The organism is Streptomyces sp. NPDC002446 (assembly GCF_053595675.1).
The window spans coordinates 1-57,671 of the sequence record NZ_JBSFYC010000004.1 but is presented as its reverse complement, the minus strand read 5'-3'; the positions used below and the strand labels follow the sequence as shown (position 1 = coordinate 57,671).

Genomic DNA, 57,671 nt, shown 5'->3' with positions numbered 1-57,671 from the left:
GCCACTCCGCCTCCGGGCCGTCGGGCCACCAGAAGGAGCCCGACTGGGCGAGTACGTTCCCGAAGCGGTGCGGGGCCGAGAACGCCGCGTAGGCCGCGGTCAGTCCGCCGAGGCTCTGCCCCGCGACCACCGTGCGCGCCGGGTCCCCGGTGACCGGCAGCCGCTTTGCCACCCAGGGCAGCAACTCCTCGCCGAGGAAGGCGACGAACTCCGGGCGGCAGGTCATCTCCGCCCATCGCCTGCCGGCGTCCACGGACTCCGGCAGCACGGCGGCGAGCGGGGGGATCCGGCCGTCGGCGATGAGGTTGTCCAGCAGATGCGCGACGCCGAGCCGCGGCTGCCAGTGCTCACCGTCGAGCAGCACGAGGACGGGCAGGTCCGCCGCCTGCCCCCGCACCGCGCCGGCCGGTTCGTACAGCCACACGCGGCGCCGCCCGCCAAGGTGCCGGCTCGCCACGTCGCACTCCCGCACCGTGCCGCGCTCGACGCCCGTTCGCGGCTCCCAGCCCACCGCGTCCGGCGCACCCGGAAGTTCGGCGTACGGGACCGGCTCGCCGCCCCAGCGGCGCGGCAGCGTACGGGAGTTGTACGGATCGGCACGACGCTGGGTGCGCAGCCACCCCCAGTACCCGGCATCACCCGGGCCGGGGCCGCCGCCCTCGTCCACGTAGAGGTCGTATGTGCCCCGCCAGTCGCGGCGCAGACGGACGGTCCAGTGCCAGACATCGGTCCCGGGGACGCGCTCCATGAGATTGCCCTCGGGGTCACGCGGGTCGCCCAGCTTGTTCGGCACCACCTGCACCCCACGGGTCCCGGGAGCGCCGCGCCACAGATACGTCACGGCCGCGTGATCGGGACAGCCCTCGGGGTCGGGCGTGACGAGCGGCGTGCCACGACGCCGGACATCGGCCCAGAACTCCTCGACGCCGTCCGGCGCGGGCAGTACACCGCCCGGTGCCGTGAGCCGCGGCAGCGCGTGGGGGCGGGCCAGCCGGGGCGGATGACATGGGGTGCCCTCAGGCGGCACGACTGCTGACATACGGACGGACTCCGGGGATCGAGCGATCGACTTAGGGTCACCTTACCTCGGGCCCGGACCCTATTACCGGTCAGTTAGCCGCACTGTCAGTGCCCTTGGCTACGGTGCGCCCATGACCGACCGCAGAGACGACACCCCGGACCCCCGGCATCACCCCGAGCTGCTGGCGTGGCTGGCCGAGCGATCCGCCGGCTTCGAGCAGTGGGCCCGGTCCACCGGATGCCCCGAACGCTGGGACTTCGGCCCCGCCTCCCTGGACGCGCTCGAAGAGCTGCTGCGGCGGACCTTCCGCAGCGACCAGGACATCGAAGAGCGGCGGCGCGGAGCTCTCCTCCAGGGCGCCGTCTGGTATCTCGGGGAAGTGGCCTGCCGGTCCACCGGCGTGGTGTGGACGTACGAACCGCTCGCCTGCGCCGACGAACCCCTTCCGCCCCTGTTCGGCGAAGTGCACGCACCGGGAACCGTCGACACCCCCTGCGTGCGCCCGACCGGCGACCGCACGGACGACCGGCTGTATGTGATGGCGCCGATATTCAGGCTGTTCATGGCGCACGACGAGGTCGGCAACCCGATCGACGAGCGGCTGCGCGGCGTGGTGTACGACTGCGGCAGGTTCCAGCGGCTCGCGGAGTGGCTCCAGGCGCGGGCGACGGGCTTCGAGGAGTGGGCGCGCGCGACCGGTCAGGCGGAGAGCTGGGACTTCGGCCCCGCGTCCCTGGACGCGCTCGAAGAGCTGGTACGCGGCCGGTACAGCGGTGAAGAGGAGCTCCAGGAGGAGCGGGACGGCCTGTTCGTGCAGGGAGCCGTCTGGTACGTCGGGGAAGTGATCCGCCGCTCGACACCGGAGACGTCCTGGGGGTACGACCCCTTCGCCATGGACGCGGGCGACACCTCAGGCCGCATGTTCACCCCGGGAGCGGACGACGAGCTCGACACCCCGTACCTGACCCAACCGCACTTCCAGGAAGAGGACTTCGTGTATCCGCTGAGCCACCTGCTCCTTCTCTTCTGGAAGGGCAGCGCGCGGTACCGCCGTGAGGAGGCGCATCTGCGCGATCTGCTCGACGAATTCGAGTGACGCAGGCAGGCGGCGGGGAGGGCGCACAAGCCTCCCCGCCGCCTGATCTACGTCAGTACCTGCTACCGGCCCTGGACGCCCGCCACGGCGCTGTCCGTGAGGCTTTGCGGCATGGTGGCCCCCCACACCCGCCCCAGGGTGTGGAAAGCGGAGTCGGCGAAGCTGCCGCCGCCCTCCGATGCTTGGGCCGGAGTGGCGAGGACCCCCAGGAGCGCGGCGGTCCCAAGGACGACGGCGGCGATGCGGCGCATGAACTACCCCTTTGCATAAGGCGTTTGGCGTTGCAGGCGATGACTTTCCCGGCCTCTGTACCGATACGCCCGAGGTCCACCTTGTGGGTGGCGATAAATCGACTGGTCGCGTCCGCGATTGACACCGGGCGCGGTGGCCGGAAGGGCACCGCCCGCAGCGGGCCGCGCTCGTCGGCCTCGTCGGCCTCGCCGGAGCGGGGGCGCATGCGGAGGCACAAGGCCGCTCACGGCGCGGGCCGGTGTACCCGATGCGGACGCCCCGTGCGCCCGCGCGCCCGTTCGAGCGCCCTTGGATTCGGCGATCGGCGGCTCTGCAATGGGCGGCGACGGGACCACGAGAGGAGCAGAGAAGTGATCAACACGTCCGAGACCCTGGCCGTGCAGACGATCGAGAACTTCCTCACCCCCGACGAGACCGCTCAGGTCACCAAGCTCGTCGACGACCACCTGGCCACCACCGGCTGGGTCCCCGCCCGCCCCAGCGAGGGACTCACCCCGCCCGATGCCGCACAGGAGATCCTGGCAGCCGCGATCGACCGGGCAATGCCCGTCATCCGCCGGGTGTTTCCGTCCGCCGACTCCATCGCCCCGTGGCTGTACCACGACCTCAAGCCGGGGGACACGATCGGTTCGCACGTACACGGCATCGATCCGGACGAGCGTCCCGTCCGCCTGGCCCGTGTGGTGTTCAACCTTCAGGACGCGGAGTGCGGCGGGGAGTTCTACCTCGACACCAGCGCTTGCGACGAGCTGTGGTTCGACCGGGCGGCCGGCGCCGACGGCGTCTTCGAGCCCGGTACCCGGTTCGCCCACGAGATCACCGCCCGGTCCGGCCCGGTCGCCCTCGACGCCATCGCCGCCACCCGCTGGGTCTGCCACCCGCCGGCCGGAACCACCCTGGTGTACGGGGCGCAGCTGATCCACGGCGTGACCCCGGTGACCGCGGGCCGGGCCCGCAAACTCATCACCGATCTGTGCGCCGGGCCGGGTCCCCGGCCCGACGCGGCGCGCCCGCACTCACGTCCGCGGCGTACTCCGCACTGAGCGCCGCCAGGCCGTGCCGGAGCCGGGCGACGGCGGAGCCGACGGGCGCCGGCCGGCCGTACGGCACGGCTTCCGCGCGGCCCGGTGCGGATCGCGGGCGCTACCGGGCCCGGCGTCCAGAGACCCTCCCACGGCGGGCGCGCCCTCCCCCGACAGGAGCACCGAGGTGACCGGAACCCCGCCCGACGAGCTCAAGACCGTCCCCATGACCCGCGAGGTGTACGACTACCTGCTGAGCCACGCCGAACCGCCGACGCCGGTCCAGCAGCGGCTGGCGGCCCGGACCCGCGCCCTGGGGCCGCTGACCGTCATGCGCGTACCGCACGAACAGGCCACCCTGCTGACGCTGCTGGCACGGCTCGTGGGCGCAGTACGCATCGTCGAGGTGGGTACCTTCACCGGCTACTCCACCCTCGCGCTGGCGACCGGGCTGGCCCCGGGTGGCACCGTCCTCACCTGCGACACCTCTGAGGAATGGACCTCCATCGCCCGGGCCGCCTGGCGGGAGGCGGGAGTGGCGGACCGCATCGACCTCCGGCTGGGCCCCGCGCTGGAGACCATCGCCGCCCTGCCCCTGCGGAGCGACATCGATCTGGTCTTCCTCGACGCCGACAAGCCCCACTACCGCCAGTACTGGGACCTCCTCGTGCCCCGGCTCCGCCCCGGCGGACTGCTGATCGCCGACAACGTGCTCCAGCAGGGCCGGGTCCGCCTCCCGTACGCCATCGGCAACGCCCGCGCCGTACGCGAGTTCAACGCCCACGTACGCGCCGACCCGCGCGTCGAGTCCGTCATGCTGCCGGTGGCCGACGGGCTGACCCTCGCCCGCAAACGGTCCGAAGACACCTGACGCGACGGAGCACCCGCCGGGGCTGCCCCCATGACCTGGTACGACACGGGCCATGAGGCCAACCCCGGCCCCGCCTGGGCCCGATTCGGGCGATCCCCCGCGTCGCCCGAATCAGGCAGCTTGACCGGATCCCGACCGGGGACGGACATCCGGAGTTGCGCTGAGTATATTGGCTCTCAGCCAGTCAACGCAGGAGTCAAGCATGTCCCCCCGCAGCGCATCGGTCAATGAAGAATTGCGGCGGCGCTCCCGCGAGCGGCTGCTGCAGGCCACGGTCGAACTGGTGGGGGAACGCGGGTACGAGGCGACCACGCTCGGGGACATCGCGGAGCGGGCCGGGGCGGCGAGGGGGCTGGTCTCGTACTACTTCCCCGGCAAGCGCCAGCTGCTGCAGTCCGCGGTGCACCGGCTGATGCATCTGACGCTGCAGGCCGCGCTGGAGCGCGAGCCGCGGCCGACCGGGCCGGACGCCGGACGGGAGCTGCTGGCACGGGCCATCGACGCGATCCTGGGGCTCGCCCATGATCACCCGCTGCTGATGCGCACCCACATGGCGGGGATCCTGACGGCCGAGGGGTTCATCCAGTGCCCCGAACAGCAGCGGCTGGCCCAGTTGCTGCGCGAGACGGTCGTGGCGTACGGATCGGCGGATCCCGATGCCGACTATCCGCTGCTGCGGGCGCTGCTGATGGGTTCGGTGGTGCCGATGCTGCTTCCGGGGGCGCAGATGCCGCGGGTCCGGCTGCGCGCCGAACTCTTCCAACGGTACGGACTGGACTGGGAGTCGGGGGTCCCGCCGGACGAGTGAGCCGCCCGGCGGGACATGGGCGCGGGGCCCGGGTGTGTCAGCGGTAGTCGGGCTGGGTCTGGACGTTGAGCTCCCTCATCCGTACCGGCTCGGCGCTGTCCGTGCGACGGTCGTCGATCTTCAGGACGTCGAAGCCCTTGGCCATGTCGTTGGAGTAGATGTGGCCGTTGTAGTAGTACGCGGACCAGGATCCGCCGCCGACCAGTTGGTCGGTGGAGATCGGTCCGCGCTCGAAGTAGCCGATCTCCTTCGGGTGCGCGGAGTCGGTGAAGTCCCAGATGGAGACGCCGCCCTGGTACCACGCCTGGACCATGATGTCGCGGTTCCTGGCGGGGATCAGCGAGCCGTTGTGGGCGACGCAGTTCTCGGTGTCGGCCTGATGGCGCGGGATCTTGTAGTAGCTCTTGAAGACGAGCTTGCGGTCCGTGCCCTTGCCGACGATGTCGTAGATGCCGTCGGCGCCGCGGTTCGGCCCGACCTTCTCGTTGCAGGTGGCCGCTCCGCCGCCGCCCAGCTCGTCGGTGAACACCACCTTGTTGCCACGCTCGTTGAAGGTGGCCGAGTGCCAGAAGGCGAAGTTGACGTTGTCCTGGACGCGGTCGATGACCTTGGGCGCCGCCGGGTCCGCGATGTCGAGGAGTACGCCGTCGCCCATGCAGGCGCCCGCGGCCAGCTTCAGCTTCGGGAAGGCGGTGATGTCATGGCAGCCGGTGGTCTGCGAGACCCCCGGGTTGGCGGGTCCGCCGGGGTTGCCGCCGTCCGGGAAGAGGACGGGGAAGTCGACGACGGCGGCCTTCTGAGGTGCGGCGCGCGGCACCTTGATGACGGAGATGCCGTCGTGCGGCGGCTGGCAGTCGGGGAAGGTCGCGTTGGGCGAGTACGACGAGACGTAGACATAGACGTCGCGGCGCTCGGGGACCAGCGTGTGGGTGTGTGAACCGCAGGCCGTTTCGACGGCGGCGACGTACTCGGGGTGCGCCTTGTCGCTGATGTCGAAGATCTTCACGCCCTCCCAGGAGGACTTCTCCGTCGCGGGCTGCGGTGTGCTGCTGCAGGAGTTGTCGTTGCGCGAGGAGTCCGTGGACAGGAAGAGCAGGTTTCCGGAGACCGAGACGTCGTTCTGCGATCCGGGGCAGAGCACCTGGCTCACGGTCCTGGGCGCCTTCGGCCGGGAGATGTCGTAGATGACGAAGCCGTCGTAGTTGCCGGCGAAGGCGTACTTCCCCTGGAACGCGAGGTCGGAGTTGGTGCCCTGGAGCGCCTGCTTGGGGATGTTGGCCAGATGACGGACGTTCTCGCTGTGGACGATCTCGTCCTTGCCGGGTATCTCGCCGTTCTTGATCGCGGCACGGGTGTCCGCTTGCTGATCGCGGCTCACTTCCTGGGCCGCGGAGGGGTGGTCCCCCGGATCGGGGGTGGCGGCCGCGGGTTGGGCCATGAAGAGGGCGGCCGCGAGCCCTAGAGCCGCGGCCGCCGCGCCGAGGGATCTGCGCCGCACTCGGGGTCTGTGCAACGACGTCACAAGGTCCTCCCTTGGAGTCCGTTCCGCTGTGAACGGTTCTTGGCCCCGGTAGTATCGCGCCGCTCATGTACATATCAATAGAAGGCAACGAAGACGTAACGCCCCAGCAGGTCTGGTAAGGCCCGGCACGCAGCGGCCCGAGGCCCTCGGATGGCCCGGCGGACAGGAGTGTGTGCGTTGACGCGTCCCAGAAGACAGCACCCCAGGCGGGCCGCCGGCCTCGCCACGGCCGGCCCGGTGCTGGCCATCTTCCTTGCGCTGAGCGGTTGTTCGTCCGGCGGCGAGACCGCGGCGGGCAGGACCGGGGGCGCCGCGGTGGTCGCGCCGGGCAGACCCGGGGAGCCGGCGAAGACCCTCACCGCCGAGGAGGCCAGGAAGGCGCGCGGCGACGACGCCCCCAACGCCGCCGACTTCGGCTACGTCCGGATGATGGTCCCGCACCATCAGCAGGCGCTGGTGATGACGGACCTGGCCGAGCGGTACGCCGCCGATGCCCGGGTCGGGCGGCTGGCGGAGCGGATCGCCGCTGCCCAGGGGCCCGAAATCGACGCGATGAAAGGCTGGCTGAGCGGCCATGGCGGAGCGCGCGCACAGGACGGCCACCAGCATCACGCGGAGCACGGGATGCCCGGTATGGCCGGCGCGGCCGATCTCGCACGGCTGCGGGCGGCGCGCGGCGGGAAGTTCGACGCGCTCTTCCTGAAGTTGATGATCGCCCACCACCGGGGCGCGGTCTCGATGGCGACCGAGGTGCTCTCCGGGGGCCGCAACACGCTCGTGGAGGAGATGGCGAACGACGTCATCGCGCAGCAGACCGCCGAGATCGGGCGGATGGAGCGGATGCGGGCGGCGTTGCGGTAGGACGGCAGCGGCGGCGGGGAGGACCGGTTGGCGGCGGGGACGGCCGGTTGGCGGCGGGCGTGCGGCAGGTGCCGGGCCGGGGGCGGGCAGCACAAGGTGCGACGCGGTGTCGGTACAGGCGGGGAGCGGGATCAGCGCTTGTTGTGACGGGGCGTCAGCAGACCCTCGTCGCGGGCACCGGCGATAAGCCGCAGCGATCTTCGGCGGTTGCGGCCGGTGGCGAGCATGACGGCCAGCACCGGATCGCGCCCTTCGCGCTGCGCCTGACGGTAGGCGTCCGCGGCGAGCTTGCGGCGCTCGGCGGCCCGCGACCGGGCGAGCAGGGCGGAGCGGGCGCGCTCCTCCGCCGCCTCCCCCGGCTCCGGCGTCCCGGCCGCCGGCTGCGCCGCGCCCTCTCCCGCCCCGGCCTCGGGCGCCGCCTGCGCACCGTGCCCCGCCGTCCCGGGGGAAGGTTCATGCGCAGGCTCCCCCGCCGGCTGCGGTTCCGGCGCCGCCCCGTTCGGCGCCTCCGGTGCCGGGGCGGTCACCTGAGCGTGTGCGGCGCCGGCCGCCGTGGCGGGGGCCGGCCCGGGCGTCGGCTCACACGTCGGCCCGGCCATCGGCCCACCCGCCCGCTCCGGCGACTCGGCCGCCGGACCGGGCTGCCGCTGGGCGGGCCGGGTCTTGCGCGGCTGTCCGGTGGCCGTACGGAAGGCGTCGTCCAGGGGCCCCTCGATCCAGCGGGCCAGGTCGGCGAGGCCGTCCGGGGTCAGCGGCGGGTCGGCCCGTACGTCCTCGACGGTGATGTGGTCGTCGGAGACCGTCACGAGGACATCGATCCGCGCGCCGTCGGCGAAGGTCAGCCGGGCGCTGCACCAGGGGCCCAGCGGATCGACCCGGGACGGCGGACACCCGCCGCCGTCGGTTCCGGTCGCCGCGTCCGGGGCGGCGGGACCGGGGACGGGCGCGGCCGAGCCATGCCCCCGAAGCTCCCACGTGGGCCACTCCTGTGGCGCGCCCTGGGCTTCATATCGGTGATTAACGGTATAAAAGTCACTTTCCGACACATTTGAAAACCTAGCCTCCAGCCCACCCGGCCCAGTGGCGCGGCACGCTCATCCCACGGGGAGCAACCCCGATAGCGCATCTCCCGTCGCGCGCCCGCCGGTGCGATCCTGGGGGTATCCCGCGGAAGGGGCCACTCGTGCTTCGTGTCGCAGTGATCGGTTCCGGGCCCAGCGGCGTCTACACCGCCCAGTCCCTGATCGAGCAGCAGACCGTACCGGACATCGAGGTGTACGTCCTGGACCGGCTGCCCTGCCCGTACGGTCTGGTGCGCTACGGCGTCGCGCCGGACCACGAGAAGATCAAGTCGCTGCAGAACAATCTGCGTACGGTGCTGGAGCACCCCCGGGTGCGCTTCCTCGGAAACGTCGAGGTGGGGGCGCCGGGGCTGGGCGTCCAGGAGCTGCGGAAGATCTTCGACGCGGTGGTGTTCTGCGTGGGCGCCGCCACCGACCGGCATCTGGGCATCCCCGGCGAGGAGCTGCCCGGCAGCCATCCGGCCACCGAGTTCGTCGCCTGGTACAGCGCGCATCCGGACGCGGCCACGACCCGTTTCGCCCTCGCGGCGCGGTCCGCGGTCGTGATCGGCGTGGGGAACGTGGCGGTGGACGTGGCCCGGATGCTCTCGCGCCGTGCCGCCGAGCTCGCGGCCACCGACATGCCGCAGGGGCCGCTCGGCGTGCTCGCGGACAGCTGCGTCGAGGACGTCTGGATGGTCGGCAGACGGGGGCCCTCGCAGGCCAAGTTCACCACCAAGGAGCTGCGGGAGCTGGGCTCGCTGCCGGGCACGGAGGTGCTCGTACGGCCCGACGAGCTGGCGCTGGATCCGGCGTACCGGGATCCGGGTGAGCTGCCGGCGGTGGGGCGGCGCAATGTCGAGGTGCTGCGCGGCTGGGCGGAGCGCCCGTCGGACGCGAGCACCCCGCTGGAGCGGGCCCGCCGGATTCATCTGCGGTTCTTCCTGCGCCCCGTAGAGGTGCTCGGGGACGCCACCGGAGTACGCGCGGTGCGGTTCGAGCGGACCGCGCCCGACGGGCGGGGCGGCGTCACCGGCACCGGCGAATTCGAGGAGATCGAGAGCCAGTTGGTGCTGCGCTCGGTCGGCTACCGGGGGACGCCGCAGCCGGGGCTGCCGTTCGACGAGGCGACCGGGACGGTGCCGCACCAGGCGGGGCGGGTGCTGCGCGACGGGGCGCCGCTGCCCGGGGTGTATGTGGCGGGCTGGATCAAGCGGGGCCCCACGGGGGTGATCGGCACCAACCGGCCGTGCGCGAAGGAGACCGCGCAGTCGCTGCTGGCGGACGCGGCGACGCTGACGGAGCGGACGGCGGCCGAGGATCCGGTGGCCGCGCTGACCCGGGCGGGACAGCGGCCGGTCGCCTGGCCGGGCTGGCTGGCCATCGAGGCCGCCGAGGCGGAGTGGGGGCGGGGACTGGGGCGCGGCACGGTCAAACTCCCCGACTGGGAGCGCCTGTTGGAGGCGGCGCGCTCGGCGGGCGTGACCTGCTGACCGGGCCGGCCCGCGCCGCCGGACGGGCCGGCTACTTCTCGCCGAGGCGGCGGGCCTGGAGGTCCGCCGCCCGCAGCACACCGTCGATCAGGCCGGGGAAGAGCGCTTCCAGGTCGGTCTCGCGCAGCCGGTTCATCTTGGCGGTGCCGCGGTAGAGCTGCTGGATGACACCGTTCTCGCGCAGCACCCGGTAGTGGTGGGTGCAGGTCGACTTGCTCACCGGGAGCTCGATGTCCGCGCAGTTCAGCTCGTCCTCGGCGGCGGCGAGGGTGCAGACGATGCGCAGCCGCATCGGGTCGGCGAGGGCGTGCAGGACGTCGGTCAGCCGGATGTCCTCGCGGGCCGGGTGCTCCAGCGACCGGGAGCCCGGCGTGGCGCCCGTTGACGTCGTATCGGTCGGCATGACGGCTCCTGAGTGGCTCTGCGGGACTCGGCAGGGCGCGTGGCACCCGGTCGGCGCGCCCATGGTCCGCGCGCTCCCTCCGCCCGGCCATTGTACGAGAAGCATCGTAGTTTGACATCCACCGTAGTACGACGCTTATCGTATGAGTGCGGGGCCAACCGGGACCCGTCCCCTCTCCACGCACAGGAGCCTGCCGTGAGCGCACTGTTCGAGCCCCTCACCCTTCGCTCGCTGACCGTCCCGAACCGCCTCTGGATGGCGCCCATGTGCCAGTACTCCGCGGATCCCGAGGGCCCGGCCCAGGGCGTGCCCGGCGACTGGCACTTCCAGCACCTGGCCGCGCGGGCGGCGGGCGGAACGGGCCTGATCCTCACGGAGGCGACCGCGGTGAGCCCCGAGGGACGGATCAGCCCCTACGACCTCGGGCTCTGGAACGACGCGCAGACCGAGGGCTTCCGGCGCATCACCGCCTTCCTCAAGGAGCAGGGGACCGTCGCGGGCATCCAGATCGCGCACGCCGGCCGCAAGGCCTCCACCGAGCGTTCGTGGGTGAACCGCGGCGGCCCGATCCTCCCCGGTCAGCGACACGGCTGGGAGCCGGTCGGCCCGAGCCCGCTGCCGTTCGACGAGGACTTCGCGACCCCCGCCGAGCTGTCCGTGGCGCAGATCCGCGAACTCGTCGCGCAGTTCGGCGCGACGGCCCGGCGGGCGCTGGACGCCGGCTTCGAGGTGGCCGAGATCCACGGCGCCCACGGCTACCTGATCAACCAGTTCCTCTCGCCGTTCAGCAACCGGCGCACCGACGAGTACGGCGGCTCCTACGAGAACCGGACGCGCTTCGCGCTGGAGGTCGTGGACGCCGTACGCGAGGTCTGGCCCGACGAGCTGCCGGTCTTCTTCCGGATCTCGGCGACCGACTGGCTGACCGAGGACGACAGCGACGACCGCGAGGGCTGGACCGCCGACGACACCGTGCGCTTCGCCCGCGACCTCAAGCAGCACGGCATCGACCTGCTGGACACCTCCACGGGCGGCAACACCCCGGACGCGAAGATCACCACGGGGCCGGGCTACCAGGTGCCGTTCGCCGAGCGGGTCAGGAAGGAGACCGGTCTCGCGGTGGGCGCCGTGGGCCTGATCACCGAGGCCCGGCAGGCCGAGAAGATCATCGCGGACGGTCAGGCCGACGCCGTGCTGCTGGGCCGCGAGCTGCTGCGCTCCCCCAGCTTCGCGCAGCACGCCGCGCGCGAGCTGGGCGCCTCGATCCGGGTGCCGCAGCCGTACCACCGCGCCATCTGACCTGCGCGGATATCCGCCGGGACGCCGTTGTCAGTGGTCGGGTGCAGACTGGCCACTGTCTGAGACAACGGCGTCCCGGAGGTGCTGTGGCAATGACTGACGTACTGCTCGCGGTGGGCACGCGCAAAGGACTCTTCATCGGCCGCCGGCGGCACGGCGACTGGGAAGTGAGCGGCCCCCATTTCCCCGCACAGGCGGTGTACTCCCTCGGTATCGACACCCGCCGGAGCACACCCCGGCTGCTGGCCGGGGCCGACAGCGCCCATTGGGGCCCGTCGGTGTTCCACTCCGACGACCTGGGCGAGACCTGGCAGGAGCCCGCCCGCCCCGCGGTCAAGTACCCGAATCACACCGGGACTTCACTGGAGCGGGTGTGGCAGCTGCACCCCGCGGGCCCGGCCGCCCCGGACGTGGTGTACGCGGGCACCGAGCCCGGCGGTCTGTTCCGCTCCGAGGACCGGGGCGAGACCTTCGAGCTCGTACGGGCGCTGTGGGACCACCCCAGCCGTGAGAAATGGGTGCCCGGCGGCGGTGGACTCGCGGTCCATACGGTGATCACCGACCCGAGGGACGCCGCTGCCGTCACCGTCGCGGTCTCCGCGGCCGGCGTCTTCCGCACCCTGGACGGCGGCGCCAGCTGGGCACCGTCGAACAAGGGCGTCAAGGCGGTCTTCCTGCCCGACCAGCACCCGGAGTTCGGCCAGTGCGTCCACAAGATCGCGCAGGACCCGGTGGACCGCGACCGCCTGTATCTGCAGAACCACTGGGGCGTCTACCGCAGCGACGACGCCGGCGCGCAGTGGACGGACATCGGCGACGACCTGCCCTCGGACTTCGGCTTCGCGGTGGCCGCGCATCCGCACCGGGGCGATGTCGCCTACCTCTTCCCCATCACCGCGGACATCGACCGGGTGCCCGCCGAGCACCGCTGCCGGGTCTACCGCACGGCCGACGCCGGCGGCAGCTGGGAGCCGCTGAGCGAGGGACTGCCGCCGGAGGACCACTACGGCACGGTGCTCAGGGACGCGCTGTCCGTCGACGACAACGACCCCGCGGGGGTGTACTTCGGCAATCGCAACGGCGAGCTCTACGCCAGCGCGGACGACGGCGACAGCTGGCAGCAGCTCGCCGCCCATCTGCCGGACGTGCTGTGCGTACGGGCGGCGGCCGTGGCGTGATACGGACAACACGGCCGGGCGGCCGGCGAGTTCCCCCGCTCGGGGCGCGGGCCCAGGCCATCGATTGAAGGGGAGCGGCCCTCGGCCAGTAGGGTGATCCCGTGGCTGCACGACCTCTCCAAGACATCGTCGAACCAGGCTGGGCCAAGGCACTTGAGCCCGTAGCCGACCGGATCGCCGCGATGGGCGACTTCCTGCGGGCGGAGATCGCCGCGGGACGGACCTATCTGCCGGCCGGCAACAACGTGCTACGCGCCTTCCAACAGCCCTTCGACGAGGTCCGGGTGCTCATCGTCGGACAGGACCCCTACCCCACACCGGGGCATGCGGTCGGGCTCAGCTTCTCGGTGGCGCCGGACGTCCGCCCGCTGCCCGGGAGCCTGGAGAACATCTTCCGCGAACTGCACTCCGACCTCGGCCTGCCCAGGCCCTCGAACGGCGATCTGACCCCGTGGACGCGCCAGGGCGTGCTGCTGCTGAACAGAGCGCTGACGACCGCGCCCCGCAAGCCCGCCGCGCACCGCGGCAAGGGCTGGGAGGAGGTCACCGAGCAGGCCATCCGGGCGCTGGTGGCGCGCGGCCGCCCGCTGGTGGCGGTGCTGTGGGGCCGCGATGCGCGCAACCTCCGGCCGCTGCTGGGCGAGCTGCCCGCCGTCGAGTCCGCGCACCCCTCCCCCATGTCCGCCGACCGGGGCTTCTTCGGCTCGCGGCCCTTCAGCCGGGTGAACGACCTGCTGGTCCGGCAGGGCGCACAGCCCGTCGACTGGAAGCTGCCCTGACCCCGGGCGATAGTGTGCCTGGCATGACGAATGCGAACATCCCTGCGGGTTGGTACGCCGACCCGCAGGGCACCCCCCACCAGTTGCGCTGGTGGGACGGGTCCCAGTGGACGGAGCACACCCACCCGGGGCAGCAGGCGGCGGCCGGTACCGCGCCGGCCTCCGCTCCCGGCAGCTCCACGGCCCCGGCCCAGCCCGCCGCCCAGCAGGGCGGGCAGTCGATACCTCAGCAGTTCGCGCCGCAGCAGCAGGCCGCCGGTCACGCACCGGCTTCGGCCCCCGGCCACTCCGCGCCGGGCCATGCCCCGTATGCGGGCCAGCAGCAGGGCGGCGCACCGTACGGCCAGCAGGGCCCCGGCTTCCCCCAGCAGGCTCCGGGCCAGCAGGCGCCCGGCCAGCCGGTGCAGCAGCCCTACGGCCAGCAGCCGATGCCGGGGCAGCCGGGCGCGAACGCCGGCGCCGTGCAGCAGCAGGTGCAGCAGCAGGCCGGCGTGGCACCCGCCGGGCCCGGCGGCGGCACGCTGTTCACCGAGCCGGTGCTGGTGGTCAACCAGAAGGCCAAGCTCATCGAGGTCACCAACGAGTACAGCGTCTTCGACCAGCACGGCAACACCATCGGCACGGTCGTCCAGGTCGGCCAGAGCACGGCCAAGAAGGTGCTGCGGGTCGTCTCCAGCCTCGATCAGTACATGACCCACAAGCTGGAGATCCGGGATGCGTACGGCCAGCCGCAGCTGGTGCTGACCCGGCCCGCGAAGATCATCAAGTCCAAGGTGATCGTGCAGCGCCCGGACGGTTCGCCGGTCGGCGAGATCGTGCAGCAGAACGCCATCGGGAAGATCAACTTCGCGATGATGGTCAACGGCCAGCAGATCGGCGCCATCAAGGCCGAGAACTGGCGCGCCTGGAACTTCGCGATCGTGGACCACGCCGACACCGAGATCGCCCGGATCACCAAGACCTGGGAAGGCCTCGCCAAGACGATGTTCACGACCGCGGACAACTACGTCCTGCAGATCCACCACCAGCTGCCCGACCCGCTGCTGAGCCTGGTCGTCGCCACGGCCCTGACCGTCGACACCGCCCTCAAGCAGGACGCCCGCGGCTTTGGCTGAGCCCGCCGGCCACGGCCCGGCCGCGACCGGGGCCGGCCGGGTCCATGTCCTCGGGGTCGACTCGGGCGGCTCGGGGCTGCGGATCGCCGTGGCCCGCGCCGGCGACGCAAAGGCGCGGCCGTCGGCCACGTACACCTCGAAGGAGCCGGTGCGCACCGGTCCCGCCGGTATCGACGCGGCGCATCTGCTGTCCCAACTGGTGCCCGCCGCACAGGAGTTGGCGCGTCGGACCGGTGCGGACGGGTTCGCGGCGGCGTGCGTGGGCGCGGCCGGTATGGCGTCGCTGGGCGACGAGCTGCGCGCCCGGCTGCCCGCCGCGCTCGCCACCGCGTTCGGGGTGCGGCGTCTCGCGCTCGCGGCGGACGCGGTGACCGCGTACGCGGGGGCGCTGGGGCAGCGGCCCGGTGCCGTGGTCGCCGCGGGCACCGGCGTGATCGCCCTGGGCACCGACCTGACCCCGGAGGGCGGTTGGCGGCGGGCGGACGGCTGGGGCCATCTGCTGGGCGACTGCGGCAGCGGCGCCTGGATCGGCCGCGCCGGGCTGGAGGCCGCGCTGCGCGCCCACGACGGACGGCCCGGCGGCTCGGCCGCCCTGCTGGCGCGCGCCGAAGCGGTGTTCGGGCCGGTGACCGGGCTGCCCGCCGCGCTCTACCCGCGCCCCGACCGGCCGGCCGTACTGGCCTCGTTCGCCCCCGACGTCGCCGGCTGCGCCGTGGAGCGCGACGCGGTGGCGCTCGGCATCCTGCGCACCGCCGCGGGCCATCTCGCCGACGCCGCGGCCGCGGTCTGCCCGCCGGGCGCCGGACGCGCGCTGGCCTGCACCGGCGGGCTGTTCGCCATCGGTGAGCCACTGCTGGCCCCGCTGCGTTCGGCGCTCGCCGAACGGCTGCCTGACGCGTGCCTCGCGGACGCTGCGGGCAGCCCGCTCGACGGGGCGCTGACGATCGCCGCCGCACTGGCCGACGATCACCTGCTGCTGCCCCCGGATGTGAAGTTGTTGCAGATCACACGGCCTGCGCCGGGGTAGCACCACCATGACGCGCGGGATAAAACGGGACGGATACCTCGGCACCGAACCCTCCCTCCGCGCGGGAGTGGTCCAAGGCGTTAGCATGCGGCGCCATGAGTTCCCCCACTGGGCCCGCACCTGGCTCGCACGATTTTGACGCCGCACCCCCGAGCCCGGGAGCCGCACCCGGCCTGCCTGTACGAATGCCGCGCGCGCGGCAGTCCGGCCGCCACCGCAAGCCGGAGCCGCTCGCCGCACCCGAGGGCGCACCCGCCCTGGTGCTGGCCGTGCCCGGCACCCCGAACTCCGCCGCGCGCAGCCTGGCGGAGGAGGTCTCCAGCATCGCCCGTTCCGAACTCCCCGGCCTCGACGCCCGGATCGGCTACGTGGACGGCGGCGACGACGAGTTCCCGTCGCTGGAGGCCGTACTGGCGCACGCCGCCGCCGAGCAGAAGGCCCGCGCCGACGCCGAGGGCCGTCCCGACCCCGGTCCCGCCGCGGTGGTCGTTCCGCTGCTGGCCGGGCCGGACAGCGCCCTGCTGCGCCGGATACGCCAGGCCATGATGAACAGCGGGTCGGGCGCCGAGCTGACCGACGTCCTGGGCCCGCACCCGCTGCTCGCCGAGGCGCTGCACGTGCGGCTCTCCGAGGCCGGTCTGGCACGCGCCGACCGCGCGCGGCTGTTCACGGTCGCCACGGCCGCGGACGGCATCATCCTCGCCACCGTCGGCGGTGAGGAGGCCGTGCAGGCCGCCGGGATCACCGGCATGCTGCTCTCGGCCCGGCTCGCGGTACCGGTGCTGGCCGCCGCGCTGGACCAGGAGGGCGCCATCTCCCGTACGGCCGAGCAGCTGCGCGAGTCCGGTTCGCAGCAGCTGGCGCTGGCTCCGTACCTGATCGGCCCGGAGATCGCCGACGGCCTGGTGGGGGCGGCCGCGGCGGAGGCGGGCTGCGCGTCGGCCGAGGCGCTGGGCGCGTACGGCGCGGTGGGCCGGCTGGTGCTCTCGAACTACGCGGCGGCGGTGGGCATCACCCTGCCGACGCAGGCACCGGGGGCTCCGGTCCGCTAGGGCAGGCATCGCCAGCGGCAGCAGTCACCAACGGAGGGCCGCCTTCGCGCAGTGCGCGGGGCGGCCCTTCGCGTTGCCCGGACGGTGCTGCCCGGTGGTCGGCGGGTGGACTGGGTGGACAGCGGTGGGTGGACTGGGTGGACGGCGGTGGGTGGACTGGGTGGACGGCGGTGGGTGGACGGCCGCGTGCGGAAGGCGTCGGGCGGCCCGTTCGCGTCCGAGCGGCGCAGATGCGCGTCAGACGGCCCGGGAGCACAGCGGCCGCGCTCCTCGCAGGCGGGCGGCCGTACGCCCGCGAGAGAGGCCCACAGGGCCTCTGCGTGGGCGTTGGCGGCCGCTCGGGACGTCTGCCTCAGTCAGCGGCACGCCAACGCTCCCGGGCCGGACCGGTCAGACGAAGACGACGCAGGAGGCGGCCGGTGCCTCGATCGCGCCGCCGCGGGCCGGGATGCCCGTCTCCGGGTCGAGGGAGAACCAGGTGACGTCACCGGAGCGCTCGTTGGCGGCGTAGAGGTGCCGGCCGTCGGGGGCGAGCGCCAGATCGCGCGGCCAGTCGCCGCCGCAGTCGACGGTGGTGACGAGGGTCGCGGTGTCGCCGGAGGCGTCCAGGGAGAGGACGGAGAGGCTGTTGTGGCCCCGGTTGGCGGCCCAGGCGAACCGGCCGTCACGGGAGAGCACGAGCGCGGAAGGGAAGGTGCCGTCGGTCGCGACCGTGTCCGGGAGCAGGCGGGTCTCCCCCAGGGGCGTCAGGGTGCCTCCGGCGGCGTCCCATCGGCAGACCGTCACCGTCGGATCGAGTTCGTTGATGACATAGGCGTGGTCACCACGCGGGTGGAAGGCGAGGTGGCGCGGGCCGCTCCCGGGCCTCAGCCGTACCTCCTCGCGTACGGTCAGCGCCCCGTCGGCGCCGAGCGCGCAGACCCGGACCGAGTCGGTGCCCAGGTCGACGCTGAGCAGCCGGCGCCCGCCGGGAGCCGGCAGGACGGCGTGCGCATGCGGGCCCTCCTGGCGGTCGGCGCGCGGGCCGCTGCCCCGGTGGGCGAGCACCGTGGCCGGGCCGCCGAGCGAGCCGTCGGCCCGTACGGGGAGCGTACTGACGCTGCCGGAGCTGTAGTTGGCGGCGACGAGATGGCCGCCGGCCAGGGAGAGATGGGTCGGGTCGGCGCCGTCCACCGGGACGGCGGGCGCGAGCAGGCGGGGCCCCTCGGGTGTGAGGGCGAAGGCGGCCGCGGCGCCGTCGGGGGTCTCGCTGACCGCGTAGAGGTGCCGGCCGTCGGGGCTCGGGGCCAGGTAGGAGGGGTTGGCGACGGCGTCGGTGGAGTGCAGCGGGGTGAGTGCGCCGCTTGCCGGGTCGACGGTCGCGGTGGTGATGCCGCGGCCGCCGGCAGCCGTGAAGGACCCTATGTACGCGCGTCGGCCACGATCGCTCTTCCCCACTGGTCCGCCCTTCGTCCGCCTGCCCGTTGAGGTGCTCCGGCGACGCTAACAGGCACGGCCGGGGCACAAGGGGCGAAGGCGGGGATCGGGGGGTGGGCTTAGGGGCCTTGGGGGCGTTAGGGGCCTTCGGGGCCTTAGGGGGCGGGCGAACACATCCCGTAGGGGATACGAGCGCCCCCTGCGGGGCCACAACGTGGGGGTGGGGGGAGGTTATTCCGGTGCGGCACGGCGGGATCGGCGGGATGCTGCCCAGCGGCCCGGGCGCATCCTGAGGCCGCCCGGACGGCCCGAACAGCACGGACGGGACGGACGGCGCGGACGGCCCGGATGGTCCGGACGGCCCGGATGGTCCGGACGGCCGGGACGGCCCGGACGGCCCGGATGGCCCGAACAGCCCGAACGCCCCGGACGGACAGGACGGCCCGAACGACCCGAACAGCCCGAACAGCCCGGACGCCCCGGCCCCAGGACGCGGCGTACAGCCCGGCCTCACGATGCCGCGAACAGCCCGGCCTCAGGACGCGGCAAACAGCCCGGCCTCAGGACGCCGCGAACGGCGCCCGAGGTGAGCTGCGTACCGGGTGGGCGAGGGCGGTGAGGGCGGACTCCAGGCTGTGCAGGTGGGCCAGGGCGCGTTCGGCGCCGGGGTGGTGAGGCGGGGCGGTGGTGGGGGTCTCGGACGTGGCGGCGGGCTCGGCGCCGGGTGCGAAGAGGGTGCCGACCACGGCCTCGACGCGCTGGCAGGCGGCGGTCAGCCGGGCGTCGTGCGAGGCAGCCGGGTCGGCGGCCACCTCGGCCAGACCCCGGACCTGCGCGGCGCAGTCGTCCAGATGGGTCATGACCTGGCGGGCACGGGCCTTGCGGTGCCGCAGCGGGCTCAGCGGATGCAGCAGCGGGGCGAGCGAGAGCCGGACCCGGCCCAGCAGCAGTTCGAGCTCGGCGACGTGCGGGGACGGGTCGGCGTGCAGGTCGCCGGCGAGCCGCCGGGCGGAGGCAGCGGTGCAGTCGCGTACGCAGTGCACGGCGCGCTGGATCCAGGCATCGGTGGCGGCGTGCGTGGTGACCGGCAGGACGAGCGCGACGGCCAGCGCCGCACCCAGCGCGCCCACGGCGGTCTGCCCGAAGCGCAGCGCGAGGAGTCCGGGGTGCAGCACGCCCAGCAGGCCGTAGAGCAGCCCGGCCATGACGGTGACGAAGAACATCATCCAGCTGTACGAGGGGCCCGCCGTGTAGAAGATGCCGAAGACGCAGACGGCCACCAGGGCGACGGAGGGGGCGGGGGCGCCGTGCAGCGGGACGGCGACGAGCAGGCCGGCCGCGATGCCGACGACGGTGCCCACCACCCGGCGGAAGCCGCGGACCAGCGTCTCGCCCCGGGAGGAGGTGTTGACGAAGATCCACCAGGCGGTGCCCACGGCCCAGTACCAGCGGTCGCTGGAGAGTGCCTGGCCGACCGCGAGGGCGAGCGCGCAGGCGACGGTGTTCTGGACGGCGAGGCGGGTGGTGGGGCGGGCGAGGCCGCGGCGGGCGAGCGGCGCGGGGGCGGCCGGCGGCGGGGTGCGCCGCTCCAGGCACCAGACGCCGAAGCGGACCGTACTGCTCGCGGCGAGCGCCAGCGCCACCGCCGTGGCCAGCTGCGGAAGCTGGGCCGGGACGGCGTGCAGAAACTGCGTCGCGAACATCATCATGAACGCGAAGATCCCCAGCGCCTGGCCGCGCGGCCCCCAGCGGCGGGCGTAGACCCCGCAGAAGACGACGAGGAGGAAGACCGCGTCGCGGGCGACCGGCAGCCCGTGCAGGGTGGTGGCGAGGGCGAGGACGGGCAGGCCGACGACGGGCAGCAGGGCGGTGGTGCCGGCCTGGCCGCGGACGGTCGGGTCACCGACGGTGAAGAGGGCGAGCAGCGCCGCGAGGCCGCCGAGGATCGAGGCCGGCAGCGGGAGCCCGGCCAGTTCGGCGGCGGTGACGGCGAGCGCGACCCCCAGGACGGCCCGCAGCGACGTGCGCAGGCGCAGCCGGCCCGGGTCCGGTGCCACAAAGATCCTCTTCACGTGCGGAGACCGCCCCCTTCTGATCCGGCAGGCAAGACAAAGGCGCTGCGGGGGTCCGGACCGGCTCCCTTGCCGGTCGGGCGCAGCCCTGCAACGCCATCAGTTGAAGAGATAAGCATCGGGAGGGCAGCTGGCTCAACCGACGCCGTGATCACTGGGCCATTGGTACAGTCGCAACAAGACTTCGCCGACCGTGAGGGGGCCGTTGGACCATGCCCGTGGACGCCCTGGACGCCAGGATCCTCCGGCTGCTGCTGGAGCAGCCGCGCACCAGCGTGCGGGAGTACGCGCGGTTGCTCGGAATCGCCCGGGGCACCGTCCAGGCGCGGCTGGACCGGCTCGAACGGGACGGTGTGATCACCGCGTACGGCCCCCGGCTCTCCCCCGCCGCGCTGGGCCACCCCCTGCTCGCCTTCATCCACATCGAGGTCACCCAGGGGCACCTGGAGGAGGTCGCCGCCGCGCTGGCGGACGTGCCGCAGATCATCGAGGCGTTCTCGACGACCGGCGGCGGGGATCTGCTGGCCCGGGTCGTGGCACGGGACGCGGCGCATCTGGAGGACGTCATCCAGCGGCTGATCAGCCTGCCGGGCGTGGTCCGTACCCGTACGGAGATGGCGCTGCGCGAGCGGGTGCCGCACCGGATGCTGCCGCTGGTCGAAGCGGTGGGCGGGACCGCGAAGCAGCAGCGCTGAGCCGGGGATGCCGGGGCGCCGCGCCCAGGGCGCCGGCGCGGCTTGGCATGCTGGGGGCCATGAGCGCCTCCCCCACCTCCCAGGTCACGCCCGCCACACCCGTCCCGCGCACTCCGGTGATCTTCGATCTCGACGGCACGCTGGTGGACAGCGAGCCGAACTACTACGAGGCGGGACGCCGGCTGCTGGCCGGCTACGGCGTGGCCGACTTCCGCTGGGAGCACCACGCGCGTTTCATCGGCATCGGCACCCGCGAGACCCTGGAGATCCTCAGCCGGGAGTTCGGGATCGACGCGCCGGTCGAGGAGCTGCTGGCCGGGAAGAACCGCGCCTATCTGGAGCTGGCGCGGGCGCACACCGAGGTCTTCCCCGAGATGCGCGCGTTCGTGGAGCGACTCTCGGCGGACGGGCATCCGATGGCGGTGGCGTCCGGTTCGTCGCGGGCCGCGATCGAGGCGGTGCTGGCCGGCACCGGCCTGGATGCGCTGCTGACCACGCTGGTGTCGGCCGAGGAGGTGGCGCACGGCAAGCCCGCGCCGGATGTGTTCCTGGAGGCCGCGCGCCGGCTCGGTGTCGATCCGGCGGACTGTGTGGTGCTGGAGGACGCGGCGCCCGGTGCGCTCGCGGCGCACCGGGCGGGGATGCGGTGCATCGCCGTCCCTTATGTCGCCGCCACCGCCGACGACCCGGCCTTCGCGCGCGCCGGGCTGCTGTTCAAGGGCGGTCAGTCGGAGTTCACCGCACGGGCGGCATACGACTGGCTCGGGCAGCCGGTCCGGGCTGTGTGAGCCGGCGCGCGAGGGGACGGGCGGCCGGACTGCGGACGGCCGGACAGTGGGCGGCCGGACAGCGGACGACCGGACAGCGGACGGCCGCCTCCGCTCTTGTGCGCGGAGGCGGCCGTCTCGCGGGTGTCTAGCCGAGGACCGGCCGAGGCACGGTCACTCCAGGCCCAGCGACTTGCAGGCGTCGGCGAGGTCGGTGCAGAGCAGGTCGGTCCGGACGACGCCGTCGCGGACGACGGTGTCCTTCACATTCTTCTTGGTGACGATCTTCGCCTTGAACAGCCGGGCGGGGATGCCGGACTTGCTCTTGTTACCGGCGGTCGTGGTCGTCAACGACTGGATGCTCTTCCCGCGCAGCAGACGGAAGGCGATTTCGGCGGCGGTTTCGGCCTCCGGCCGGACTTCCTTGTAAATGGTGAAGGACTGGGTTCCGGCGATCAGCCGCTGGAGCGCGGGGAGTTCGGCGTCCTGGCCGCCGAGCGGCATGCCCTTGATGCCGGCCGACTTGAGTGCCGTGGCGATACCGCCCGCCATACCGTCATTGGCCGAGTAGACGGCATCGAATCCCTGCGCGCCATGGGCGCTGATGACATCGGTCATCTTCTCCTTGGCCGTCACGGCGGACCATTCGGGGATGTCCTTCTCGTAGACGACCTTGTTGACCTTGCCGTCGAGGACGGCGTGGGCGCCCTTCTTGTAGGACGGCGCGTTCGGGTCGGTGGGCGAGCCGTTCATCATGACGATGTCGGCGGAGGACGCCCGGGAGCCGAGGGCGGCGAGCAGCGCCTGGCCCTGGAGCTGGCCGATCTTCTCGTTGTCGTAGGACACGTAGGCCGCGACGTCGCCCTCGGCGAGCCGGTCGTACGCGACGACCTGGACGCCCTTCTTGGCCGCCGAGTTCACCCAGCTCTTGGCCGCCTGGGAGTCGACCGGGTCCAGAATGATGACCTTGACGCCCTTCTTCACCAGGGCCTCGAACTGCCTCTGCTGGGTGTTGACGTCCTGCTCGGCATTGCCGTATTCGACCTTGCATTCAAGGCAGAGCGAGGCTACCCGGGACGTAATGATGCGGCGGTCGAACTTCTCGTATCGGGACGCTGTGTTCTCCGGGAGGAGCAGGCCTATCGCGTCCTTGCCCGCACCGGCCTCCTGCTGTTCCTTCCCACAGGCCGCCAACGGTGCTGCCAGCGAAATCGCTATTGCGCCGGTGAGGGCGCGCCGCATTATTGCATTCATTTTTTCGGTACCTCCCATGGGGCCGCCTGACCCGGCCCAAGAACGGCTGAAGTGAACGTCACCCTCCGCCCCACCGTCAAGAATCGAAGCCCTAACGATATGAAAGTGAGGCATTGGCCGGGTCTCTGAACGCCGTTCACCCACGGAGCTTTCCGGTACGCTCCCCTTTCCCGCCGTATTGCCCGTTCTCGCCGCTTCGCTCGCTCTGGCCGCGGATGCACCTTTCCACCGCTCGTGGGAAACTTGGTCGGACAGGGAATGTCACAGCCATGAGCACTGCGCGGAATCACACCCCCATCTCCGCCGACGGCCGGCTGGGCGGACCGGCCCAGCACCCCGGCCGCAGCGACCCGGCCTATCTGCGGCGGCGCGCCGCGCTGGCCGCCCCGGCCGAAGGACACCCCGTCGGCGCGCCGTACGCGCCCGTGGCCTACACCGAGGCGGAGCACCGCACCTGGCGCGTGGTGCACGAGGCACTCGGCCCGGCGCACCGCGCCCATGCGTGCCGCACGGTGCTCGACGCCGGTGAGGACGCCGCCATCCCCGCCGAGCGGATCCCGCAGCACGCGGAGGTCAGCGCCTGCCTCACACCCCGCACGGGGTTCGCCTTCACCCTGGCCGGCGGGGTGGTGCCCAACGAGCGGTTCCTGGGGGCGATGGAGCACGGCTACTTCCACGCCGTGCAGTTCGTCCGGCACCCCGCGGTCCCGCTCTACACCCCCGAACCCGATGTGCTGCACGATGTGTTCGGACACGGCATCCATCTGTCGGACCCCCGCGTCGCCCGCCTCTACCGGCTCATCGGGCAGGCCGCCAACCGGGTCCGTGACGAGGAGGCCCTCGACGTCCTCAGCCGGGTGTACTGGTTCACCCTGGAGTACGGGCTGATCACCGAGTCCGGCACCCCCAAGGCCTTCGGCGCGGCCCTGCTGTCGTCCTTCGGCGAGATCGGCGCCCATGACCGCCGCGAGGTCCGTGAGCTGACCGTCCGCGCCGCGGCCGCCACCCCGTACCGCATCTCCGGCTACCAGCCCGTCCTGTACGCCGCCCGCTCCATGGAGCACCTCGAAGACGTCCTCGGTGCCTTCTGCGCGGACTTCGACGACGACATCGCACAGCGGATGCACCTTCCGGCGCTCTCCCGCGACCGCGCGTAGGGCCGTCCGTGCGTAGGGCCGGCCGCGCGCCCGGCTGCGAAGGCCGTCCGAGGGTCCGCCTGTTGGCGTCCCTGCCGGGTCTTGTATGCCGAATGCCGGGTCTTGTGTGCCGGATGTGCCGCACGGTGGACGAACGGGGTCACGGTCGCCAGGATCTCGGTGGAGCACGCGGTCTCAGCGACGAGAGGCGGGACGTACGGATGGCGAAGCACTGGGCGGACTTCCAGTACGAGATCTATCTCGACGGCATGACGGGCACCGTGCCACGGCTGCCCACCGATCTGACCCGGCTGGAGGAGCTCACCGAGCAGCGGCTGGGCCCCGGTCCGGTCGGCTATGTGGCGGGCAGTGCGGGCACCGGCAGCACCGCCGACGCCAACCGGGCCGCGCTGGCCCGCCGGCGGATCGTCCCGCGGATGCTCCGCGATGTGCACCAACGCGACCTGTCCGTCGAGGTGTTGGGGCGGCCGCTGCCCGCGCCGCTCGCGCTGGCACCGGTCGGCGTCCTGTCGATCATGCATCCGGACGCCGAGCGCGCCGCCGCGCGGGCCGCCGCGGCGCAGGGTGTTCCCTACATCCTGTCCTCCGCGTCCAGCACGCCCATGGAGCAGGTCGCCGAGGCGATGGGGGACGGTGAACGGTGGTTCCAGCTGTACTGGGCGAAGGACCGCGAGGTCACCAGGAGCTTTCTGACCAGGGCCGGGGCGGCCGGCTACCGCGTGCTGTTCGTCACCCTCGACACTCCGCTGCTCGCCTGGCGCCCGCGCGATCTCGACCAGGCCTATCTGCCGTTCCTGCACGGCGTGGGCACCGCCAACTACTTCAGCGACCCCGCGTTCCGGGCGGGGCTGGCCAAGCCGGTGCACGAGGACCCGAACGCGGCCGTGAAGCACTTCGTGGGGATGTTCGCCGACCCCGCCAAGACCTGGCCCGACCTGGCGTTCCTGCGCGAGAACTGGGACGGCCCGATCGTGCTGAAGGGCATCCTGCACCCGGACGACGCGCTGCGTGCCGCCGAGGCCGGCGTGGACGGGGTGGTCGTCTCCAACCACGGCGGGCGCCAGGTGGCGGGCTCCGTCGCCGCCGCGGACGCGCTGCCCCGGGTCGCCGCGGCGGCCGGCGACCGGCTCACCGTGCTCTTCGACAGCGGTATCCGCACCGGCGACGACATCTTCAAGGCCCTCGCGCTGGGCGCGCGATCGGTGCTGGTGGGACGCCCCTACGCCTATGGGCTCGGGCTGGACGGCCAGGCGGGCGTCGAGCACGTCATCCGCTGTCTGCTCGCCGAGTTCGACCTCACCCTGGCCCTGTCCGGCCACTCCCGCCCCACCACACCGACCGCCGACGACCTCATCGAGGAAGCCCGATGACCGCCAAAGCCACCGCCCCGGCCACGAAGAACGTCCTTGCCGTCGTCTCGCCGCACGTGGGCGGACGCGCCGCCGGCACCGCCCTCGCCGCGGTCTTCCCCGGACAGGCCCGCGTCACCGTCGTCGAGACGGCCGACGAGGACCCCGAAGCGCTGCGCGGGGCCCACGTCATCGTCACCGGCCTGGGCCCGGTCACCGCCGAACACCTCGCCGCCGCACCGGACCTGGAGCTCGTCCAGTGCGCCAGCCACGGCTTCGACTACGTCGACCTGGCCGCCGCCCGCGACCGGGGCGTCACGGTCTGCACCATCGGCTCCAGCGGCGCGGAGCGGCAGAACGTCGCCGAGCAGACCTTCGCCCTGATGCTCGCCCTCGCCAAGCAACTCGTCCCGGCCCACACCGCGCTGACCGAGGCCGACTGGGCGCTGCCGCGCCTACGGCAGTCCCTCACCGAACTGTCCGGCAAGGTCCTCGGCATCATCGGCCTGGGCCGGATCGGCCGGGAAGTGGCGCGCCGCGCCGTCGCGTTCGACATGACCGTCGTCTACACCGGCCGGAAGCCGGTCGACCCGGAGACCGAGGCCCGGCTCGGCGGCGCCCGCCATCTGGGCCTGGACGAACTGCTGCGCACGTCCGACTACGTCACCCTGCACGCGCCGCTCACCGACGAGACCCGCCACCTGCTGGACGCCGCGCGCCTCGCGCTGCTCAAGCCCACCGCGTTCGTCATCAACACCGCGCGCGGCGCCCTCATCGACCAGGACGCCCTGGCGGACGCCCTCGCCTCCGGTGCCCTGGCCGGCGCCGGCATCGACGTCTTCGACCCCGAACCGCCCACGGCGGCGCTGCGTCTGCTCAAGGCCCCGAACGTCGTCCTCTCCCCGCATGTCGCGGGCGTCACCCGCGAAACGCTGGTCCGCATCGCCCTGGCCGCCGTGCAGAACGTCGCGGACCACCTGGCCGGCAAGCCGCCACGGGACGTCGTCGCGTAACGGCCTCACCACGTGACCGGCCGCCCGCCCGCGTACGGGGAGGGCCGGTCCCGGGTGCGGAGGCGTCAGGGGCGGCCGAGGAGCAGGCCGTCGCGGGTGAGGGAGGTGAGGTAGCGGTCCAGCAGCGCGTCGTCCACCGGCGGGCAGGAGGCGCGCCACGCGGGCCACACCTCGTCCGTGCGGGTGCGCCGCACCTCGGGGAAGACGGTGTCGAAGTACATCTCCTTGACGCTGAAGCCGGCCTGCTTGGCCTGGGTGAGGAAGAGCGGGGTGAACGGCGCTATGGGCGCGGTGGGGTGGGCCCGGACGTGCTCGGCGAGGGCGTCGGTCCACTCCTTGTAGCCGACCTCGTCGATGCGGTGCCCGGCGGAGCGCATCCGGTCGACCATGTCGCCGAGGTTCCCCGGCCGGGGGTTGGTCAGATGGACCACGCCGCCGAGGTGCGGGAGCCGGGTGGCGATGCCGACGATGGCGTCGGTGACGGCGTCCACGGGGACGAGATCCAGCGGGAGCGGCACCGCGGGCGCCAGTCCCATCCGCACGATGGCGTCGAAGACGGCGCAGATGGCGCTGGTGGTGTTCCAGGCGCCGGTACGGCTGTGACCGGTGATCTCGTAGGGGCGGTGGATGGTGACCGGCAGCCCGGCGCCGGCGGCGTGGCCGAGCATCCGCTCGGCCACCCACTTGGTCTCGGGGTAGCCCATGCTGAGCAGCTCGGGGTGGCTGAGCGGGCTGCTCTCGTCGACGTGCCGTACGCCGCCGACACCGCATCCGGCGAACACGGCCGTGGTGGAGACGTAGTGGAAGGGGATGCGTCGCGGGGCCGCCAGCTGGACGAGGGTGCGGACCGCCGCCACGTTCGAGGCCCGCAACTGGCGGTAGGGGTAGAGGAAGTTGACGTGTGCCGCGTTGTGCACGATCAGGTCGACGGTGTCCGCGAGCCGGTCGAAGGTGGCGGCGGGCATGTCCAGTGCGGGACGGCCCAGGTCGGCCGGTATGGCACGGACCCGGCCGGGGGCGGTGAGCCGGAGGCCGTAGCGGGCCATCGCCTCGTGTATCCGGCGCATCGCCCGCGTCTGGTCCCTCTCGCGCACGGGGCAGTGGACGGTGGCGTCGGTGTCCCTCAGCAGCCGTTCGAGCAGGAAGGTGCCGACGAAGCCGGTGGCGCCGGTGAGCAGGATGTGGCGGGCCCGGGTCGGCCGGGGTGACGGGGCCGCGGCGACGGGCGGCAGCGGCTCCAGGCGGGCTTCGGCCTCGTAGTCCGGCTCCGTGCGGTCGTCCTGGGCGGCGGACGAGCAGCGGGCCGCCGAGCGGAACGCGGCGAGGGTGGGGGTGGCGAGCAGGCGCTGGAGCAGTGGCGCGAAGCCGCTCGCCGGGAGGCCGAGGGCGGCGAGGGTGCGGGTGACCGTGTGGGCCGCCAGCAGCGAGTTGCCGCCCGCGGCGAAGAAGTCGGTGGCGTCGGACACCGGTGCGCCGAGCACCTCGGCCCAGATCTCCGCGACGGCGTCGCCACCGTGGGCGGCGGCCTCGGTACCGGCTGCGCGCGGGAGGGTGCCGGCCGGCGCGGGGGCGCCCAGCGCCCCGTAATCGATCTTCCCGTTGGCCGTGAGGGGCAGCTGCTGCCGGGGGGTGATGGGGGCGGGCAGCGCATGCGGGGGCAGGTGGTCCGACAGGTAGGTGCGCAGTGCCGCCGGGTCCGGGACGGCGTCGGGGTGCGCCGGGGTGACGAAGGCGGTGAGCCCCTTGCCTATGCCGTCGTGGTCGCTGACCAGCACCGCGGCCTCGGCGACGTCGGGGTGCCGGCGCAACAGGGCCTCCACCGCCTCCAGTTCGACCCGGAAGCCGCGGATCTTGACCTGCCGGTCGGCCCGGCCCAGGAATTCGAGCGTGCCGTCGGGGCGCCGGCGCCCCAGATCGCCGCTGCGGTAGAGGCGGACGGTCTCGCCCGAGGGGGTGTGCCGGGTGACGAAGGCGCGGGCGGTTTCGGCGGGCCGGTCGAGGTACTCCAGGGCCAGGCCCTCCCCGCCGATGTAGATCTCCGCTTCCTCGTCGAAGCCGGCCGGACTGCCGTCGGCGCGCAGCAGGGTGCAGCTGCTGTTGGCCACCGGCCGCCCGATCGGGATGGCGGAAGCGCCGGGCGCCACGTGGTCGACGTCGTGGGCCGTGACCATGATGCCGCCCTCGGTCGGGCCGTAGCCGTTGATGAGGTGGCGGGGGCGCCCGGCCGCGCACACCGCCGCCGTCAGACCGGGGTTCATGGCTTCGCCGCCGATCAGCACCATGTCCAGGGAGCCGAAGATCGCGGGGCGGGTGCGTACCGCGTGGTGGAACAGACTGGTGGTCAGAAAGGCGTGGGTGATGCCCTCCCTGCGGATCAGCGACTGCAGCCGGTCGGTGTCCAGCAGTACGTCCCTCTCGGCCACGACGAGGCAGCCGCCGTTGATCAGGGTGGCCCAGGTCTCGAAGAGGGCGCCGTCGAAGGAGAGGCCGAAGGTCTGCAGTACGCGCTTGCCCGGTCCCGCGCACCAGGGGTTCGCCCCGGCGGCGAGCCGGGCCACGGCGCGGTGCGGGAACACCACGGGCTTGGGGCGGCCGGTCGTCCCGGAGGTGAACAGGATGTAGGCGCTGTCCTCGGGACCGCGCTCCACGGCGGTCGGGCTGTCCCCCAAGGGGCCGGGGCGGGTCTGCATCAGGGTGTCGAAGTCGACCCACTCGGCCGGTCCGCCGTCCGCGGGCACCGCGGAGTCGTGCCCGGGGAGGACGACGGCCAGCCGTGCGTGGGCGTCGGCGAGCATCTGGGCCGACCGGGCCGAGGGGTGGTGGGCGTCCACGGGGACGCAGACCGCGCCCGCCTTCAGGATGCCGGCCATGGTGGCCGTCGCTTCCCAGGACCGTGCGCCCAGGACGGCGACGGCCTCGCCTCTGCGTATGCCCCGGTCGTGCAGCGCCCTGGAAACGGACTGCGACCACTGGTCCAGATCCCAGTAGGAGTAGGTCCGTTCGCCGTCCCGTACGGCGGGGCTCCTGGGGGTGAGCGCCGTCCGGCGGGCGAGGAGGGCCGGCAGGGAGGCGCCCTGCGGGGTGGGGGCGGAGGTGCCGTGCCAGGTGGCGGCGACGGGCATGCTGGTGTTCATCAAAGCTCCACACGGGGGGAATGGGCTCATGCGGGGGGGGCAGCGGAGCGCCGGGGACGTGGCGTCCGGTGCGCCGGAGCGATGCGGGGGCAGACGGGTTCCGAGCGGCCGTGGGGCGGTGTCCGCCGGGGCCCGGGGGCGTGGACCGGGTGCTTCCGGGCCACGGGCGGGGTCAGTTCGAGCCCGCGCGACACCCTTGGGGCCGGCGTACGGGGCCGTCGGTGCGCGGCGCCGCATCCGCCGCGCATAACTCGTCGGATGAGCTCGGGGGCAACGCCGGGGGAGGTCCGCAGACCTGGATCAGGTGCGCTATGTGCGGCCAGGGCACGTGATGCCTTCCTTTACGGGAGCCTCGGCGAGCCGTCTTGCTCATATGCCCCATCTGTGCTCTGCGGCATCACTGCCCACTATGACATCGCTTCAAGACAAGTTTGGCGTCAAACCATGGCGTAATTATGGTCACCATCGACCACGGCTCTTCCCTCCACACATGCCAAATGCCCCATGAGCGGGGTTCGTCGGGCACCCGGGCGGGGGTGTCCGACGAGGCGCCCGCTCACGGGGCATCGCGGAAGGTAGGCGCGCGGCTATCGGCGGTCCGGCGTGAACTGCACCGGCAGCGCAGTGAGGTGGCGGTACATCAGCGAGGAGGACCACTCCAGTTCGTGTGCGGGCACGGCCAGTTGGAGGTCCGGCAGCCGGGTGAGCAGCGTGTCGATCGCCGTGTCGGCGATCGCCCTTCCCATGTGCTGACCCGGGCACTCGTGCGGACCACCGCTGAAGGCCAGGTGGGAGCGGTTGCCGTGGACGGGTGCCGACAGATCGGGGCGGATCGCGGGGTCCGCGTTCGCCGCCCGCAGGCCGAGCAGCAGCATGTCCCCCGCCCTGATGGCCTGTTCGCCCAGCTGTGTGTCACTGGTCGCCCAGCGCCCCAGCAGCGTCATCATCGGCGGCTCGTCCCACATGACCTGCTCCAGCGCGTCCGGCAGAGTCATATGCCCGCCGGTGAGGTGGGCACGGAAGCGGGGGTCGGTGAGCACCATGCGCAGCGCGTTGGCGATCAGATTGACGGTGGTCTCGTTCGCCGCGGTGAGGATGAGCCGCAGGTGTTCGCGGACCTCGTCGTCGCTGAGGCCCGCGGGGTGCTCGATCAGCTTGGACGGGAAGTCGTGGCCGGGGTGCGCACGCTTGCGCTCGACCAGCTGCTGGAGGGTCCGGGTGATGAAGTCGTTGCTGGCCACGGCGGTCTGCGTACCGTTGAGCACGTCCTGGACGGCGGACACCAGGCTCGGTCCGTGCTCCTCCGGCATGCCGAACAGCTGCGTCATGACGAGCAGCGGGAGCTCGGCGGCGAACTGGCCCACCAGATCGGCCCGTCCGGTGGCGGCGAACCCGTCGACCAGCTGATGGGTGAAGCGGGTGACATGGCGCCGGATGCCGCGCGACTCGAAGCTCCCCAGGCTGTCGGTGACCGCGCCGCGCAGCCGCTTGTGCTCCTCGCCGTCGACGAAGACGCACAGCGGCTGCCAGAACGTGATCGGCGCCAGCGGGTGATCGGCGGGCACCCTCCCCTCGGCCATGGCCCGCCAGTGACGGGAGTCGCGGGAGTAGACGCTCGGGGTGCGCAGGATCTCCAGGTTCTCGCGGTGCCCGAGGACCAGCCAGGCCGGGAGGTCGCCGTGTACCAGTACCGGTGCCACCGGGCCGTACTGGGCGCGCAGGTTCTCGTGCGCACCGGCGAGGTCGGCCTGGACATCGGCGTCGTGCAGCCGGAGCAGTGCCTCGGGGGCACGGCCGTGCGCCGGGCATCCCGGTGGCGGGGCGAGGTGAGCGGTGGTGCCGTGCTCGGTGTGGTTGGCGGTCACTGGGGCTCCGAAGTGTGGACGAAGGAGCGCAGGTAGCGCATCAGTGTGATCAGGACGTCCCGGCTCGACGACCGCTGGCGGGCGTCGCACACCACGATCGGCACCTGCTCCGGCAGGTCCAGCGCACCGCGCAGCTCCTCGACGGGGTACGAACTCGCGTCGGGGAAGGCGTTGACGGCGACCACGAAGGGCACCTCGGCCTCCTCCAGGCGGCCGATCACATCGAAGCTGACTTCGAGGCGCCGGGTGTCGACCAGGACGACGGCACCGAGCGCTCCTTCGAACAGGCCGTTCCACAGGAACCAGAACCGCTGCTGGCCGGGTGTGCCGAAGAGGTAGAGGACCAGCTCCTCGTTGAGGCTGATCCGGCCGAAGTCCATGGCCACGGTGGTCGCGGTCTTGCGCTCCACCCCCGAGACGTCGTCGACGCCGGTGCTCGCCTCCGTCATCGTCTCTTCGGTCGTCAGCGGTCTGATCTCGCTCACCGAACGGACGAGAGTGGTCTTGCCGACGCCGAACCCGCCCACGATCACGATCTTGACCGCCGAGGAGGCCGAGGACGGCAGCTGGTCCTCGTGCCGAGGCTCCGTGACGGTGTCAGAGCTTCTGGAGACCATCGATAACCGCCTCAATCAGTGCTATGTCGGGGAGTTTCGCGGCCGGCGCACGGGCCTCTACCCGCCCTTCGGCCAGGAGGTCGGTGAGGAGCACGCCGATGACACTGGCGGGCAGCCCCAGGTGCGCGGAGATCTCGGCCACGGACAGCGGCGACCGGCAGACCCGGAGGATGGCGGCGTGCTCCGGCTGCATACCGGGCTGCGACTCCTCCAGGGAGACGATCAGCGTGACGAGGTCGAGCCGGACCTGCTCCTCGTCGCCGGCCCGGCCGCCGGTGATCACGTACAACCGCTCAGGAGCGCCCTCGTCCCAGTCCTGATCGGATTCGCTCACGCCATCTGTCCGTCGGTGCGCGGCGGGCTGGTGAGATGGGCGCCTATCCGTGCCACCAGGTCGCGCATGCACTGTCCGACGAGCCCCGCGTCGACGCCCTCGTCGGCCAGCACCGCCAGGTGTGCCCCGGCGCCGGCGGCCATCAGGTACATGAAACCGCCGCTGACCTCGATGACGACCATCCTCATCCGGCCGTCGCTGTGCGGGAATTCGGAGGCCACCGCCACGGACAGGCTCTGCAGCCCCGAACCGATGGCGGCGAGGCGGTCGGCGGTGTCGGGGGACGTGTCGTAGCGGGCCATGCACAGGCCGTCCGACGACAGCACCACGATATGGCGGGTCTGGGGGACGCTCTCCGCGAGGTCCTTGAGCATCCAGTCCATGTCCGCGCGCTGATACATCGGTTACTCACCCTTGTCTGACGTGTCGTTGCTGGTCCGGGCGGGTGCCGATGTCGGCCTTTCGCCGGAGAGACCACTGCGCAGCTCGGCCATCCAGACGCCGGGCGCCGGTTCCTCGTGCGCCGTCGCCGCCGGGCCCGGCCGGGCGGGGGCCGTCTTGCGGGCCGGGTTCGGGGCCCGCCGGCGCCGCTGGGGCAGGCCGCTGGCCGTCACCTCGGTCACGGTGGGCCGCTCGTCGTCGCGGTCCTGGCCGGCCGCGCCGAGTGCGTCGGCGGTGTCCGTGGCGGTCCGCGGCGCGGGAAGTGCGTTCGGTGCGCCGGCCGCGGCCACCGGGGTCTGCGGGGCCTGCGCGGCGGGGCTGCGGGGCGCCAGGCGCGGGCCGGAGGAGGCGCCGATGCCGTGCGCCCTGCCCGGTGCGGGCGCCGTGGTGATCGACGCCTTCGGGACGGTCAGTACGGCGCGCACGCCGCCGTAGGCCGAGGGCGGCAGCGACACCTGGAAGTCGTAGGCCCGCGCCAGGCGGCCGACCACCGCGAGGCCGAGCCGCGGCGACTCGCCGAGGTCCTTAAGGTCGATGCCGGCCCGTGCCTCGGTCAGCATCCGCTCGGCCCGTGTGCGGGCCTCCTCGCTGAGGCCGATGCCGCCGTCCTCGATCTCGATGGCGATGCCCATGTGCACCTCCACCGCCGTGAGATGGACGCGGGTCTTGGGCGGCGAGTACCGCGTGGCGTTGTCCAGCAGCTCGGCCAGGGCGTGGATGAGCGGCTCGACGGCCGGGCCGACGACGGCGACTTCGGCGACGGAGTGCAGCTCCACGCGCTGGTAGTCGAGGATCCGGGACATCGCACCGCGCAGCACGCTGTAGAGCGGTACCGGCTTGCTCCACTGGCGTCCGGGCCGGGCGCCGCTGAGGACGGCGATGCTGTCCGCCAACCGGCCGATCAGGGCCGTGCCGTGGTCGAGCCGGAGCAGGTCGGCGAAGAACGCCGGCTCCTGGCCGTGCCGGTCCTCCATCACGCGCAGGTCCGTCGCCTGCTGGTGCACGATGGCCTGGACGCGGCGGGCCACGTTCACCACACCGCGCTGCGCGGAGTCGCGCATGGTCTCCTCGGCCTGCACCGCCTCGACCACGGAGCGCAGCAGCGCCTCGTGCGCCGCCCGGAACTGCGGGCTGAGTTCGTGCTCCGCGACGGCGAGGGACTGCAGTACGTCCTCGGCGAACTCGCCTTCCTGGAGCCGGCTGACGGCCACCGGCAGCTGCTGTTCGGCCAGGCGGATCGTCGCTGCTTCCTGCTGCCGCAGGTGCTCGGTGAGGAGGGCCTCCCGCTCGGCGGCCGCGGCACGCAGCTCGGTCAGGGCCCGGCTGCGCCGTGCTGCCGCGGCCGACACGACGGCGAGGATGCCCGTGGCGACCACACCGCACCAGATCACCGCCCCGGTGGCCGCACCCGGCACCAGCGCCCCGGCGACCGCCGTCGCCACGGCCGTCACGGCGGGGGGTGCCGACCACGCCGCAACGGAGCCGGAATATGAGCCTCCGGGTGACGACGCAGTACGAACCATCAGCATCCTCAATCGTGGGGGACTACAAGGCGCGTGGGATGCGGCGCCGGCGGATTCGCCACCGTGTCGGGCTTACCTCACCCACTCAAGGCCGTGATAGAGCCATGAGTTGAGCATGAGCGGAACACCTTTCTCCCGCGCACTCAACTGATAACAGTGTAACCGGAATTGATCACAAGTCATCGTCGCACGGATACGCCTGGTATGGGCTGAGACGGTTGTCACACGCCCTGTGCCCGGACGGTGGCTCTCCGGAGGTGCCGCCCGCCCCCGGCTCCCGGGCTACCTCTTGCGGCGGGCGGCGGGCAGACGGCGCAGGCCGTATGCGGCCGCGCCGACGGCGAGCACCGCCGCCCCGCAGACCACCGAGGACAACGGCAGGGCGAGGGCCAGCACCAGACAGCCCGTCAGCCCGAGCACCGGCACCGGGCGCGGCGGAGCGCCCTCGCCCGGCGCGAGGGTCCGGGCGGCGGCGTTGGCGATGGCGTAGTAGACCAGCACGCCGAAGGAGGAGAACCCGATCGCGCCGCGCAGATCCGTCGTCGCCGCCAGCACCGCCACCACCGCGCCGACGGCCAGTTCGGCGCGGTACGGCACCTTGAACCGCGGGTGGACGGCGGCCAGGGCGTGCGGAAGGTGGTGGTCCCTGGCCATCGCCAGTGTGGTGCGCGAGACGCCCAGGATCAGCGCCAGCAGCGAGCCGAGGGCGGCGAGGGCGGCGCCGGTGCGGACCACCGGCGCCAGACCGGGCAGACCCGCGGCGCGGACCGTGTCGGCGAGCGGGGCGGTGGCCTGCGCCAGCCCCGTGCTGCCCAGCACGCACAGCGCCGCCGTCGCGACCGCGGCGTAGACGGCCAGCGTGATGCCGAGGGCAAGCGGAACGGCGCGGGGGATCGTGCGGGCCGGGTCGCGGACCTCCTCGCCGAGGGTGGCGATCCGCGCGTAGCCGGCGAAGGCGAAGAACAGCAGACCCGCCGCCTGCAGCACACCGCGGGCCGTGGCGTCGTCACCGATGTCCAGCCGGGCCGCGTCCGCCGCACCGGAGGTGAGCGCGGCACAGACCACCGCGGCGAGGACGGCCAGCACGACGGCGACGATCGCGCGGGTGAGCCGGGCGGACTTCTGCACCCCCGCGTAGTCGACGGCGGTCAGCGCGACCACGGCGGCCACCGCGACCGGGTGCGCCTGGGCCGGCCACACGTAGGAGCCGACGGTCAGGGCCATCGCCGCGCAGGAGGCGGTCTTGCCGACCACGAACGCCCAGCCGGCCAGGTACCCCCAGAACGCGCCGAGCCGTTCGCGTCCGTAGACGTAGGTGCCGCCGGACGCCGGGTACCGCGCGGCCAGCCGCGCCGAGGAGGTGGCGTTGCAGTACGCGACCACCGCCGCCAGGGCGAGCGCGAGCAGCACCCCTGACCCGGCCGCGTGCGCCGCCGGGGCGAGGGCGGCGAAGATCCCGGCGCCGATCATCGATCCCAGACCGATCACCACCGCGTCGAAGAGCCCCAGCCGCCGCTGCAGGGCGTCCGGGCGGCCGGAGGCGGTCGATGGCCGGTTCATGGCGCACTCCTTGGGTCCGGGGCGGGCGCCCGGCGTGAACGGAAGCCGGTGTCAGTGACGATATGTGCCGGGGTGAGGCGCCATGCTGCAGATATGGACACCAATCTGCGTTCGTGGACCACGGGCCGGCCGGTTACCTCGCGGTTCGCACACCCCAGGGGCGTCCTCGGGCATCTCGCCGGGCGGTTCATGCGGTGGACCAACCCGCAGGACGAGGTGCTCGACGCCCTGGACGTCCGCCCGGCGGACCGGGTGCTGGAGGTGGGCTACGGGCCCGGCGGGCTGGTGCGGCTGCTGGTCGCCCGGACCGGTGCCGCCGCCATCCGGGGCGTGGACCCCTCGCCGGAGATGCGGCGGGCCGCCGTCCGGGCCAACCGCCGTGCGGTCCGCGCCGGCCGGGTCGTGCTGGACCTCGGCACGGCGGACCGCACCGGACTCGCCGATCAGAGCGTGGACCGGGTCGTCTCGGTCAACAACGTCGCCCTGTGGCCCGACCTGGAGGCCGGGCTGCGGGAGCTGCACCGTGTGGTGCGGCCCGGCGGAGTCGTGGTGATCGCCTGGCACGGCGGGGTGGCCCCCGGACACATCGCGCGGCGGCTGCGGCTGTCCGACGACCGTCTGCGGCGCATCGAGAGCGCCCTGCGGCAGGTCTTCGCCGGGGTGGCCCGCAGCGAGACGCGGACCCTGGTCGTGTTCAGGGCCGTGCGGTGACCGCGGGCACGGCGGCGGCACCGCCCGGACGCGGGCCGGGCGGTGCCGTTCTCCGGTGTGGTCCGGTCGGCTACGCCGTGGTGGCGGCCCCGGGACGGACGCCGGGGAAGGTCAGTGACTCCTCGTTGCGCAGGGCGAGTTCCGCTCGCGGCGTCAGCCGGAAGTAGTCGTCACGGACCTGCCGCTCGGCGGGGGTCACCGCCTGTTCGAGGTCGCTCAGCGAACGGGACGCGGCGACCATCGCCCGGGTGCGGTCGCGCCGCCGGTCCTCGTACCTGCGCAGGGCGCCCGGCAGGTCCGCGGTGGCGCCGGGCTCGGCGAGGGTGTGCGCCAGGACGACGGCGTCCTCGATGGCCATGCCCGATCCCTGGCCGAGCGAGGTCAGCATGGGGTGGGCCGCATCGCCGAGCAGGGTGACCGGGCCCTCGCCCCACCGTTCCAGGAAGGCGCGGTCGCGGGAGGGCACGGCGAGGATGTCCCCGGGCGCGGTGGCCTCGATCACCGCCCGGACCTCGTCGGCCCAGTCCGCGTAGGCCAGGGCGATGTCGTCCTTGGTGCCGTGCCAGTCGTGGGACTCGGAGGCGGGCATGTTCTTCGTGCCCCACCAGTAGTAGCGGCCGTGGCCGATGTCGATGAGACCGAAGCGCTGTCCGCTGCCCCAGTAGTGGCGCACATGGCCCGGGGCGAGGGACGGGTGCCGGAAGGGGGCGAGGCCCAGCCAGCAGACGTAGCCGCTGTCCTGGGATTCCTCGTCCGGTCCTACGAGGTGCCGGCGGACGGCCGAGTGGAAGCCGTCGGCGCCGATGAGGAGGTCGCCGCGCACCGCACGCCCGTCCTCCAGGCGGACGGTGACGCCCGTGTCGTCGGTCTCGAAGCCGGTGACGGTGGCGCCGAGGTGCACCGGGGTGTCCCCCACCTGGCCGAGCAGGGCTGCTTGCAGGTCCGGGCGGCTCAGACAGACGCTGGGCGCGCCCACCTTGTCGCAGACCTCCTTGAACGGCAGATCCCGGATGAGCTCCCCGCGGTGGTCGAGGATGGTGAACGACTCGGCGATCCGCCCGCGCTGGGCCAGGCCGAGATCGATGTCGAGGGTGGCGAGCGCGGTGAGGGCGTTGCTCATCACCGACAGTCCGGATCCGGCGGCCCGCAGCTCACCGGCCCGCTCGTACACCGCGACGTCGAGGCCGGCCCGCCGCAGTGCGACGGCGCAGGTGAGGCCGCCTATACCGGCTCCGACGACGAGGGCTTTCACACGACGTGGGGACATCTGGTCAGCTCTCCTTGCGGGGTGCGGTCGGGTGGGCGCCGATCAGGTCGGCGACGGTCTTCGCCACGTGTTCCACGTACGGTTCCTCCATGATCGTCAAGTGGTCGCCGGGCACGCTGACGACCTGGATCCGGCCGTCGGTCATGGTGCTCCAGCCGTTGCGGGCGTCCTGGTGGCGGGTCCGGGCGGCGCCGTGCATCTCGGCGAGCACCTGCGGCAGCGGCTCCATGGCGCGGACCAGCACGGGTTCCAGGTCCTCACCCTGGGGCCGGTAGTCCAGGGCCGCCTGCCAGTTCGCCTGGTAGACGTGGAAGAGGCGGCGGATGACGGCCCCTGAGCTGCCGGCCGGCAGCACCCCCGCCTCGGCGGCGAGGCGGGCGATGAAGTCGAACTTCTCCTCGACGGTGGACAGTTCCGCCGGGATGGCCTCCATGGGGGACGTGCCGCCGCGCTCCAGCCACAGCAGTTCCCAGAAGAACCAGCCCAGCAGGGCGTCGTCGTCGTGCCGGGTGCGGGGCCCCGGGCTGAGGGCGGTGGTGTCCAGGAGGACCAGTCGGTTGATCTCCTCCCCCGCGGCGCGCAGCTGGCGGGCGATCTCGAAGGCGACGAAGCCGCCGAAGGACCAGCCGCCGATGGAGTACGGGCCGTGCGGCTGCACCGTGCGCAGTGCGGTCACATAACTGGCGGCGATCTCCTCGACGGTGCGCAGGGGCGTGGTGCCCGGGTCCGCTCCCGCCGCCTGGAGCGCGTAGAGCGGCTGGCCGTCCGGGAGGTGGCGGGCGAAGCGGACGTAGCACAGTACGTTGCCGCCCATGGGGTGGACCATGAACAGCGGCGGGCGGCTGCCGTCGGGGCGGATCGGTACCAGGGGGTCGAAGGCGGCGACCGCGCCGCCGCTGCGGAGCCGGGCCGCGAGTCCGGCCACGGTCGGCGCCGCGATGAACTCGGACAGGGCGATGGTCACGCCGTAGCGCTGCTCGATCTGGACCACCAGTCGCATCGCGGTCAGGGACGTCCCGCCCAGGTCGAAGAGGCCGGCGTGGATGCCGACCGACGGGAGGTGCAGCAGGTCCGCCATCATCGCGGCGAGCGCGCGTTCGTAGGCGTCGCGGGGCTCGGTGCCGCCGGGTGCCGCGCCGGCGGTGAGCGGGACCTTGCGCAGTGCGGCGTCGTCCCGTTTGCCGCTGGGCGTCAGCGGGAGCCGCGGGGTCCACTGCAGGTGGGAGGGCACCATGTGGTCGGGCAGCGCGGACCTGAGGCGTTCGCGGATGCCGGGCAGGTCCTCCTGTGCGCCGTCGCCGACGAGGAACGCCGCGAGGAAGGTGTCGCCGTCCTCGCGCCGCCGTGCCACGACCGCGGCGTCCCGCAGCCGCGGGTACCGGTCGGCGAGGCCGGTGAGGGCCAGTTCGACCTCGGCGGGCTCGACGCGGAAGCCGCGGACCTTGACCTGTGCGTCGGCGCGTCCGGCGTAGACGACGGCGCCGTCGGGCAGCGGCATTCCGAGGTCGCCGGTGTGGTAGAGGAACTGCCCCTCGCCGGCGAACGGGTGCGGGACGAAGCGCTCCTTGGTGAGGTCGGGGCGGCCTTCGTAGCCATGGGCCAGGCAGGCGCCGCCGAGGTAGATCTCGCCCCGGGCGCCGGCCGGGACCGGGCGCAGCCGCTCGTCCAGGACGTGTACTTCGGCGCCGTCCACGGCGTGTCCGACCGGCGGCAGCGCGGGGAACGCGGCGGGGTCCCCGGTCATGGTGAAGGCGGTGGCGACATGAGTCTCGGTCGGCCCGTACTGGTTCTCCAGCACGGCTCCGGGGAGTGCGGCGCACAGCCGGCGGATCTCCGCGGTCACCCGCAGCTGCTCGCCGGACGAGATCAGCACCCGCAGGGCGCGCGGGGTGATGCCCAGTGCGTCCGCGGTCTCGGCGAGCTGCTGGAGCGCCACGTAGGGCAGGAAGACCCGCTCGATGCGCTCGCGGTCGATCCGGCGCAGCAGTACGGGCATATCGCGCCGTTCGCCGTCGCTCACCAGGTGCAGTGCTCCGCCGGCGCACAGGGTGGAGAAGATCTCCTGGAAGGAGACGTCGAAGCTCAGCGGGGCGTACTGGAGCGTCGCTCCGCCGGGAGCTCCGCTGGGCGCCCGTGTCTGCCAGTCCACCAGTGCGGCCAGCGAGCGGTGCGGCATCGCGACGCCCTTGGGCCGGCCGGTGGAGCCGGAGGTGAAGAGCACGTAGGCGGTGGAGTCCGGTGTGATGTCCGGGTGCGGGGCCAGGTGCGCGGGCCCGTCCTGGGGTGCCGCGGACGGCTCGGTCAGCGATTCGGCGGGCAGCACCAGCGCGGGGTCGCCCGCGAGGTGGGTGTAGGGGGCGTGCGCGATGACGCGGAACGGCCCGGCCTGTTCCAGCATCGCGGCCAGCCGCGGCGCGGGGTAGCCGACGTCGAGCGGCAGCACCGCGCAGCCGGCCCCGAGCACGCCCAGGATCACGGCGATGGTCTGCGGTGACCGGTCCATGGCGATGCCGATCCGGGCCTCGCGCGGGGCGCCGAGTGCCCGCAGCCGTGCGGCCACCTGCCCGGCGGTTCCGGCGAGCCGCGCATAGCTCCATCGCTCCTCGCCGCCGACCAGGGCGGTCGCCTGCGGGGTGCGCGCGGCCTGGTCGGCGAAGCGGGTCACGACGGTGGGCGCGGCGGTGGCCTCGGCGAGGGCCGCGGGCGGGGCGAGGAAGGCGAAGTCGGGCTCGTGGTGCGGCTCTTCGACCATCCGGCGCAGGATCTTGAGATAGGCCTGTGCGAACAGGTCTGCCTGGTCGGCGGAGAAGGTGTCGCCGTCGCAGTCGATGCGCAGCCAGACGCGCCCGCCGTCGGGTTCGGTGACCGCGTTGACCAGGAGGCGGAAGTTGGTCTCCTCCCAGGTACGGAAGTCCCGCAGCCGCAGGCCCGGCAGGTGGAGGACGCCGGCGAGCTGGTGGAAGTGGACGTAGTTGAAGGCGGTGTCCAGGACGGGGCCGCCGTGGTCCTCCTGGATGGCGCTGAGCGGGTAGCGGCGGTGGTCGTGGCCGTCCTGCTCCTGCCGGAAGGCCTCGCGTGCCACGTCCAGCCAGCGTGCGCGGGCGGTGTCGAGGCGCAGCGGCACGGTGTTGAGGAAGAGTCCGGCGATCCGCTCCGCGTGCGCCAGCTCGGGCCGGCCGTGGGTGACCAGTCCGGTGGTGATGTCGCGGGTGCCGGCGAGCATCGCCAGGGTCAGGCAGTGTGCCGCGAAGAGCACGGACTTGACGGGCAGGGTGTGTTCGGTCGCGAACTGCCGTACCCGGGCCGTGAGGTCGTCGGGCAGGTCGGCCCGGCGGGCGCAGGGCTCGCCGGCGCCGCCGGGCAGATGCGGGCCGAACGCCTCGATCTGCAGGGGTTCGCAGCCGGTCAGCTTCCGCTGCCAGTAGCGCCGGGTCTCCTCGGCCCGCAGGGCCTGTTGCTCGTCGCGTACGTGGGCCGCCGGGGAGGGCAGCGGCGGGGTGTCGACGGGGCCGGCGGGCAGGCCGAGGGCGTGCGCGTAGTCCTGGAGGAGTTCGCCGACGAGGGTGGCCACGCTGCCGCCGTCGAGGAGCGCGTGGTGGAAGCTGAAGACGAGGTCGACGGTGCCGGGGCGGACATGGGCGCGGAAGAGGTACAGCGGCGCCCGGTCGAAGGTGTAGGGGTGGCGGCGGCGTTCCTCGATGTGCCGGCGTATCTCGGCGTCGGCGGCGGCGCCGTCGAGGGAGCGCAGGTCCGCGACGTCCAGGCCGCCGTCCGCGTGCGGGTGGACGATCTGGAGCGGCTCGGAGAAGCCCGCCAGGCCGAAGGCGGAGCGCAGCGCCGGGTGCCGGGCGGTCAGCCGGCCGAAGGAGGCGCGGAACGCGGCCTCGTCCCAGGGCAGTTCCAGGGTGTACTGGAAGACGTCCTTGTAGGTGGCGGAGGTTTCGTGTCTGCGGCTGTGGTAGAGCAGACCGAGCTGGAGCCGGGTGAGCGGAAAGGCGTCCTCGGCGCCTTCGAGGGCGGCCCGGTCCACCTGGGAGACGAGGGCGAAGGGCGCGGGGGCGGCGGCGTCCCGCTGCCCGGTGGTGCTCTCGGTCCGGGCGGCCAGTCCGGCGACCGTCGGGTTGCGCAGGAGGTCGGTGAGCGAGAAGCGCAGCCCCTCGGCCTCCGCCTCGGCACGCACCTTGAGCATCAGGATCGAGTCGCCGCCGAGCGCGAAGTAGTCGTCGTGCACTCCGACGGTCTCCCGGCCCAGTACGCGGGCCCAGATCCGGGCCAGCGCGGCCTCGGCGGGGGTGCGGGCGGCCCCGCGCGCGGCGGGGTCCCCGGGCCGTGTGCCGTCCTCGGGTGCGGGCAGTGCCCGGCGGTCGGCCTTGCCGTTGGGCGTGAGCGGGATGCCGTCGATCGGCAGGAAGTACGCCGGGATCATGAACCCGGGCAGCGACGTGGCGAGTTGCTCGCGCAGCCGGGCCGGGTCGTGGACGGTGTCGGACACGTAGTAGCCGACGAGGTGGGTGCCGCGGGCGCCGGTGGTGCGGTCCACGACGAGGGCGTCGCGGACCCCGGGGACCGCGCGCAGGGCGGCCGCGACCTCGCCCGGTTCCACGCGGTTGCCGCGGATCTTGACCTGGCCGTCCATCCGGCCGAGGTACTCCAGGGTGCCGTCGGCCAGCCATCGTGCGAGGTCGCCGGTGCGGTACATCCGGCCCTGCGGCGCGAACGGGTCGGGCAGGAACTTCTCCGCGGTCAGTTCGGGACGGTCCAGATAGCCCCGGGCCACGCCGACGCCGCCGATGCACAGCTCGCCGGCGGCCCCCACCGGCTGCGGCCGGCCGTCGGCGTCCAGCACGTACAGCCGGGTGTTGTCGATCGGCCGGCCGATGGGCACCCGGGTGACCGGCCGGCCGGGATCACCGGGGCAGTCGTAGTACGAGACGTCGACGGTGGCTTCGGTCGGGCCGTAGAGGTTCACCAGCCGCGCGGGGTGGTCCGGGCCGAAGACGCGGTTGAACTGCTCGACGCGGGCGGCCGGCAGGGCCTCTCCGCTGCAGAAGACGTGGCGCAGGGACCGTGCGTCGGCGCGGGCCCCGGGCGATTCCTGGAGCAGGTCGAGGAACGGCCCGAGCATCGAGGGGACGAAGTGCGCGACGCTGACCTGCCGTTCGCGCAGGGTGCGCAGGATCTCGCGCGGGTCCTGCTGGCCGCCGGGCGGCAGCAGCGCCACGCTCGCGCCTTCGATCGCCCACCAGAAGAGCTCCCAGACGGAGACGTCGAACGAGACCGGCGTCTTCTGCAGCAGGACGTCGTGCTCGCCGAGCGGGTAGCGGCGCTGCATCCATGCGAGCCGGTTGACGACGCTGTGGTGTTCCACCATCACGCCCTTGGGGCGGCCGGTCGAACCGGAGGTGTAGATGACGTAGGCGAGGTCGCGGGAGGTGGCGACCGGTTCCAGCGGGGCGCCGCTGCCCTGCAGCAGGTCGTCGATGCGCCGTACGGTCATCCCCGCGGCGGCCTCGGTGACGGGGGTGTCGCCGTCGACGATCACGACCTTGGCACGGCTGTCCGCCAGCAGGAACGCCACGCGTTCGGCGGGGTAGCCGCGGTCCACCGGTACATAGGCGCCGCCGGACTTGAGGACGCCGAGGAGGGCGGCCAGGAGGTGGGGGCTCCGCTCCATCATGACGGCGACCCGGTCGTCCGGGCCGACGCCCTCGGCCCGCAGCGCGCGTGCGACCTGGTTGGCCCGCTCGTCGAGTGCGGCGTAGGTCAGGGTCTCGCCCGCGGCGCCGATGACGGCGGTCTGCCCGGGGCGGCGGGCGGCCTGCGCCTCGAACAGGGTGTGCAGCGTGGCGTGGTGGGAGTAGGGCACCCGCGGGCCGTGGCTGCGTACCGCGGTGAGGTCCTCGTACGCGCCGGGCTCCAGCATCCCGACGTCGGACAGCGGCCGGTCCGGGTCGGCCAGGCCCTGGGTGAGGAGCGTCCGCAGGTGGCCGGCGACGGAGGTGATCGGGAGGTCCTCGTCGAAGACGTCGCAGGCGTAGTCGAGGTCGATGCGGAGGTCGGCGGTGTCGTCGAAGGCGGAGACCGTGATGCTCAGCGCGTCCTGCTCGTGCGAGGGGGCCATCATGACCGTCTCGTGTGCGACGCCGGGTATCTCGTCGGGGCGCGGCCAGCGCATATAGGAGAGCTGTACGTCGAAGAGCCGGCGCGGGCCCTCGGCCGACGCGGGCAGTTCGCGCAGTACGTCGCCGAGCGAGAGCCGTTCATGGCGCTGCAGGGCGCGGGTCGCGCGCTGTGTGTCGGCGAGTGCTTCGCGTACGGTCCGGCCGCCGTGTGCGGCGATCCGCAGCGGCAGGGTGTTGGCGAACTGCCCGGGGACGGCGCGGTGGCGCTCGTCGGGCCGGTTGAGGAACGGTATGCCGAGGACGACTTCCCCGCTGCGGTGCAGTCGCGTCAGGTAGGTGCCGACCATGGCGGCGAGGTAGGTGAACGGCGAGAAGCCGGTGGCGCGGATCCGGTCGACGAGCGCGCCGTCGATCGCGATCGAGTGGCGGGAGCGCCGGCCCGTGCGTCCGGAGCGGGTGAACAGCGCGGGCTGCACACCGGCCAGGGCTTCGCGGTGGAAGGCGCGGTCGCGGTCGGCTTGGGCACCGGCGCGGTAGGCGGCCTCCTCCTCGACGAAGGCGAGGTAGGAGGACGGGGCGGGGCCGGTGGGCGGCCGCCCGCCGGTGACCTGTGCGTAGTCCTCCAGGATTTCCCGGCTCAGCTGGTTGACCGCCCAGCCGTCGGCGACGATGTGGTGCGCCTTGATGTGCAGGTGGACGACGGTCGGGCTCTCCAGCAGCAGGGTGGCCTCGACCATGGGCCGGCCGGTGAGCGGCAGGGCGCGGGCCATCGAGCGCCGCATCCACGCGGCGCATGCCGCGGCCGGTTCGTGCTCTTGCGTCAGATCGATCCGTTCGACCCGGACGCCTTCGGGCTCGGCCCACTGATGGGGCGTGCCGGCGCGTTCGCCGAAGCGTAAGCGGAATGCCTCATGGCGGGCTAATGCGCGCTCGGTACAGGCGACAAGCGCCTGCTGGTCCACCTCACCCTGAAGGCGCTCCCGGAGCACGCAATTGAACTGCGGTGATTCCGGTTCCTGGCAACCGGCGACCCAGATGTCCCGCTGATAGGCCGTCAGTGATATCGGTGATGGGTTGTTCACGCGTCCTCGCCTTCCCCATGGACTGCACCGGCAGCCGGGCGCCCGGCATGATCGACATCATGCATGGCCCCCTGTTCGGTCTCGCCGTACGGGAGGGCCGGTCAGGAAAGGGAAAGACACAAACTCGCCAATGAAAGACGCACCGCCTGCGGGCACTTATCAGAGCGGGCCGGTCATGAGCCGACCCGTCGGGCGGGCCCGGGAAATGGCCTTTCGCTCACCCACCGCACCCGTGCGCAAGTTGTCCGAAAACAGCAGTTACGTACCCACGGCATATCTCCGGCATGACGCCCACATGGGGACGATGAGTGACATCATGATTACGGAGCGAGGTCGTGCGGGATCGGCGCTCTCCGGAAAGGCGGGATGAATGCGGCAGGCGGGTGTACTGGACGTCGGGTGCCACAGTGCGCTGCTCACCGTGGTGCGATGGCGACCGGGCCCGGTACTGGAACCCGTCTTCTCGCACAAGGTGCGGCTGAGACTCCACGAGACGCTCGACCGGAAGGGCCGGCTGGGCACGGCCGGGGTCGAGAGCGTGCAGCGGGCGGTGGCCGAGGCGATCACCGCGGATCCGCAGCGCCGGCTGCCGGAGGTGTTCGCGTTCGCCACCTCCGTCATCCGGGACGCCCCGAACCGCGATGAGGTGATCGCGCGGGTGGCCCGTACCACCGGCACCTGGCTGCGGGTGCTGCCCGGCGAGGAGGAGGCCCGGCTGGCCTATGTGGCGGTCCGTCAGTGGGCGGGCTGCCCGCAGGGGCCGCTGCTGGTCCTGGACATCGGCGGCGGCACCGTCGAGCTCGCCTCCGGGACGGGCGCCCTGCCCCGGGTCGTGCGCTCGCTGCCGCTGGGCGCCCGCCGGATCACCCGGGAGTGGCTGCCCGGCGGCACCGTCCCCTCCGAGCGGCGCCTGGACGAAATCCGCCGGCATCTGCGGCACTGCCTGAGTCTGGCGCCGGGCGTGCCGCGGGCGGCGCGGGGGGACCGGGTGCTCGCCTGCTCGAAGACGTTCGAGCAGCTCGCACGGCTCGCCGGCGCCGGACGGAACAAGCCGCGCCGGGCGGCCCGCGAGCTGACGCTGCCTCAGCTCCGGGCGGCGACACGGCAGCTGGCGGATCTCGCCCCGGACCGCCGGAGCGCCCTGCCGGGCATCTCCGCGCACCGCGCCGAGCAGTCCCTGGCGGGAGCCCTGGTCGCCGAGAGCCTCATGGAGGCGTGCGGTGTCCAGAGCGTCGAGATCTGCCCCTGGTCCACGCGCGAGGGGCTGCTGCTCGAACGCCTCGGCGTGCTCGACGGCTCCTCCCGCGACGACCGGCCCGCGGGGTGAGCTCCGGACGGCGGCCGGCCGGGGCGCAGGTCAGGGCCGGGAGGCGTCGGGGGGATCGGCCCGGGCCCGGGCGATGAGCACCGCGACGTCGTCGGGGTCGTCCGGATCGCGCAGGGCGTCGAGGAGCCGCTCGCAGGTGTCCTGCAAGGTGGGGTCGGGGGTGTCCAGCAGACGGCGCAGGAAGTCCAGGCGCTCGTCGATGGCGTGATGGCGGGTCTCCACCAGACCGTCGGTGTAGAGGACCAGCCGGTCGCCGGGGCGCAGGCCGATCGCGGTGGACTCGAAGGGGACGCCGCCGACCCCGAGGGGTACGCCGGTGGGCAGGTCGAGCAGCTCGGCGGGCCGGCCCGTGCGCAGCAGCACCGGCGGCAGATGTCCGGCGACGGCGATGCGGCATGCGGCGCGGTGCGGATCGTAGACGGCGTAGACGCAGGTGGCGTACTGGTCCAGGTCAGCGGTGATCTTGTCGATGTGCCGCAGCACCTCGGTCGGCGGGATGTCGAGGTCGGCCAGGGTGGAGGTGGCGGTACGCAGCCGGCCCATGGTGGTGGCGGCGTTGATGCCGCTGCCCATCACGTCACCCACGACGAGCGCGGTCTTGTCCGCCGCGAGGGGGATCACATCGAACCAGTCGCCGCCGACCTCGCTGGAGGTTCCGGCGGGCTGGTAGCGGGTGGCGATCTCCAGGCCCGTCCGTTGCGGCGGGTGGTCCGGGAGCAGGCTGCGCTGGAGGGTGAGGGCGGCGTTGCGCTGGCTCTGGTAGAGGCGGGCGTTGTCGATGCACACCGCGGCCCGGTCGGCCAGCTCACCGGCGAGCGTGAGGTCGTCCTCGTCGAAGGGCAGCGGATTGCGGGCGCGGGTGAGGCCCAGCGCGCCGAGCACCTCGCCGCGGGCGATCAACGGCGTCGTGAGGTAGGTGTGGATGCCGGCCCGCGCCAGGAGGGCGGCGGCCTCGGGGTCCCGGGCGATGTGTGACAGGTCCCGTTCGTCGGTGTGCGGTATCAGGATGGGCCGGCCGGTCCGTACGCACCGGGTCACCAGGCGGTCGTCGCCGTAGCTGGCGATGTGGCCCGGAGGGTCGGCGGCGCGGACCGCCTCGGTCGGATAGGCGGCCTGCACCGCGAGAGCCCGGAAGCGCGCGGGGCGGGTGTGCGGCACCGGGGCCGGCCGGTCCTCCAGTACGGAATCCAGGATGTCCACCGCGGCCACGTCGGCGAGCTCGGGCACGGCGACCTCGGCCAGCTCGCGGGCGGTCTGCTCCACCTCCAAGGTGGTGCCGATACGGGCGGAGCCGTCGGCGATCACGGCGAGACGGCGCCGGGCGCGGGCCGCCTCGGTGGTCGCGCGGTACCGGTCGGTGACGTCCACGACCAGACCCGCCACCCCCAGGACCCGTCCGCCGGGGTCCTCCAGCCGGTAGTAGGAGACCGACCAGGCGTGGTCGTGCCCGGGGTCGGCGGCGGTACGTCCCACCGTGTACTCGTCGACCAGGGGCTCCCCGGACTCCAGGACCTGCCGCAGCGCGGCCTCGATCTCGTCGGCGTCCAGGGAGGGCAGCACCTCGCGGACCGACCGGCCGAGGTGGTCCTCGGCGGGGACGCCGTTGATCCGCTCGAGCGCCGGGTTGACGGCCAGGTACCGCAGCTCGGTGTCGAGGACGGCCAGCCCGATCGGGGACTGCGCGACCAGCCGCGTGGACAGGGCCACATCCCGCTCCACCTGGCGCAGCACCGCCTCGTCGGTGGCGATGCCCAGGGCGTAGAGGTCCCCCCGGTCGTCCAGCAGCCGCATGTTGCGGAACTCCACCAACCGGGTGCTGCCGTCCTTGTGCCGTACGGGGAAGGCCCCGGCCCAGCTTCGGCCCGTGCCCATCACCTCGGTGAACAGCCTGACCACCAGCTCCAGGTGCTGCTCATGGACGAGCAGCCGTGCCGCGAACCGGCCCAGCGCCTCCTCGGCCCGGTAGCCGAACAGCTCCTCGGCCTGCGGGCTCCACAGCACGATCCGCCCCTCGGCGTCCAGCACCACCGCCGCGACACCGAGCAGGTCCAGCAGCCCGCTCGGCTGCGCCGCCCCGGAAGCCGGCCGCTCCTCCCAGGAACCGAACGGGTCGGCGGCGGTCATGGCTTCGCGCCCGGGCGGCGGCCCGGTCCGGCGGCCTGGCCGTCCTCCAGGTCGCGGACCCACCACGGAGACATCGCGCCACCTCCGCCGTCCATTTTCCCGCAGGAGGTGCTCCTCGGCCCCCGGGGCGCGGTCCGTCGGGTCGCGGCGGCCTTTCGGATGAAACAGGATGAAAACTCCAACCCGAGGAGGTCAGCCCGTGTCCGCTCCCCACAGCCCGTCCCGCGCGCCCGCAGCCGCCGTGCTCCCGGAGCGCGGCCCCGACCCGGTGAGGATCACCCTGTCCGTCAACGGCGCCGAGCGTTCGTGCGAAGTGGAGCCGAGGGTCAGCCTCCTGGACGCGTTGCGTGAGCGGCTGGACCTGACGGGTGCGAAAAAGGGATGCGACCAGGGCACCTGCGGCGCCTGCACGGTATGGGTCGACGGGCGCCGGGTGCTGGCCTGCCTCACGCTGGCGATCGCCTGCGAGGGCCACGAGGTGACGACCATCGAGGGCCTGGCCGAGGGCGACGAGCTGCACGCCATGCAGAGCGCGTTCATCGAGCAGGACGCCTTCCAGTGCGGCTACTGCACACCCGGCCAGATCATGTCGGCGGTGGCGCTGCTCAAGGAAGGCCATACCTCCGACGACGCCGAGATCCGGGAGTGGATGAGCGGCAACATCTGCCGCTGCGCCGCCTACCCGCACATCCAGGCCGCCATCTGCGCGGTCCGCGACCAGACCTGAGGAGACCTCGTGCGGCCCATCAGCTACTCCCGCGCCACCGCCGTCGCCGACGCGGTGGCCGCCGTCGCCGCGGACCCCACCAGCGACTTCCTGGCCGGGGGAACCACCGAGGTCGACCTGCTGCGGCAGAACGTGCTGCTGCCGCGCCGGCTCGTGGACATCAACGACCTGCCCCTCACCCAGATCGAGGACCGGCCGGACGGCGGACTGTACATCGGCGCCCTGGCCCGGATGAGCGAGGTGGCCGCGGCCCCCGCCGTACGGGAGCGCTTCCCGATGGTCGCCGAGGCGCTCGAACTCGGTGCCTCCGCGCAGCTCCGGCACATGGCCAGCATGGGCGGCAACATGATGCAGCGGGTGCGCTGCGGCTACTTCCGCGACGCGGCCTCGCCGTGCAACAAGCGCGACCCGGGCAGTGGCTGCAGCGCCCTCGACGGCTTCCACCGCGGGCATGCGGTCCTCGGTGTCAGCGAGCAGTGCATCGCCACCCACCCGTCGGACGTCGCCGTACCGCTGATGGCGCTGGACGCCCGTATCCATACGGAGGGCCCGCGCGGCCGCCGGGTCTACGCGATCGACGACTTCTTCCTGCTGCCCGGCGACACCCCGCATCTGGAGCACCCGCTGGAGCACGGCGAGCTGGTGGTGGGCATCGAGGTTCCCGGCCTGCCGGCGGCGCGCACCTCGCGGTACCTGAAGGTCCGCGACCGCGAGTCGTACGAGTTCGCCCTGGCCTCCGTCGCCGCCACGGTGACCATGGCGGACGGTGTGCTCGGCGAGGTGCGGATCGCGCTGGGCGGTGTGGGCACCAAGCCCTGGCGGGCCCGTCGCGCGGAGGAGCTGCTGCGCGGCTCCCCGCCCGGCACCGAGGCCTTCGCGCGGGCCGCCCGCGAGGAGTTCGCCGCGGCCCGCACCAGGCCGCTCAACGCCTTCAAGTCCGAACTGGCCCAGCGGACCATGGTCCGGACCCTGGAGACGCTCACCCACACGGGGGGCCGGTCATGACCACGACGACCACCGCGATCGGCCGGCCCACCGACCGCGTCGACGGCCGCCACAAGGTCACCGGCGGCGCGCGCTACTCCGGGGACGTCCTCCTCGGCAACATGACCTATGCCGTGCTGGTCGGTGCGCGCGTACCGAGCGGCCGGATCACCGGTATCGACACCTCCGAGGCGCTGCAGGCCGGCGGGGTGCTCGCCGTCCTCACGCACGAGAACCTGCCCAGGGCCGCCACCCAGCCCCCACTGATCCCCTCGCTCGCGGGGATGCCCGCGCCGGGGCAGACGTTCTTCCCGTTCCAGGACGACGTCGTGCACTACACCGGGCAGCCCGTCGCCCTCGTCGTCGCCGACACCCTGGAACGCGCCCAGCACGCGGGCGCGCTGATCCGTGTCTCCTACGAGGAGACGCCGTCGGTCACCACCCTCGACCAGGGGCGTGACGAGGCCTACGAGCCCGAGGCGATCTTCGGCGGATTCGTTCCGGGCCGGAGCGGGCGCGGCGACGTGGAGCGCGGGCTGGCGCAGGCCGAGGTGCGCATCGACGCCACCTACACCTACGCCGCGAACAACCACAACCCCATCGAGCCCTCGGCCACCACCGCGGCCTGGGACGGGGACCAGCTCACCCTCTACGACGCCACGCAGGGGGTGACGGCCACTCAGCTGACGGTCGCGGCACTGCTCGGGCTGACCCCCTCGAAGGTGCGGGTCATCTCCCACTACGTCGGTGGCAGCTTCGGCTGCAAGGCCATGATCTGGGCGCACCCGGCCCTGGCCGCGCTCGCCGCCCGCCACGTGGGACGCCCCGTCAAACTCACCCTCAACCGGGAGCAGATGTTCACCTCGGTCGGCCACCGGGAGGAACAGGAGCAGCGCATCACGCTGGGCGCGGACAAGGAGGGCCGGCTCACCGCGCTGCGGCACCACAAGCTCTCGCCCACCTCGCACTTCGACGACTGGGCCGAGCCCTCCCTCGGCGTCGCCTCCCAGATCTACGCCTGCGCGAACTACGAGGGCGTCTACCGGCTGGTCCGCGCCCACACCATGACGCCCACCTTCATGCGGGCCCCCGGCGAGGCCTCCGGCATGTTCGCGCTCGAAAGCACGATGGACGACCTCGCCCACCGGCTCGGCATCGATCCGGTCGAACTCCGCCTGCGCAACCACTCCGACACCGATCCCGAGACCGGCAACCCCTGGTCCAGTTCCGGGCTCAAGGAGTGCTACGCACGCGGCGCGGAGCGCTTCGGATGGGACCGGCGTAACCCCGTGCCCCGCTCCCACCGCGACGGCAAGTGGCTCATCGGCTACGGGATGGCGACCGCCGGATATCCCGTCTACGGCCCCAGCAACCCGCAGCGCGCCCGTGCCCGCCTGTACTCCGACGGCACCGCGGTGGTGCAGGCCGCGACGCCCGACTTCGGCACCGGGGTCGCCACGGTGATGACACAGGTGGCCGCCGACGCGCTCGGTCTGCCCGTCGAGCGATGCCGCTTCGAGGGCGGTGACACCACCCTGCCGACCATCGCCGCCGCGGTCGGCTCCTCGGGAGCGGGGATGATCAGCGCGGCCGTGCACACCGCGGCGACCGAGCTGCGCGACCAGCTGATCGCGCGCGCCGTCGCGGACACCCAGTCACCGCTGCACGGTGCGGATCCCGGTGCCGTCGTCGTGGCGGACGGCCGGATGATGCTGCGCGACGACCCGGGGACCGGGGAGGCCTACGCCGATCTGCTCCACCGCAATGTCCTGCCCGATGTCGAGGCCGCGGGCTCCTGGTCTCCGTCGGACCGGAGCACCCGCTACGGGATGATGACGTTCGGTGCCCAGTTCGCCGAGGTCGCCGTCGACCCCGGCCTCGGGGTCGCCCGGGTGCGCCGTATGGTCGGCGCTTTCGCGCCGGGGCGGGTCCTCAACCCCAAGACGGCGCGCAGCCAGCTCATGGGCGGGATGCTGTGGGGACTGGGCCAGGCTCTCCTGGAAGCCAACTACATGGACCCGCGCCGCGGCCGCTGGGTCGCCTCCAGCCTGGGCGACTACCTCGTTCCGGTCCATGCGGACGCCCCCGCGGTGGAGGTCGAACTCGTCGATGTGGCGGACGAGATCGTCAATCCGCTCGGCGTCAAGGGCGTCGGCGAGGTCGGCCAGGTCGGCGCCGCGGCGGCCATCGCCAACGCCATCCACCACGCCACCGGACGCCGTATCCGCAAGCTGCCCATCACCATCGAAGACCTGCTGTGACGTCGGCCGGACGTCCGGGCCCGGTCCGGCGTCGGCGCCCCGCCCGGCCCGTTCCGGGCGCCGCCGCGACGGCGGCGCCCGCAGCGGTCTCAGCCGTCGTCACCGGTGCGGCGGTGGTTCTTCAGCCGTGAGCCGAGGCAGAGGGCGACGACGCCCGCGAGGAGCGTGCCCGCGGCCGGGAGCACCAGGTCCCCGGTGTTCTGGCCGGTGTTGGCGGTGGTACCCGTCGCCCTGCCGGGAGACGAGGATCCCGTGGAAGCCGGCCCCTCGGTCGCGGACGGCGATGCCGAGGTGCCGCCGGAGTCCGCCGCCCCGGAGGTGCCGGACGTGGTCGAGCCGGCCGACGTCCCCGCCCCCGTGATCTCGAACGAGCCCACGACGTCGTTCTGCCCGTCGTCCAGTGCGCACCGCACGTCGAGCCTGCCCCGGACCTCGCCGTTCGCCTTCCTTCCGACGACGTGCACGGCGACGTCGCCGACGGTGATCCGCCCGTGGCCCGGCCGGCCGAAGGTCAGCGCGGGCGCGGCGCCGGACGCCGCGACGTCGAAGGAACCGGATTCCGGGATGCCGGTCCTGGCGATGGCGAGGGGCACCCCGATCCTGCTGTGGCCCTCGGGCGCGGACACCCCGATCTCCGCGTCCACCCTGCCCTCGGCGCTCTTCACGCCGATCCGGTCGAGCCAGGGTGTGAGGTCGGCGTCCACCGTCGTCCTGGCGTCGATGGCGAACCTCCGGCTGGACTCGCCGACCTCGACCGACTCCGGGACATCCGCGTCGATCCGCGCGGTGAAGGGCTGGTCACCGAGCATCGGAACGTCGCAGGTGTAGGTCAGCGTGAGCGAAACCGGTTGTGCGGCCGCGGTTCCGGCTCCCGCGACTCCTCCGGCGACGGCGGCCCCCGCCGCCGTCGCCACCGCAAGGGCGATCCCCGCCCCGTGCCTTCCCGTTGTGCGCCTGGCAGTCATGTGCCACCCCGTGAGTTGTCCGCCGCGTTTCCCATCGGTACGTGCCTGTCGGGTTATCCCCCGAATCAGGACGCTGATTCCGTCACGGACGGTTCCGGTCCGCCGCGCCCGGCGCACTCGACGGGTGGGAGGTGCGGTGTGCCTGGAAGACCTGGGTCAGGTGGGCTTGCAGTCGGGCGTGCCGGAACTGGTAGACCGCACCGGCCTGGCGCAGCACGCCTCGCCGGTGGGCGTCCTCCAGGAAGGCGACCAGAGCCCAGGGCAGCCGCCCCGTCAGCGGCAACCAGATGCGTGACAGGGCCACCCACTGCCCCCAGGCGGTGAAACTCAGCCCATAGCCGAGCCCGCCACCGAACGCCGCCTCCAGCCCGAACACGAGCCCGGCCAGGACCCCGTAGACGGGCCCGGCTTTGAGCCCGTAGGCGAACCCGGCCGGGATTCCGAGCACGAGCATCCACACGAGCATGTGGAAGACCACGTTCCTGCGGTTGGTGCTCAGCAGGTCCGAGGCGCTCTTGGCGGAGGTGAGGTCGATGGGGGACTCGGCCCAGGCCATGATGCCGAGGACGAGCCCGGCGCCGATGCCGACTTCGAGCGGGAACAGGATCGCGCCCATCAGACCGCCGCTGAGTCCGTCGTCGAACCCCAGCGGCCCGACCACGCATCTGTCGACGAGCACCAGCACGAGCGCGGCCGGGACCCCGAACGCGAGCCCCAGCAGGAACCTGGGGACGAACCCGGCCTGCCGCTCCCTGCTCCCGCCGAAGAGCTGGATGCGTACCCGCGACGGCTCGACCGGCGCGCCCCTGGACACGAACCCGTACCCGAGCCCGAAGACCAGCCCGACGACGAGCCCGTGCAGGAGCCCGACCAGCAGCCCCCGCACCAGCGCGAACCGGAGTCCGTGCGCGGTCGCGACCAGGTCCACGGGGAGGTTCCCGATCCCGGTCGTCAGCCCGAAGGCCAGGGCGGCCAGGAACCCGACCACGAGCATGCGCGAGGAACGGCGCATCGTGGTGCCCAGTTCCCACCAGGCGAGGTGGGGCGTGCCGAGCTGGTCCAGGTGCGCGGCGAGGTAGCCGAGCCAGCGCTCGGCACGTTCGGGGTGCCAACGGGGGCGGTGGCTGGTCGGTGCGGGGTCGTAGACGGCGGGGACGAACGCTGCCAGGAGATGGCCGCGCACGTCTTCGGGGGAGGCGAATTCCAGGAGGTCTTCGGGCTTGCGCTCGGGGGCGTCGCTGTAGGCGGTGCGGGCCAGGGCGACCATCAGCGGGGTGGTGAGCGCCTCGGCGAGGTGCACCGCACCCGGGCTGCGCGGCTGTTCGCGCAGCCGGGCCAGCACCGGTCCCCACACGGTGCTGCCGTCCGCTGCGACCGGTCTGCTGGAGCGGTGCAGATAGCCGGCGTAGTCGCCCACCGTGAGGCCCTCCAGCTCGATGACGGCGGCGGCCCTGAGCACGTCGGTGTCCGCCACGGCCTGGCGGTACTCCTCGGGGCGGCTGGTCAGCAGCAGCGGCATGGCGCTCCGGTCGAGCGCTCGGAGCGCGGCGCCGTGCAGGCCGTGGGCGAGCTCGTCGAAACCGTCGAGGACGGGGAGGATCTTGCGCGCATCGACCAGCAAGCCGGCCAGGTTTCCGCCGTGTTCGGCGGGAGCGTCGAGGAACGGGTAGTCGCGCACCAGTTGGCTGCACATCCAGTCGCGCAGCGACGTGGTGGCCGGGTTCCACGCTCCCAGGCCGAAGACCACGGGCACGGTATCCGCCGGGGCGCGGGCGGCCAGCCGGTCGAGGACGAAGCGCAGCGTCAGGATCGTCTTTCCCGACCCGGCCGCCCCCAGGACCGCCAACCGGCCGGACGGGATGCGCCCGTACACCTCCGCGATCTGTTGGAGCCGGCCGTCCAGGGGGAGGGGCTCGGGAGCCGCTTCGGGCGGGGCCTCGCGGATGTTCTGCCAGTGATCGAACAGCTCCCGGGCAGGCGTGCAACGGAAGCGCACGGCAAGCGAGAACGGGTCGTGCACCCGCCGCTGCTGCTCCTCGGTGCGCCATTGCGCGTCCACCTCACCGGCGAGTCTCTTCGCCGACACCCGCACTTCCGGGGCGTCGTCCGGCTCGGGCGCGGAGGAGGGCGGCGGGCCGAACGGGAGGGGGAGCCGGGTGAGTTCGCCGGTATGGAGCGGCAGGCCGATCAGCTCGTTGAGTTCGCGTATCCGGGTGGGGGCGAGGCGGTACCAGCGTTCCACCTGGCTTGCCGTGAGCCTGCCGAGCCCTTCGGCGCGGTGCTGCTCGCTGATCACCCCGATCACGCATCCACCGCTCCATACCAGGGCCCCCGACATCCCCTCCCAGGGGGAACGGTCCGGCTCGGGGTCGTGCCCCGGAGGGTCCACGGTGATCTCCAGGCTGCCCGTCCGCAGGTCCGCGAACGGTGTGGTGGTGCCGCGCGCGTGGTGCGAATCCCGGTACCACGTGGGGGCGTCGCGCTCCGGTGCGGCGGTGTCGCGGCGCAGCTTGAACCTCGGAAATCCCAGCGCCTCGCAGTCCACGGGCCGTGTGATGCGGCCGAACCGCACCGGCGGGACCTCGGCGGCACCCGCTCCCCCGGCCCCGGCGCCACCCGCGATCCTGAGCACCGCGATGTCCGCGGCGGAGTCCGCCCAGACCTGCTCGCCGGGCAACTCCGTCACACCACCGCCTTCGGTGAGGAAACGCAGCTGAACCGACTCGGCGTCACAGGTCACATGCGCGGCCGTGAGCACCGCGTCCCCACTCACCCGGTAGCCCGACCCGAGCCGCCGCGCACCCGTGCGCAGTGCGGTGATGACCTGGACCACGCGCCGTGCGTCGAACCCGTCCGGCCCGTGCGCCCCGTCGTCCGCCGGGGTCATCGCTCGTGCGGAACAGCGGATCCGGAGACGAACGGCGGTTCGCCGGATCGGGTCGGCTTCAGTGCCAGGGTGAGGCGCTGGGTCGAGGTGCTGCCCACTGTGGCGTCCGCGCCGGACTCCAGCACCCAGAACCGCACCTTCGCCCCCACGTGCCCGGTCCGCTCCACCGCGACCGACACCTCCAGCTCGATCGTCCCCAGCTCGAAGCGCAGCGCCTCCCCCTCCGCCGCGACGACCGCGCGCTCCAGCTCCTCCCGCAGATCCCTGATCACATGAGCCAACTCGATCACTCCACGTCCCTTCGCCGGGGCACAGGCCACCGAGACTCTAGCCGTGTACTGCGGTGCGGGGGTGGCCTGTTGGGCATACGCAGACGGCCGCGCGGGAACGACGAGGCCCGCCGCCGTGGTGTCGGCGGCGGGCCCGTGTCCCTGTCCGGTGCCGGCCCGAGGAAATCGGGCCGGTCCTCAGCCTGCGGAGGCCATCCGGACCGGTTCGACGCCCTCGGCGCTGTGGCGGGCGGCCCAGTTCTCCAGGGACATCCGGCACGCGTGGTCGAGGTGGCGCAGACCGGACAGGTGCAGTTCGATGGGCCGGTCCTGCGGCAGGGCCTCCAGCGTGTCCAGGATCTTCGGCAGCCGCAGGAACGTGGCGTTGCCGGTCAGGTGCGCCTGGATCGGACCGGCGCCCTTGTCGATCACGTCCACGCGTACGTGCGAGGTCTCCCACGCCGTCTTGGCCACGGCCAGGGCCAGGCCGACGAGCACGCCCTCGAACATGCTCACCGCGACGATCGCCAGCGCGGTGACGACCAGGATCAGCGCCTCGCCCCGGTGTTCACGCCACAGCTTGCCCAACTGCCTTACGGGAACGAGCTTGCAGCCGGCGTGCACCAGGACGCCCGCGAGCGCCGCGAGCGGAATGATGCCGAGGGCGGCGGGCAGCAGCGCGGCGAAGACCAGCAGCCACACACCGTGCAGCACCCGGGAGGCCTTGGTGCGCGCCCCGGCCTGCACATTCGCGGCGCTGCGGACGATGACCGCGGTCATCGGCAGCGCGCCGAGCAGCCCGCACACCGTGTTGCCGGCGCCCTGCGCCATCAGCTCCTTGTCGTAGTCGGTCTTCGGCCCGTCGTGCAGCCGGTCCACCGCGGCCGC

General features: G+C 73.0%; 43 protein-coding genes and 1 pseudogene (1 of these 44 running past the window's edge). 22 read left to right on the top strand and 22 right to left on the bottom strand.

What is annotated here, in order from left to right:
* Positions 1 to 1,039, bottom strand: partial view of an enterochelin esterase gene (fes, locus tag ACWD6P_RS04270; RefSeq protein WP_451442474.1) — the 5' portion only. It extends 224 nt beyond the left edge of the window; 1,039 of the gene's 1,263 nt are visible here — the first part of the coding sequence; the start codon lies at positions 1,037 to 1,039; its stop codon lies beyond the left edge, outside the window.
* A gap of 112 nt (positions 1,040 to 1,151) precedes the next feature.
* On the opposite strand from fes, the gene ACWD6P_RS04265 reads away from it, so the two are divergent.
* On the top strand, positions 1,152 to 2,117 hold the full coding sequence (locus tag ACWD6P_RS04265) for a hypothetical protein (RefSeq protein ID WP_451442473.1): 966 nt from the start codon (positions 1,152 to 1,154) through the stop codon (positions 2,115 to 2,117).
* Between the two features lie 62 nt (positions 2,118 to 2,179).
* On the opposite strand, the gene ACWD6P_RS04260 is transcribed toward ACWD6P_RS04265, so the two are convergent.
* Positions 2,180 to 2,368 carry a hypothetical protein gene (locus ACWD6P_RS04260; protein ID WP_451442472.1) on the bottom strand — a complete coding sequence of 63 codons (189 nt, stop codon included), beginning with the start codon at positions 2,366 to 2,368 and terminating at the stop codon, positions 2,180 to 2,182.
* A gap of 351 nt (positions 2,369 to 2,719) precedes the next feature.
* On the opposite strand from ACWD6P_RS04260, the gene ACWD6P_RS04255 reads away from it, so the two are divergent.
* The 3 genes and pseudogenes from ACWD6P_RS04255 to ACWD6P_RS04245 form a co-directional block, all read left to right on the top strand.
* Positions 2,720 to 3,412 (top strand): hypothetical protein, encoded by a 693-nt coding sequence (locus ACWD6P_RS04255; protein ID WP_451442471.1) that lies wholly within the window; start codon positions 2,720 to 2,722, stop codon positions 3,410 to 3,412.
* 205 nt (positions 3,413 to 3,617) lie between these two features.
* Positions 3,618 to 4,262, top strand: a complete 645-nt coding sequence (locus ACWD6P_RS04250) for an O-methyltransferase (RefSeq protein ID WP_451442546.1) — start codon at positions 3,618 to 3,620, stop codon at positions 4,260 to 4,262.
* Between the two features lie 202 nt (positions 4,263 to 4,464).
* Positions 4,465 to 5,089 (top strand): annotated as a pseudogene (locus ACWD6P_RS04245) (TetR/AcrR family transcriptional regulator); the annotation flags it as partial.
* 18 nt (positions 5,090 to 5,107) lie between these two features.
* Here ACWD6P_RS04245 and ACWD6P_RS04240 read toward each other — a convergent pair.
* Positions 5,108 to 6,592: an LVIVD repeat-containing protein gene (locus ACWD6P_RS04240; RefSeq protein WP_451442470.1), complete on the bottom strand. Its 1,485-nt coding sequence runs from the start codon at positions 6,590 to 6,592 to the stop codon at positions 5,108 to 5,110.
* A 150-nt stretch (positions 6,593 to 6,742) separates the two neighbouring features.
* Between ACWD6P_RS04240 and ACWD6P_RS04235 the strand changes: the two genes are divergently transcribed.
* Complete coding sequence (locus ACWD6P_RS04235) at positions 6,743 to 7,453, top strand: DUF305 domain-containing protein (protein ID WP_451442469.1); 711 nt, start codon at positions 6,743 to 6,745, stop codon at positions 7,451 to 7,453.
* A gap of 131 nt (positions 7,454 to 7,584) precedes the next feature.
* On the opposite strand, the gene ACWD6P_RS04230 is transcribed toward ACWD6P_RS04235, so the two are convergent.
* Entirely contained in the window at positions 7,585 to 8,499 is a 915-nt protein-coding gene (locus tag ACWD6P_RS04230) for a DUF6214 family protein (protein WP_451442468.1), read from the bottom strand.
* 137 nt (positions 8,500 to 8,636) lie between these two features.
* Here ACWD6P_RS04230 and ACWD6P_RS04225 point away from each other — a divergent pair, with 137 nt between their 5' ends.
* Positions 8,637 to 10,007 carry an FAD-dependent oxidoreductase gene (locus tag ACWD6P_RS04225; RefSeq protein WP_451442467.1) on the top strand — a complete coding sequence of 457 codons (1,371 nt, stop codon included), beginning with the start codon at positions 8,637 to 8,639 and terminating at the stop codon, positions 10,005 to 10,007.
* A gap of 31 nt (positions 10,008 to 10,038) precedes the next feature.
* Here ACWD6P_RS04225 and ACWD6P_RS04220 read toward each other — a convergent pair whose 3' ends face one another.
* Positions 10,039 to 10,410 carry an ArsR/SmtB family transcription factor gene (locus tag ACWD6P_RS04220; protein ID WP_451442466.1) on the bottom strand — a complete coding sequence of 124 codons (372 nt, stop codon included), beginning with the start codon at positions 10,408 to 10,410 and terminating at the stop codon, positions 10,039 to 10,041.
* A gap of 195 nt (positions 10,411 to 10,605) precedes the next feature.
* Here ACWD6P_RS04220 and ACWD6P_RS04215 point away from each other — a divergent pair, with 195 nt between their 5' ends.
* The 6 genes from ACWD6P_RS04215 (at position 10,606) to ACWD6P_RS04190 (ending at position 16,860) form a co-directional block, all read left to right on the top strand.
* Complete coding sequence (locus ACWD6P_RS04215; RefSeq protein ID WP_451442465.1) at positions 10,606 to 11,709, top strand: NADH:flavin oxidoreductase/NADH oxidase; 1,104 nt, start codon at positions 10,606 to 10,608, stop codon at positions 11,707 to 11,709.
* Between the two features lie 92 nt (positions 11,710 to 11,801).
* Positions 11,802 to 12,887, top strand: coding sequence for a WD40/YVTN/BNR-like repeat-containing protein (locus ACWD6P_RS04210; RefSeq protein ID WP_451442464.1), 1,086 nt, complete (start codon positions 11,802 to 11,804; stop codon positions 12,885 to 12,887).
* 101 nt (positions 12,888 to 12,988) lie between these two features.
* Positions 12,989 to 13,666 (top strand): uracil-DNA glycosylase, encoded by a 678-nt coding sequence (locus ACWD6P_RS04205; RefSeq protein WP_451442463.1) that lies wholly within the window; start codon positions 12,989 to 12,991, stop codon positions 13,664 to 13,666.
* Between the two features lie 23 nt (positions 13,667 to 13,689).
* Positions 13,690 to 14,781 carry a phospholipid scramblase-related protein gene (locus ACWD6P_RS04200; RefSeq protein ID WP_451442462.1) on the top strand — a complete coding sequence of 364 codons (1,092 nt, stop codon included), beginning with the start codon at positions 13,690 to 13,692 and terminating at the stop codon, positions 14,779 to 14,781.
* Entirely contained in the window at positions 14,774 to 15,808 is a 1,035-nt protein-coding gene (locus ACWD6P_RS04195) for an N-acetylglucosamine kinase (protein WP_451442461.1), read from the top strand. The genes ACWD6P_RS04200 and ACWD6P_RS04195 overlap by 8 nt, the downstream gene beginning before the upstream one ends.
* 95 nt (positions 15,809 to 15,903) lie before the next feature.
* Positions 15,904 to 16,860, top strand: a complete 957-nt coding sequence (locus ACWD6P_RS04190; RefSeq protein ID WP_451442460.1) for a sirohydrochlorin chelatase — start codon at positions 15,904 to 15,906, stop codon at positions 16,858 to 16,860.
* Positions 16,861 to 17,250: 390 nt separating this feature from the next.
* On the opposite strand, the gene ACWD6P_RS04185 is transcribed toward ACWD6P_RS04190, so the two are convergent.
* The gene (locus ACWD6P_RS04185) at positions 17,251 to 18,297 is read right to left on the bottom strand and encodes a lactonase family protein (RefSeq protein WP_451442459.1); all 1,047 of its coding nucleotides are present in this window, start codon (positions 18,295 to 18,297) and stop codon (positions 17,251 to 17,253) included.
* 539 nt (positions 18,298 to 18,836) lie between these two features.
* Positions 18,837 to 20,348 (bottom strand): FUSC family protein, encoded by a 1,512-nt coding sequence (locus tag ACWD6P_RS04180; RefSeq protein ID WP_451442458.1) that lies wholly within the window; start codon positions 20,346 to 20,348, stop codon positions 18,837 to 18,839.
* 212 nt (positions 20,349 to 20,560) lie between these two features.
* On the opposite strand from ACWD6P_RS04180, the gene ACWD6P_RS04175 reads away from it, so the two are divergent.
* Positions 20,561 to 21,043 carry an Lrp/AsnC family transcriptional regulator gene (locus ACWD6P_RS04175; RefSeq protein WP_451442457.1) on the top strand — a complete coding sequence of 161 codons (483 nt, stop codon included), beginning with the start codon at positions 20,561 to 20,563 and terminating at the stop codon, positions 21,041 to 21,043.
* Positions 21,044 to 21,102: 59 nt separating this feature from the next.
* Complete coding sequence (locus ACWD6P_RS04170; protein WP_451442456.1) at positions 21,103 to 21,831, top strand: HAD family hydrolase; 729 nt, start codon at positions 21,103 to 21,105, stop codon at positions 21,829 to 21,831.
* Between the two features lie 153 nt (positions 21,832 to 21,984).
* Here the strand turns inward: ACWD6P_RS04170 and ACWD6P_RS04165 are convergent, their stop codons facing one another.
* Positions 21,985 to 23,064 carry a sugar ABC transporter substrate-binding protein gene (locus ACWD6P_RS04165; RefSeq protein WP_451442455.1) on the bottom strand — a complete coding sequence of 360 codons (1,080 nt, stop codon included), beginning with the start codon at positions 23,062 to 23,064 and terminating at the stop codon, positions 21,985 to 21,987.
* Between the two features lie 269 nt (positions 23,065 to 23,333).
* Here ACWD6P_RS04165 and ACWD6P_RS04160 point away from each other — a divergent pair, with 269 nt between their 5' ends.
* From ACWD6P_RS04160 to ACWD6P_RS04150, 3 genes are all read left to right on the top strand, one after another.
* Positions 23,334 to 24,221 (top strand): phenylalanine 4-monooxygenase, encoded by an 888-nt coding sequence (locus tag ACWD6P_RS04160; protein ID WP_451442454.1) that lies wholly within the window; start codon positions 23,334 to 23,336, stop codon positions 24,219 to 24,221.
* Between the two features lie 200 nt (positions 24,222 to 24,421).
* Complete coding sequence (locus tag ACWD6P_RS04155; protein ID WP_451442453.1) at positions 24,422 to 25,591, top strand: lactate 2-monooxygenase; 1,170 nt, start codon at positions 24,422 to 24,424, stop codon at positions 25,589 to 25,591.
* Positions 25,588 to 26,583 (top strand): 2-hydroxyacid dehydrogenase, encoded by a 996-nt coding sequence (locus ACWD6P_RS04150; RefSeq protein ID WP_451442452.1) that lies wholly within the window; start codon positions 25,588 to 25,590, stop codon positions 26,581 to 26,583. The genes ACWD6P_RS04155 and ACWD6P_RS04150 overlap by 4 nt, the downstream gene beginning before the upstream one ends.
* Positions 26,584 to 26,648: 65 nt before the next feature.
* Here the strand turns inward: ACWD6P_RS04150 and ACWD6P_RS04145 are convergent, their stop codons facing one another.
* From ACWD6P_RS04145 to ACWD6P_RS04115, 7 genes are all read right to left on the bottom strand, one after another.
* Positions 26,649 to 29,717, bottom strand: coding sequence for a non-ribosomal peptide synthetase (locus ACWD6P_RS04145; protein WP_451442451.1), 3,069 nt, complete (start codon positions 29,715 to 29,717; stop codon positions 26,649 to 26,651).
* Positions 29,718 to 30,304: 587 nt separating this feature from the next.
* Positions 30,305 to 31,582, bottom strand: a complete 1,278-nt coding sequence (locus ACWD6P_RS04140) for a cytochrome P450 (protein ID WP_451442450.1) — start codon at positions 31,580 to 31,582, stop codon at positions 30,305 to 30,307.
* Positions 31,579 to 32,199, bottom strand: a complete 621-nt coding sequence (locus tag ACWD6P_RS04135; protein ID WP_451442449.1) for a GTP-binding protein — start codon at positions 32,197 to 32,199, stop codon at positions 31,579 to 31,581. Before ACWD6P_RS04135 ends, ACWD6P_RS04140 begins: the two co-directional genes overlap by 4 nt.
* The gene (locus ACWD6P_RS04130; protein ID WP_451442448.1) at positions 32,180 to 32,533 is read right to left on the bottom strand and encodes a DUF742 domain-containing protein; all 354 of its coding nucleotides are present in this window, start codon (positions 32,531 to 32,533) and stop codon (positions 32,180 to 32,182) included. The genes ACWD6P_RS04135 and ACWD6P_RS04130 overlap by 20 nt, the downstream gene beginning before the upstream one ends.
* Positions 32,530 to 32,934, bottom strand: coding sequence for a roadblock/LC7 domain-containing protein (locus ACWD6P_RS04125; RefSeq protein WP_451442447.1), 405 nt, complete (start codon positions 32,932 to 32,934; stop codon positions 32,530 to 32,532). The genes ACWD6P_RS04130 and ACWD6P_RS04125 overlap by 4 nt, the downstream gene beginning before the upstream one ends.
* A 3-nt stretch (positions 32,935 to 32,937) precedes the next feature.
* A complete protein-coding gene (locus ACWD6P_RS04120; protein WP_451442446.1) occupies positions 32,938 to 34,497 on the bottom strand; it encodes an ATP-binding protein in 1,560 nt (519 codons plus the stop codon).
* Between the two features lie 282 nt (positions 34,498 to 34,779).
* Entirely contained in the window at positions 34,780 to 36,057 is a 1,278-nt protein-coding gene (locus ACWD6P_RS04115; RefSeq protein ID WP_451442445.1) for an APC family permease, read from the bottom strand.
* 93 nt (positions 36,058 to 36,150) lie between these two features.
* Here ACWD6P_RS04115 and ACWD6P_RS04110 point away from each other — a divergent pair, with 93 nt between their 5' ends.
* Positions 36,151 to 36,768 carry a class I SAM-dependent methyltransferase gene (locus tag ACWD6P_RS04110; protein WP_451442444.1) on the top strand — a complete coding sequence of 206 codons (618 nt, stop codon included), beginning with the start codon at positions 36,151 to 36,153 and terminating at the stop codon, positions 36,766 to 36,768.
* A 70-nt stretch (positions 36,769 to 36,838) separates the two neighbouring features.
* Here the strand turns inward: ACWD6P_RS04110 and ACWD6P_RS04105 are convergent, their stop codons facing one another.
* Positions 36,839 to 38,035, bottom strand: a complete 1,197-nt coding sequence (locus tag ACWD6P_RS04105) for an FAD-dependent monooxygenase (protein WP_451442443.1) — start codon at positions 38,033 to 38,035, stop codon at positions 36,839 to 36,841.
* A gap of 4 nt (positions 38,036 to 38,039) precedes the next feature.
* Positions 38,040 to 45,239: an amino acid adenylation domain-containing protein gene (locus ACWD6P_RS04100; protein ID WP_451442442.1), complete on the bottom strand. Its 7,200-nt coding sequence runs from the start codon at positions 45,237 to 45,239 to the stop codon at positions 38,040 to 38,042.
* A gap of 370 nt (positions 45,240 to 45,609) precedes the next feature.
* Here ACWD6P_RS04100 and ACWD6P_RS04095 point away from each other — a divergent pair, with 370 nt between their 5' ends.
* Complete coding sequence (locus ACWD6P_RS04095; protein WP_451442441.1) at positions 45,610 to 46,566, top strand: Ppx/GppA phosphatase family protein; 957 nt, start codon at positions 45,610 to 45,612, stop codon at positions 46,564 to 46,566.
* Between the two features lie 30 nt (positions 46,567 to 46,596).
* Here ACWD6P_RS04095 and ACWD6P_RS04090 read toward each other — a convergent pair whose 3' ends face one another.
* Positions 46,597 to 48,690 (bottom strand): SpoIIE family protein phosphatase, encoded by a 2,094-nt coding sequence (locus ACWD6P_RS04090; RefSeq protein ID WP_451442440.1) that lies wholly within the window; start codon positions 48,688 to 48,690, stop codon positions 46,597 to 46,599.
* Between the two features lie 199 nt (positions 48,691 to 48,889).
* Here ACWD6P_RS04090 and ACWD6P_RS04085 point away from each other — a divergent pair, with 199 nt between their 5' ends.
* The 3 genes from ACWD6P_RS04085 to ACWD6P_RS04075 are packed head-to-tail and all read left to right on the top strand — an operon-like array spanning position 48,890 to position 52,662.
* The gene (locus ACWD6P_RS04085; RefSeq protein ID WP_451442439.1) at positions 48,890 to 49,417 is read left to right on the top strand and encodes a (2Fe-2S)-binding protein; all 528 of its coding nucleotides are present in this window, start codon (positions 48,890 to 48,892) and stop codon (positions 49,415 to 49,417) included.
* A gap of 9 nt (positions 49,418 to 49,426) precedes the next feature.
* Entirely contained in the window at positions 49,427 to 50,422 is a 996-nt protein-coding gene (locus ACWD6P_RS04080; protein ID WP_451442438.1) for an FAD binding domain-containing protein, read from the top strand.
* On the top strand, positions 50,419 to 52,662 hold the full coding sequence (locus tag ACWD6P_RS04075; protein ID WP_451442437.1) for a xanthine dehydrogenase family protein molybdopterin-binding subunit: 2,244 nt from the start codon (positions 50,419 to 50,421) through the stop codon (positions 52,660 to 52,662). The genes ACWD6P_RS04080 and ACWD6P_RS04075 overlap by 4 nt, the downstream gene beginning before the upstream one ends.
* An 89-nt stretch (positions 52,663 to 52,751) precedes the next feature.
* On the opposite strand, the gene ACWD6P_RS04070 is transcribed toward ACWD6P_RS04075, so the two are convergent.
* The 4 genes from ACWD6P_RS04070 to ACWD6P_RS04055 all read right to left on the bottom strand — a co-directional run.
* Entirely contained in the window at positions 52,752 to 53,627 is an 876-nt protein-coding gene (locus tag ACWD6P_RS04070; protein WP_451442436.1) for a DUF6801 domain-containing protein, read from the bottom strand.
* 82 nt (positions 53,628 to 53,709) lie between these two features.
* Entirely contained in the window at positions 53,710 to 56,514 is a 2,805-nt protein-coding gene (locus ACWD6P_RS04065; RefSeq protein ID WP_451442435.1) for an NACHT domain-containing protein, read from the bottom strand.
* Positions 56,511 to 56,804: a trypco2 family protein gene (locus tag ACWD6P_RS04060; RefSeq protein WP_451442434.1), complete on the bottom strand. Its 294-nt coding sequence runs from the start codon at positions 56,802 to 56,804 to the stop codon at positions 56,511 to 56,513. The genes ACWD6P_RS04065 and ACWD6P_RS04060 overlap by 4 nt, the downstream gene beginning before the upstream one ends.
* Before the next feature lie 177 nt (positions 56,805 to 56,981).
* A partial coding sequence (locus tag ACWD6P_RS04055; RefSeq protein ID WP_451442433.1) for a SulP family inorganic anion transporter occupies positions 56,982 to 57,671 on the bottom strand: 690 nt, incomplete at its 5' end.

Coding starts and splice junctions, on each gene's coding strand:
- ACWD6P_RS04265 (WP_451442473.1), top strand. CDS start 1,152: ATGACCGACCGCAGAGACGACACCCCGGACCCCCGGCATCACCCCGAG.
- ACWD6P_RS04260 (WP_451442472.1), bottom strand. CDS start 2,368: ATGCGCCGCATCGCCGCCGTCGTCCTTGGGACCGCCGCGCTCCTGGGG.
- ACWD6P_RS04250 (WP_451442546.1), top strand. CDS start 3,618: ATGACCCGCGAGGTGTACGACTACCTGCTGAGCCACGCCGAACCGCCG.
- ACWD6P_RS04235 (WP_451442469.1), top strand. CDS start 6,743: ATGGCCCGGCGGACAGGAGTGTGTGCGTTGACGCGTCCCAGAAGACAG.
- ACWD6P_RS04220 (WP_451442466.1), bottom strand. CDS start 10,410: ATGCCGACCGATACGACGTCAACGGGCGCCACGCCGGGCTCCCGGTCG.
- ACWD6P_RS04210 (WP_451442464.1), top strand. CDS start 11,802: ATGACTGACGTACTGCTCGCGGTGGGCACGCGCAAAGGACTCTTCATC.
- ACWD6P_RS04200 (WP_451442462.1), top strand. CDS start 13,690: ATGACGAATGCGAACATCCCTGCGGGTTGGTACGCCGACCCGCAGGGC.
- ACWD6P_RS04190 (WP_451442460.1), top strand. CDS start 15,904: ATGAGTTCCCCCACTGGGCCCGCACCTGGCTCGCACGATTTTGACGCC.
- ACWD6P_RS04175 (WP_451442457.1), top strand. CDS start 20,561: ATGCCCGTGGACGCCCTGGACGCCAGGATCCTCCGGCTGCTGCTGGAG.
- ACWD6P_RS04170 (WP_451442456.1), top strand. CDS start 21,103: ATGAGCGCCTCCCCCACCTCCCAGGTCACGCCCGCCACACCCGTCCCG.
- ACWD6P_RS04165 (WP_451442455.1), bottom strand. CDS start 23,064: ATGAATGCAATAATGCGGCGCGCCCTCACCGGCGCAATAGCGATTTCG.
- ACWD6P_RS04160 (WP_451442454.1), top strand. CDS start 23,334: ATGAGCACTGCGCGGAATCACACCCCCATCTCCGCCGACGGCCGGCTG.
- ACWD6P_RS04155 (WP_451442453.1), top strand. CDS start 24,422: ATGGCGAAGCACTGGGCGGACTTCCAGTACGAGATCTATCTCGACGGC.
- ACWD6P_RS04150 (WP_451442452.1), top strand. CDS start 25,588: ATGACCGCCAAAGCCACCGCCCCGGCCACGAAGAACGTCCTTGCCGTC.
- ACWD6P_RS04145 (WP_451442451.1), bottom strand. CDS start 29,717: ATGAACACCAGCATGCCCGTCGCCGCCACCTGGCACGGCACCTCCGCC.
- ACWD6P_RS04135 (WP_451442449.1), bottom strand. CDS start 32,199: ATGGTCTCCAGAAGCTCTGACACCGTCACGGAGCCTCGGCACGAGGAC.
- ACWD6P_RS04125 (WP_451442447.1), bottom strand. CDS start 32,934: ATGTATCAGCGCGCGGACATGGACTGGATGCTCAAGGACCTCGCGGAG.
- ACWD6P_RS04120 (WP_451442446.1), bottom strand. CDS start 34,497: ATGGTTCGTACTGCGTCGTCACCCGGAGGCTCATATTCCGGCTCCGTT.
- ACWD6P_RS04115 (WP_451442445.1), bottom strand. CDS start 36,057: ATGAACCGGCCATCGACCGCCTCCGGCCGCCCGGACGCCCTGCAGCGG.
- ACWD6P_RS04110 (WP_451442444.1), top strand. CDS start 36,151: ATGGACACCAATCTGCGTTCGTGGACCACGGGCCGGCCGGTTACCTCG.
- ACWD6P_RS04105 (WP_451442443.1), bottom strand. CDS start 38,035: ATGTCCCCACGTCGTGTGAAAGCCCTCGTCGTCGGAGCCGGTATAGGC.
- ACWD6P_RS04095 (WP_451442441.1), top strand. CDS start 45,610: ATGCGGCAGGCGGGTGTACTGGACGTCGGGTGCCACAGTGCGCTGCTC.
- ACWD6P_RS04090 (WP_451442440.1), bottom strand. CDS start 48,690: ATGACCGCCGCCGACCCGTTCGGTTCCTGGGAGGAGCGGCCGGCTTCC.
- ACWD6P_RS04075 (WP_451442437.1), top strand. CDS start 50,419: ATGACCACGACGACCACCGCGATCGGCCGGCCCACCGACCGCGTCGAC.
- ACWD6P_RS04070 (WP_451442436.1), bottom strand. CDS start 53,627: ATGACTGCCAGGCGCACAACGGGAAGGCACGGGGCGGGGATCGCCCTT.
- ACWD6P_RS04065 (WP_451442435.1), bottom strand. CDS start 56,514: ATGACCCCGGCGGACGACGGGGCGCACGGGCCGGACGGGTTCGACGCA.